A 56,614-nucleotide genomic window follows, 5' to 3' on the forward strand; every position below is an offset into this window, starting at 1 on the left:
TTCTCGCTGTCATCCGTGCCGGAAATGTCCACCGGCTCTTCACCGGATGTAATCAGCGACTTTTGTTCCGGATTGTTCGGCAGTGTACCGGCAACGCGGTCATAAACGGCCTTGTCCTGGTTCGGCACCGTTGCACCGCCCGGATTTTCCGGCTGCATCTTGATCGGATCGCTGTCAGCGCGAATCACCACCGGCTCGCCGGAACCGCCGCCGCCGAGGAAATGATAGCCAATCCCGCCAAGCAGCACCGCGACGCCTGCCACGCTGGCCAGAATGAGGCCGCGACGGCCACGGACCGGGCGACTGCGATAGGCCTCGGCGGCAACGCCAAGGTCATCATCCGCCTGCATTGCGGCGCGTTCGCCATAGTCGCCGCCTTCCAGGGTCTGCGCGCCCTGGGCTGCCCAATGGTTGTAGAAATCGTCTTCATTGCCCAGCGGGTTGGAAGCCTTCGGCTGCGCTGACGGCTGAGGCGTCGCCTGGGAAGCCAGCTGGGGGGTCGCCTGCGAACGGCCATATGCGGCCGCGGCACCGACGCCCATCGCCGCAGCGCCGACTGCGGCGCCCATGCTGGCGCCCGCATTAGGCAGATAGGTTGAAGCGCTTTCGCGGAATATATCCTCAAAGGCCCGGTCGGCTTCGCTCTGCGCGTCGGACTTGGCCGGATCGTCGACCCCGACCGTATTGAAGACTTCCGCGAATTCCGATTCGAGCTCCGTCAGCCCGGCATTGAACTCGTCTTCACCATAATCGACGTCCGGCAGATCGAGCGAATGGGTCTGCTCGACCTTTTCCTCGGCCACGCTCAGGGTTTCGACTTCGGGCGCGGGGGCACTGACGGGAGCGGCATAAGCGCTTCCGAATGACGGGAACTGCGCCGGTGAAGACCGGTAATCATCGTCCGGGCGGACCGCATGCGCATAAGCGGCGGTTTCCTCTTCGGCTTCCGCGCCCAGATCGAGATCAAGATCGTCCTCGGTGAGGAAATCATCTTCGCTGAAATCGGTCTCTTCCTCGATGGCGGAAACATCGCCGGATGGCTCGAAACCGAAATCGTCTTCCGACAGGCTGATCTCATCCAGATCAGAGAAATCGTCCTCCGTCGCTTCGGTCGTGGCCAGAACCGATTCGTCCTCGACGTCGAATGAAAAATCATCCTCGAAGGAGAAATCGTCCTCGCCGCCGAGCGACGATGCGGGCCCCGCAACAGGCGCATGATCCGCCTGCGGCGCCGCTGCACCCTGCGCTGCGGAAGAGAAATTGCTTCGCGTGTAATATGGATATCCGGAAGGGACGGCCTGCGGCACATAGGCCTGCGCATAAGCCTGTACCGGCGCGGCAGCCTCTGGCGCATCGCGATAGAGCGTATCGTCAAGCTCCGGCTCATCCCGATCATCCAGCCCCTGCACCGGACCAGCATCGTGGCTGACGGCGGCGTCTACAGCCGCGTCCAGCTGGGGGGAATAGCTGTCTTCGCGCGACATTGGCTGCGGGTCGTCGCCGAAAAGAAGATTTTCCAATTCGTCCTCAAGCGACACCGGCGAAGCGGCAGCAACATAGGACGGCGCCGCCGATTCTGCGGCCTCGACATTCCAGTCATGATCGCTTTCGGGGCCGTGGGCGGAGGAATAAGCCTCTTCCTGCGGCTCGATCGCCGGCTGATAGATCGTCGGATCATAATCGGACTGATCGATATGAACGGGCTCGACGGTTTCGCGGCGGCCATGGACCGACGACGATGCGGCATAGGTTTCCCCGCGCGAATCGCGTGCGGCCGAATAGTCGTTATAATCGAATTGCGGCACAGGCTCGGTGCGGTCGACTTCCTCGAAGGCGAGCGTTTCGAAGGATGGCGCATCCGGTTCGAGCGCATCCTCATCCATCTGAAGATCGAACTCGTCTTCCAGAGCCGAAGCAAGCTCCTCTTCGCGCATCAGCGCTTCGTCACCCCGATAGGAATCACCGTGCGTCGGCGTTGCTTCGAACTGTGACGGGTCCACAGGCCGAGAATAATCATTGAAATCGCCCAGCAGTTCGCGCTCCAGATCCAGCGATGGATCAAAGCCCGGATCGGTTCGGTTGTCTTCAAAATAATCAGGTCGGCGCTCATTCCAAGCGACGTGGTCATCAGCAGGCGTGCCGAAGTCCATGATCCGCGACAATTCCATCAGCGGATCGTCTTCGTGCAACGGACGCTCGCCGTAATTACGGGGATTTGCACTGCTGTCCGTCATGGCGTGTTCCTAACTCAAACCCTGGAAGCCGCAAGACGGCTCCATACATTGCTTATTTAGCGAGGCAATGTGGGCAAAAGTTGACGGAAGTTTCCTGCGCCAGACGGAAGACCAATGACTTGCATTCATTTTGGCCTTCCACCTGTTCGACTTGCCAACCTTTGCCTTCGATCAGTCTTTCGACGTCAAAAGCCCTATGACAGCCGAGTGGTCTCCGAAATCATCTCGGTCCGCATTGCGCGGTCCGCATGCCGCGGAGACCAGTCTTCGAGTATAATCCGTCTCAAAAGGCCTTCACCTTCAAACTATACTCTAGCGCATTTCCGTTGGAGCATCCGCACCGATTATCGTCAATCCGGACGTCAGCACATCGGAAACAACCTGTACCAGCCCTAGCCTGGCTAGCGACAAGTCTGGATCGTTAACCTTAATAAAACGTAAGTCCGGGTTCTCCGTGCCTCTATTCCACTGCGAATGGAAGGCGCTGGCGAGGTCATAAAGGTAGAAAGCAAGCCGATGCGGCTCCTGATGAATGGCCGCAGCCTCGATCAGGCGCGGATATTCGGCGAGCTTGCGAACGAGCGCGATTTCGCTCTCATCGGTCAGCTTGTCGAAATGCGCGGCCATGCCGACCCGGTCGAGATCGGCCAGGCCAAGCTGGTCCGCGGCCTGACGGAAAACCGAATGGCACCGGGCGGACGCATATTGCACGTAGAAGACCGGATTGTCCTTCGACTGCTCGGTCACCTTGGCAAAATCGAAGTCCAGCGGCGCATCGTTCTTCCGGTAAAGCATCATGAAACGCACCGGATCGCGGCCAACTTCATCAACGACATCGCGCAGCGTGATGAACTCGCCTGCCCGCTTCGACATGCGCACCGGCTCGCCATCGCGGAACAGCTTGACCAGCTGGCAAAGCAGCACGGTGAGCTTGGCCTTGCCGTCGGAAACGGCCCTCGCAACCGCCTCCAGACGCTTGACATAGCCGCCATGGTCGGCGCCCAGCACATAGATCATCTCGTTGAAGCCGCGGTCGTACTTGTCCTTGAAATAGGCAACGTCGCCGGCAAAATAGGTGAAAGACCCGTCGGACTTCATCAGCGGACGGTCGATATCGTCGCCCACTTCCGTCGAGCGGAACAGGGTCTGCTCGCGGTCTTCCCAATCTTCCGGAAGCTGGCCCTTCGGCGGCGGCAGCTTGCCCTTGTAGACATGGCCCTTGAGCGTCAGATCGTTGATCGCATTGCGAATCGCCCGCGCATGATCGACATGCAGCTTGCGCTCGGAGAAGAACACATCATGATGCACGTTGAGCGCATCGAGATCGGCGCGGATCATCGCCATCATGGCGTCGATCGTGCGGTCCTTCACCAGAGCGAGCGCCTCGGCTTCCGGCATTTCCAGAAGCTTCGTGCCGAATTCCTTCGCAAGCGCCTGCCCGACCGGGACAAGATAGTCACCGGGATAAAGACCGGACGGAATCTCGCCGATATCCTCACCCAGCGCCTCGCGGTAACGCAGCATGACGGAGCGCGCCAGCACATCGATCTGCGCGCCCGCATCGTTGATGTAGTATTCCTTCACCACATCATAGCCCGCAAATTTCAGCAGATTGGCCAGAACGTCGCCCACGACAGCACCCCGGCAATGGCCGACATGCATCGGGCCGGTGGGGTTTGCCGAAACATATTCGACATTGACCTTCGATCCGGCGCCAAGCTTTGAACGGCCAAAATCCGTACCTTCGTTCAGCATGGCGGAGAGTTCGCGCTGCCAATAGGTGGCCTTCAGACGCAGATTGATGAAACCCGGACCGGCGACATCGACGGTTTCGACATCCGCATCCGAGGCAAGAGCGTCGGCAATGCGGCCAGCCAGTTCACGCGGGTTCTGGCCGACAGCCTTGGAGAGCACCATTGCCGCATTGGTTGCGATATCGCCATGGGAAGCGTCTCGCGGCGGCTCGACACCGATGCGCGAAAGATCAAGTTCGCCACCGTCTTTCGGTTTCAGATCAATATCTTGCAACGTCTTTTTGATACGTGCGTCGAAATCTGCAAAGATATTCATGGTCTGTCCTGTCAGGCTTACGCCGGGCTTTGTTTCGTCGCATTGTCCAACGCAAAACCGCTTCGCACTTTTGCTGGAAATGCTTTGTTCTATCGCATTGTCCTACGCAAAACCGCTTCGCACTTTTGCTGGAAATGCTTTGTTTCATCGCATTGTCCAACGCAAAACCGCTTCGCACTTTTGCTGGAAATGCTTTGTTTCCCGCATTATCCTACGCAAAACCGCTTCGCACTTTTGCCGGAAATGCTTTGTTTCGTCGCATTATCCAACGCAAAACCGCTTCGCACTTTTGCTGGAAATGCTTTAAATTCCCTGCGGAACCCGGCCCGTCCGCCGATAGATGCCGCTTCGTTTGGCCCCGATTAAGCTAAATCGGGTGTGCGGTCAAACAATCGTCGGTGTTCTCGCACGGCATAATTGTCAGTCATCCCCGCCAGATAGTCTGCAACCCGCCGCGCCCGCGCCGCTTCATCGAGCGTCTCGCAGCCCGATTGCCATTCCGGCGGCATAATCGACGGGTCGGCAAAACAGGCATCGAAAAGATCCTGCAATATCTTGTCGGCGGCATGCCTGCGCACCACCACGCTGTCGTGGAAATAGAGGTTCTTGAACAGAAACCGCTTCAGCACCTTCTCATCGGCGCGCATGGCATCGGAAAAAGCCACAAGCGCGCGCGACTGGCCATGCACCTCTTCCACGCTTTGCGGCTTTGCCATGGCCAGGCGGCGCTGGGCCTCCCCGATCACATCTTCCACCATGATGGTGATCTGCCTGCGCACCAGTTCATGGCCGGTGCGAACAGGATCGAGATCGGGATAACGCGCCCGCACAAGATCGAGCAGGCGTTTCGTCAACGGCACCTCATCCAGCGCATCGAGGCTCAAAAGCCCGGCCCGCAAGCCATCATCGATATCATGGGCGTTATAGGCAATATCGTCGGCAATGGCCGCGCATTGCGCTTCCAGACTGGCAAAGCGCGTCAATTCCAGATCATAGCGTTCGTTGAAATCGAGAATCGGCAACGGAACGGCAATATCCGGATGCGTTGCATGGGGGCCCAGCAAAGGCCCGTTATGCTTGACCAGACCTTCCAGCGTTTCCCATGAAAGGTTCAGCCCATCGAAATCGGCATATCGATGTTCAAGCTTGGTCACGATCCTGAGCGACTGCGCATTGTGATCGAACCCGCCAAAATGCTTCATGCGTTCGTTAAGCGCTTCCTCACCCGTATGGCCGAAAGGCGTGTGGCCGAAATCGTGGACAAGCGCCACCGCCTCGGCCAGATCTTCGTCAAGCCGCAACGCACGCGCCAAAGCGCGCGCAATCTGGGCGACCTCTATCGTGTGGGTGAGCCGCGTGCGGTAATGGTCACCCTCATGCGCGATGAAAACCTGCGTCTTGTGCTTCAGGCGACGAAACGCCGTGGAATGGATGATACGGTCGCGGTCGCGCTGGAACGGCGTGCGGGTCGGGCTTTCCGGCTCCGGCACCAGACGGCCGCGGCTTCGTGCGGGATCGCAGGCATAGGGCGCGCGTTCGCGATAACCGAAGCCTATTCCTTCCAGCGACATTGCGATGCATCCTTCACTGTAATATGATAACACAATACTGTTGCGAGCATTGACTTCCCCGGTTCGCGTTCATAGCTATCAGTTCATCATGAAGGCAAGTATGCGACTATCGGAAATCTGGAGAAATCACCCGGCCCGATATTCGCAATTGCAAACGGAACAAGGCAGATGACAGGCATTACCGTTTCAGATTCCGCAGCAAGGCGGATCGCCAAGATTCTCGGATCGGAACCGGGAAAGACTGCCCTTCGCGTTTCTGTCGAAGGCGGCGGGTGTTCCGGTTTTTCCTATAAATACGATCTGGTCGACGAGCAGACCGACGACGACATCGTCATCGAGAAGCTGGGCGCCAAGGTGCTGATCGATTCCATTTCGGTTCCCTATATGGATGGTTCGGAAATCGATTTCGTCGACGACCTGATGGGACAGTCGTTCCAGATCCGCAATCCGAACGCAACCTCGTCCTGCGGCTGCGGAACCAGTTTCGCCATCTGATCGGCGCTTGAGAGCAATTCAAAACCGGCTGCCAATCGACAGCCGGTTTTTTCATGATTGCCGGAAATGACTGGACTCAGACCTTGACCGAGGCAACCGTCGCCTCGATATGGTCCACCAGGGCATCCGGCAGGCCGAGACGACCGGCCAGCATATCCAGATAGCCGCGCTCGGCCCGGTTGTCGGGGTCGATTGCAAGGCGTGAGGCCGTATAAAGCTCCACCTTCTGCTCCTCGGTCTGCGCAGCCGACACCAGAACAGCGATATCGACAGGATCGGCCAGCTCTTTTTCAAGAAATGCCTCCGCCTCATCGTCAAGACCGGAAATCTTCACCTTTTCCATGATGCGCGCGCGTTCGGCATCGTCGATATGGCCGTCGGCCTTGGCTGCGGCAATCATCGCCTGCACGAGCGTCAGCGCAAAACTGTTGCTCATGGCGGGAGATTGCGGATGAAAGGGAGAATCGGCCGGCGGCGACGGAAGAAGCTCCGGTTCCTTCGCCACCGGCTGCTCAGCCGTCTGCGGCGCCTGGCCGGATTTGTAGTTCTTGTAGGCGAGATATCCCAACCCGGCGATCGCAGCGATGCCGCCGACAGTCGCCACATTGCCCGCAAGCTTGCGCCCGGTCTTGGTGCCAAGAATGGCGGCGGCGATGGCGCCCGTCGCGAGCGGGTTCTTCTTTGCCAGGTCTGTCACCTGCCCGGCCTTGTCGCGGACGCTTCCCGACATACCGGGTACTTGCGATCCCAGAAACTGTTCGAGAAGTTTCTTGGCGTCGAACATTCGAATATCTCCTGTTTGGCTCCTGTCCAGAGCAGATAGGAACGCAAAACCGCCAATACAAAGGGTCCGGCGTCGAAATATCAGCGGATATTGAAATTGCGGCGGGAGAAAAGCTGTGGCGCGCGTTTGCGCCCTGCTTGCCCTCACCCTCCCAAGCGCATAATCATAGCGACATGAAAATCGCGACCTGGAACATCAACGGCGTCAAAGCCCGCATCGACAACCTCCGGCACTGGCTGAAGGAATCTTCGCCCGACATCGTCTGCCTGCAGGAAATCAAGTCGGTCGATGAACAATTTCCGCGTCTGGAGATCGAGGCGCTCGGCTACCATGTGGAAACACATGGCCAGAAGGGCTTCAACGGCGTTGCGCTCCTGTCCAAAAAATCGCCCGATGAGGTCAATCGCGGCCTTCCGGGAGACGATGGCGACGAGCAGGCGCGCTTCATCGAAGGCGTCTATTCGACGGACAAGGGCGTCATCCGTGTCGTTTCGCTTTATTTGCCGAACGGCAATCCGATCGATACCGAGAAATTTCCCTACAAGCTTTCGTGGATGCAGCGGCTCGAGCTTTGGGCAAAAGACCGTCTCGCCCTTGAGGAACCGCTGGTGCTTGCCGGTGACTATAACGTCATTCCCGAGCCCGAAGACGCCAGAAACCCTGCCCTGTGGACCGGTGATGCGCTTTTCCAGCCGCAATCGCGCCAGGCCTTCCGCAGGCTTGAAAATCTGGGCTTTACCGATGCCATTCGCGCATCGACCGACGATGGCGGTATCTATTCGTTCTGGGATTATCAGGCCGGCGCCTGGCAGAAAAACAACGGCATCCGCATCGACCATCTGATGCTGTCGCCGGAAGCGGCCAATCTTTTCCTGTCAAGCGACGTGGAAAAGCACGTCCGCGCCTGGGAAAAGCCGTCCGATCATGTGCCGGTGACGATAAGGCTTTCAGCCTGAAAACGGGCCTGCCCCAAGAGGTCGATCAGAAATCGCCCTTGGCGACATAGTTACTGGAAAGAGCAACCGCATTGCGGCGATCCGCTTCACCGGCAATCGAGAATGCCTGTTCCTGCATATCGCGTATCCAGGAGCAATCCTCTGCCGGGCAGCGCTCGAAAGCAGCCGTCATCAGGGCAAGGCCGCGCACGGTCTTGCCGGCCTGAAACAGCATGTTGCCGAGCATGGCCTGCGCACCGGCATTGCCCTTCTTGGCCGCAAGCTGGAACCAGCGTGCCGCCTGAACGGAATTGCGTTCTCCGCCATCGCCATCGAGCAGCATCTTGCCCAGCTCGAACTGGGCCTCGGGATCACCGAAATTGGAGGCCGCCTGCACATAAAGATTGCGCGCCATGTCCGGATTGGCATTGACCGGCGAACCCGGAATGCCGCGCTTTACATAGCCTGCCAGCGCGACGAGGGCATCAGCCACATAGGAATCGTTTTCCGAGCCCGGCTCCGAGCCCTCGCGAACGATCTTTTCGAAAATCTTGTAGGCTTCGTAGTCGTTTTCCGGCACGCCGTCGCCATCGGCATACATGCGCGCCAGTTTCCACTTTGCGCCCTGATGGCCGCGATCCGCCGCATAGCGCAGCGCCTTGATCGCCTCGTCCTTATGGCCGTTCTTGTAGGCGGAAAAGCCGAACTTGAAGAGTTCGAACGGGCTTCTCGACTTTTCGGAATTGTCGTTCAGGTCGAAAGCAAAGGCGCTGTTGCAGGCAATGGCTAGACCGAGTGCCATGGCAAGAGCGCTATATGAAAAACTGCGGATACGCATCACAACGCTGGTCTTTCACATTCGGAGGAAACAATCATAAAAGACAGAATGCACGCTGTTTTCGTCAAGACTGCGACCCGATCTTGGCCGAAAAAAGCCCGGCCATCGCGCGGACGGACAAAGGCGGCGTGAACAAGCTTTGCCCTGTTCCCATCCGGTTTGCCGTGCAACAACACACCCTTCGTCATTTCTGCCTATCCTGCTGGAGCTTATCGGCTCGCAATCGTTTGACGGCTTCTGCCTTTCCATGAGCGGTGACGCCTGTTTGTGGCGGGAAATGGGCAAAATGCGCCTTGCCACTTTCTAGCCTAAAGCAACGGTAAAGACTGTTGCTAATTGACAACAAACCGACTGTTGTTGCGCGCAACAGTCCGCCCATGTTGACGCGAGCGGCGCGAGATCACACTCTCATCATAAAATGACGGATGCCACGAATTCCAAGGGAGCCGGAAAGCCGCCAATGAGCAAAAACCGCCGTCCCTACAGGCGTTCCTATCGCCCGGCCCGCAAAGGCAAAAGCATAAGTTTTCGTAGTATCTTATTGACTATATTACTTTTTTCTTTTCTCATCCTGCTGATTGTCCATCTGCCGATCAGGTCCGCCCCCAGGGAGGCCCTGAACGGGCCGGTCTATGTGATCGACGGCGATACAGTGGTGCTGGACCGCATACATATACGGCTCAAGGGCATCGACGCGCCGGAGATGCGCCAGCAATGCAGCAGGGCGGCAACGCCCTATTATTGCGGCAGGGAGGCTCGCAACATATTGCGGGCAAGAATTGGACGGGCAGCGATTCGGTGCGAGAAGGAAGGACGCGATCAGTACAATCGCGATCTGGCGCGTTGTTACCTGGGAGAAATTGACCTCAACCGGTGGATGGTCGAACAGGGCTGGGCCGTCTCCTATGGCGATTATCAGCGCGAGGAAAGCGACGCCCGGCGCAACAAGCGCGGCATCTGGGCCGGACAGTTCCAGCGGCCCTCCCAATGGCGCAGGGAACACCGCGATCCGGAAAACGCACAGCCGTCGACAGCCCGTCGCCGCTGGCTGTAATCGGCGCCGCATTCACCTATATAGAAGAGAGCATGTTCGAATGCTCCTCGACATGACCCCGCCCCGCAACCGATGGAATGCGCCGATAGACCTCATGGAAAAACCAGACGCGCTCAGTCGCTCGATCCGGGCCTGCCGTATCTGCCGCGACACACCTGAATTTCCGCCGCCCCTGCCGCATGAGCCCAATCCGGTCTGCATCGTCTCGGACACGGCGAAGATCGCCATTTGCGGCCAGGCCCCCGGCATTCGCGTGCACAATACGTCCCTGCCGTTCAACGACCCGTCCGGGGATCGCCTGCGCCAATGGCTGGGCGTATCGCGCGAGGCGTTTTACGACCCGTCACGCTTTGCCATTGTCCCGATGGGCTTCTGCTTTCCCGGCTATGACAGGCATGGCGGCGATCTTCCGCCGCGCCGCGAATGCCGCCGGACCTGGCACGACCGCGTTTTCGCGGCCATGCCGCAGCTGGAATTCGTGCTGGTCGTCGGGCAATATGCCCTTGCCTATCATTTGCCCGATTATCGGGGCCGCAATCTGACGGAAACCGTCAGGAACTGGCGGCATTTCATGGAAACCCCGAACGCAGCCGGGCGCATAGCCCTGCCCCTGCCGCACCCTTCCTGGCGCAACAGCGGCTGGCTCAAGCGCAATCCGTGGTTCGACGCAGAAGTCGTGCCCGTTCTCCAGGCAAAAGTCCGGGACCTGACGGGCGACGGCAAATAATTTTTACTCCCTTCGTTTTCATCAGAATATTTTTCCTGTAACTTCGCATCGTTGCGAACCATAAGGTATGACGTTTCATCTATTCGCATAGTTCGGGAAACGATTTCTAAAACCGGGAACGGAAACGCATGGACAGGCTCGACAGGAAGATACTGCGCTTATTGCAGGAAGACGCGACACTGGCGGTGGCGGACGTTGCCAAGAAGGTTGGCCTTTCCACCACGCCATGCTGGCGCCGCATCCAGAAACTCGAGGAAGACGGCGTCATCAAGCGCCGTGTGGCCATTCTCGATCCGGTCCGCGTCAATGCGCGGGTGACGGTGTTCGTTTCGGTGCGCACAAGCTCCCACAGCCATGAATGGCTGAAGCGCTTTTCCGAAGTGGTTCAGGAGTTTCCTGAAGTGATCGAGTTCTACCGCATGAGCGGCGATGTCGATTATCTGCTGCGCGTGGCCGTGCCGGATATCGCCGCCTATGATGCCTTCTACAAGCGCCTCATCAGCAAGATCGAAATCCGCGACGTGTCCTCATCCTTCGCCATGGAGCAGATCAAGTACACCACCGAATTGCCGCTCGATTACATGGTGCTCGACAAGGAAAACAACTGAGGCTTATAAGCCCTTGATTTAAAAGAAAAGCCCGCGATAGAGCGGGCTTTTTTCGAGGATGCCTGCGGGCATTATTTCGAGCCGGATATGCCAGCCTGTTCGAATGTGGCCATGCCGGCATGGCAGAGCGCCGCCGCCTTGACGATGCCGGCTGCGAGCGCGGCACCCGTTCCTTCACCAAGGCGCATTCCAAGATCGAAAAGCGGCTCCTTGCCCATCTTTTCCAGAAGCCTGCGGTGGCCCGGCTCGGCGGAAACATGGCCGAAGAGGCAATGATCGATGGCTTCCGGATTGGCGGCATAAAGAACCGCGGCGGCAGCGCTTGCCACAAAACCATCGACGATGACCGGAATTTTTTCCATGCGCGCGGCAAGAATTGCACCAGCCATGGCGGCGATTTCACGCCCGCCGAGGCGGCTCAACACTTCCAGCGGGTCGCCGAGATGCGCCTGATGAAGCGCAACGGCCTGACGAACGGCGGCAAGCTTGCGCTCAAGCAGTTCACCCGTCGAGCCGGTGCCCGGCCCGACCCAGTCTTCCGCCGTGCCGCCGAAGAGCGCCAGCGCGATTGCCGCTGCAATCGTGGTGTTGCCGATCCCCATTTCACCGATGCACAGGAGATCGGTTCCACCGGCAATCGCTTCCATGCCGAAAGCCATGGTCGCCGCACAGGTGCGCTCATCCATGGCCGGTTCCTGCGTAATGTCGCCGGTCGGATGTTCCAGCGCCAGATCGAAAACCTTCAGCCCGAGATCGTTGGCAATGCAGATCTGGTTGATGGCCGCGCCACCGGCAGCGAAATTCTCGACCATCTGCGCCGTCACGCTGGGCGGAAACGGGGTGATGTTCCGGGCTGTGACGCCATGATTGCCGGCAAACACGGCGACCAGCGGACGGTTGATCTGCGGCGTGCGCTTGCCGGTCCATGCGGCAAGCCATGCCACGATCTCTTCCATGCGGCCGAGAGAACCGGCAGGCTTGGTCAGTGTCGCCTCACGCTCGCGAACCGCCCTTTCCGCCCCCAGGTCGGGACCCGGCAGATTTCGGATCAGTTCTCGGAAATCGTCGAAAGGCAGGCCGCTGGCGCTCATAGGTTCAGTCCAATCAATCATGGGAGGTGTAAATTCGTTGGGCTCGTCCTATAAGCACTGACGCGAATTTTCAAATCACCTCTTTGAGCTGAAGCAATATTGAGGCGAATTATCGCGAGAACGCCGCTCGGGAAACAAGGTGGAACAGTCACTTGCAGCGAAATAGTCTCATTGGCGATATGATCCGGTGCCTGGGCTTCCTGAGCCGCCTGCCGCTGCCGCGAAGCTGGTTCCGGAATGGCGATGATTCGCTGCCGCGCAATGCCCGCGCCTTTCCGCTCGCAGGTGCGGTTCTGGGCCTGCTGGCCGGTGCTGTGCTTTTCATGGCCGACAGATTGAACCTCCCGCCCCTTGCCTGCGCGCTGCTTGCCATTGGGGCGCTGGCGGCAATGACCGGCGCGCTGCATGAAGACGGCCTCGGCGACACCGCCGACGGTTTTTTCGGAGCGTCTTCCCCCGATCGCCGGCTGGACATCATGAAGGATTCCCGCATCGGAACGTTCGCCGCGCTGACGCTGATCGTCTTTGTCGGCCTCAAAGTCGCCCTGCTGATGGCGATCATCGACCGTGCGGGCGCAGGCCATGCGGTGCTTGCGCTGATCGGCTGCGAAGCGGCAAGCCGCGCGGGCCTGCTGGCATTCTGGCACGCCCTGCCCTCGGCGCGTCCCGGCGGGCTTTCCGACAGCGTCGGCCAGCCGCAATGGGAAACCGTCGTCTGCGGTTTCGGGATCGGACTGGCCATCCTTGTCGTCACACTCCTGCCAGCGGGCGGTCTTCTCGCGCTCATCGATGCGCTGGTGCTGGTGACAGTTCTGCTGTTCGGCTTTGCCCGGCTTTGCATGGCAAAAATCGGCGGACAGACGGGCGATACTCTGGGGGCGGCGCAGCAGATCAGTGCCCTTGCGGTTCTCGCCGGGCTTGTCATGGCGCTGTGACGCAACCACATTGCATCCATGGACACGACAACCATCGCATCCCCGTGCATCCTTGTCTGCACGATCGATCCGGAAACCGGCTTCTGCCTCGGCTGCGCGCGGACGCTGGATGAAATCGCACGCTGGTCCAGCATGGATGCGGACGAGCGATCGGCCGTGTGGGCGCTTCTCGCCGACCGGCATGAAATCATTGTTGAAAAGAGAATTGGCTGATGGGGCGTTTTTTCTGGCTCATTATTGCAGCGCTTGCGATTGTCGTCCTGCTGCTGATGTCGAACAATGACAGCGGCGCGACGCTGGGCGTGGACAATGACATGTTTGCCCGCGCGGCCTATCTCGGCATATGGGGCGTCGTTCTTGCCGCCGGCCTGCTCGGCTCCGGCATCAGGCTGACCGACTTTGCGCGCAACATGGCCATGTGGGCCGTGATCATTCTCGGCCTCGTTGCAGGCTATCAATATCGCTATGAATTGCAGGACGTCGCAAGCCGCGTCACAGCCGGGCTGATCCCCGGAAGCCCGATTTCAGGCCGCAATGCCGATGGCACCCTGACCGTCACGCTTGCCAAGGCGGCGAACGGTCATTTCGAGGTCAATGGGCGCGTGAACGGCGCCCGCGTTCATTTTCTCGTCGATACCGGCGCATCCTCGGTCGTCCTGTCACAGCAGGATGCCGAGCGCGCAGGCATAGACACCGCCTCGCTCGACTATTCCGTTCCGATCATGACCGCCAATGGCACGGCACGGGCCGCCACCATCACCCTCGCCACCTTGCAGATCGGCGATATTGAACGCCAGAATGTGCGCGCCATGGTGACGAAGGAAGGCCTGATGACCGGCAGCCTGCTCGGCATGAATTTTCTGCAAACGCTCCGCGGCTTCACCGTGCGCGGCGACCAGCTTATTCTGATTGATTAGAGCGCCGATCTGATCGAAGCAGGATAAGAAATCAGTCCAGTGGACTGATTTCCCTGCGTAGGCGCTTCCCACTTTTCGGGATGCGCTCTATTTCTTTGTTTTGACGCGCATCTTATCCGATCGAAGCAGGATAAGAAATCAGTCCAGTGGACTGATTTCCCTGCGTAGGCGCTTCGCACTTTTCGGGATGCGCTCTAAGCAGCCTCTGCCGCCGCTTCTGTCACAACGGCATAGGCCTCACGCAGCACGTCGCTCGTCGCGCCCGGTCTGGTGGCATCCGTCGAAAGCATCTGCCGCCAGCGCCGCGCGCCCGGCTGGCCGGTAAAGAGCCCGACCATATGGCGGCTCACATGCGAAAGCCTGCCGCCTGCCGCAATGTGGCGATCACTATAAGCGCACATGGCGTCAATGATATCGGCCATCGAAGTATCCGCCGGTTCGCCGCCATAAAGGCGCGCATCCACCTCCGCCAGAATCTCCGGATTATGATAGGCGGCGCGACCGAGCATGACCGCATCGACCTTGCGCAAATGCATCCCGGCTTCATCGAGCGTATTGATCCCGCCGTTGATGCCGACGAAAACATCGCCGAGCCGCTCCTTGAGCCGATAGACGCGATCATAATCGAGCGGCGGAATCTCGCGGTTTTCCTTGGGCGACAATCCTTTCAGCCAGGCCTTGCGGGCGTGGACCCAAAGCGCATCGGCGCCAGCGGCAAGCGTCATATCGGCCAGGGTGTCGAGCGCCGTTTCCACATCCTGATCGTCAACGCCGATACGGCATTTGACGGTAACGGGCACGCAAACGGCTTCCTTCATGGCTGAAACGCAACGCGCCACGACATCCGGTGTCTGCATGAGACAGGCTCCGAATGTGCCGGACTGCACGCGGTCCGACGGGCAGCCGACATTGAGATTGATTTCATCATAGCCGTAATCGGCGCCGATCCTGGCTGCCTCTTTCAGCTTCGCCGGGTCGGAACCGCCAAGCTGTAACGCCACCGGATGTTCCGCCGCATCGAAACCCAGCAACCGGTCACGCGGCCCGTGGATGATGGCATCCGCCACCACCATTTCAGTGTAGAGCAATGCGCGTCCGGAAAAGAGCCGGTGAAAATAGCGGCAATGCCTGTCCGACCAGTCGATCATGGGCGCAACGGCAAAGCGAACATCAGGATAGTTACAGGTTTTTGATTTTATTTCAGTCATTTATACGACAATCCTGAGAATGCGGTCCAGCCGCAATCAACGCTTTCGACATGTGTTCACATTCGGATGGGTGCCAAAAGCCACAATTGATCGAAATGTTCAAGTTTTGCCATTATTGCGGCCGCCTGCGCTCAATATAGTGAACGAACGCGAATTTTCATACCCGATGCAACAAGTCTGGGTGCACGATACTGTCTTCTCGCCAAATAGGCACTATGATCGCGTGCGGTAGCATTCTTCCGATTCTCATCTGCGCAATTCAAGGACATTCGGCGTGACCTCCTTTTCCCCCTTCGGCAAATCATTCGATGCGTTTCTGTTCGACATGGACGGCACGATATTGAGTTCCATCGAAGCGACCGAGCGGGTGTGGAGCGAATGGGCGATACGCCACGGCATCGATCCGGTCACGTTTCTGCCGACCATTCACGGCGTCCGGGCAGTCGAAACGGTGCGCCGCCTGGCGCTACCGGGCGTGGATCCAATCCGCGAGGCGGAAATATTGCTCCAGGCCGAGATGGCCGATCTGGACGGGATCGCCCCCATCGACGGCGCTTATGACTTTCTCAGTTCACTGCCTGAAGACCGTTGGGCGATCGTCACGTCAGCCCCGCTTGAACTGGCGATGCGCCGCGTTGCAGCGGCAGGACTTCCGATGCCGAAGACCATCGTTTCCGCCGAAGATGTGGAGCGCGGCAAGCCCAGCCCCGAATGTTTCCAGCTTGGCGCCAGAAGGCTTGGCTTCGATCCGCACAACTGCCTTGTGTTCGAGGATGCGCCAGCCGGTATCGTTGCGGGAGAAACCGCAGGCGCCAGCGTGGTCGTGGTGACGGCGACGCATCCGCATTCGCCGGAAACATCCCATCTCAGCATCGAAAGCTATCGCTATCTCCAGCTCGATATTCTGGATAACGGCAGGCTGGCGCTGGAACCGACCACGCCAATCGCTGTGGGTTAGATGACCCGCCGTCCTTCCCGCCAGACGGTGCGGATGATCGGAACATGGTCGGCGATCTGCACCCGGACCACATCGGCCCGCTTGCCCTGGACGATCTCGCCGCGATCCTCCAGCCCGACGGCCTGAGCCGGGTTGGCGGAAACCAGACGAATGGCTTGCGGCAGCGAGATATTGTCGACAACATCGGCGAGAAAGAACGCCGACTGCATCATGCTGGCCGGGATATAATCCGACGATATGATGTCGAGATGTCCGGCTTCGGCCAGCTCGCGCGCGGAAACATTTCCCGAATGCGAGCCGCCGCGCACGACATTCGGCGCGCCCATCAGCACCGACATGCCAGCGCCCTTCGACGCCTTCGCAGCCATGTGCGTCGTGGGAAATTCGGCAACGCGTATGCCCTGCGCCTGCGCTTGCGCGACATGGTCCGCCGTCGCATCGTCATGGCTTGCCAGAATGACCCCGCGCCGGTGGCAGAGGTCAGCAATCGCCTTGCGGTTGGGGGCGGAATATTGCCGGGACTGCCCGATACGCTTCTCGCAATAGAGCCGAAACTCTTCTTCCGAAAATTTCAGCTTGCGGATGAAGTAGGTCTTGTAGGTTTCGATATCCGTGAACTGACGCTGCCCCGGCGCGTGATCCATCAGCGATACCAGCCTGACCAGCGCCTGATTGCCGAACTGCTCGAAGGCCGGAAGGCAGTCCGGCGCCGAAACCTCGCAGCGCAAATGCAGGAAATGATCGGCACGCAGGCGGCCCGCATCGCGGCCCTCGGCGATTGCCGCCGACAGCTTGCGCATATCATCGATACCCGTTTCGGCTTCGTCATCGAAGCCGATGCGCAGGGCATCGAATACGGTCGTGATGCCGGAGGCGGCAATCTGGGCGTCATGCGCCTGCACGGCGGCAATCGGGTTCCAGCGCACTTTCGGACGCGGCGCATAGTGCCCTTCGAGATGATCCGTGTGGAGTTCGACCAGTCCCGGCGTGAGAAAGTCGCCCTCCATATCCTCACCGATACCGGATGCGCCGGCGGAAATATCGGCGATCCTGCCATCCACGAATTGCAGGGAACCGAGAATCACATCGTCGGAAAGCACGATGCGGGCATTGCGCAAAACCGTTTCATTTGCCATTGCCTACGGCCTCCCAACCGCTCGCGAGGCCCGCGCCGATGCAACCTTGCCGCCGGTCAGAGGATGCAGCGAATGTATTTCGAAAGGTGCCCCTTTCTCAGCTTCCACGAACAGAGCGAGATTCGCAACCTCCACGGCATCGTCCAGAACCGGCGTGAAGAAATCGTCCAGCGTCCGCTCCACATGGGCGCGATCCTTTTCGGCCACCGGGCCGGTCAGGGTCATATGAAAGCGGAACTCCTCGAAAACGTAAGGATATCCCCAGCGCTCGATATTATGGCGCTGCGCATCGCTGAGCCGTTCCGGCCGACGCCTGGCAATTTCAGCCTCGTTCAGAGGTGCGCGAAACCGGTCGAAGGCAACCACAACATCATTGGCCAGCTGGTTCAGTTCGGCAACCGGCTCTTCCGGCACGAGCGCGAAGAACGGGCCGATCGCGTGCAGCATCAGGCGGGGAATGGTGACGGGCGACGCCGACGATGTGAAATGAATCAGGGCCGAAAGCAGATCGTTTTCGGTGAGCCCTTCCGCCAGACGGAACGGTGCCTTCATCGTCGCATGAAAACCGTAGCGGCGCGGCTCTTCGGTCAAGCGAACGATTTCATCGCTCGGCAGAGAGCGGATCGCGGGCATCTTGACCGGCTCACCGCTGAACGCATTGCGTCCGAGCCAGTTTGCGGCAACCTTCAAAAGCGCATCATTGGATGGCGGCGTGAAATAAATCGCATAACGCATGTCAAAATCCTTGGGCGAGCTTCGCGAGCAGCGTCAGCGAAACTCCACTATATCAACGAGAGCATTTCCCGATTCCGGGGACGATGCGTTCGGCAGATGCTTACACAATGAATGTGGCAAGTCGATAAAGCTGAAATGACCCTACCGGCAAAATGCGGACAAACCAATTTTACATGGGCGAAAATTAGTATAGGCGTTAGCCGCATTGGAAGTGAGGAGAGGAATATGGGCGGATTTGCGTCTATCGGCGAATGCATGATCGAGCTTTCAGGCAATGAAGGCGATCAATGGCGCATGGGTTTTGCGGGCGATACGCTGAATACGGCCTGGTACATGCGCGCCTTGACGGAAAAATCCTACCCCGTGGAATATGTCACGGCCTTTGGCGAAGACAGTTTTTCCCAGAAACAGCGCGTGTTTCTGACGTCGAACGGGATCGGCATTGCTCATAGCCCCATTATCGGCGGGCTGCATCCGGGGCTTTACGCGATCACGCTCAACGGTGCCGAGCGCTCCTTCACCTATTGGCGCAGCGACGCCGCCGCAAGGCGTCTTGCCAGCGACCGCAAAGCCCTGGAGAAAAGCCTCAACGGCCGCGACATCATCTATTTTTCGGGCATTTCGATCGCCATTATCCTGCCCGAGCATCGCGAGACGTTCTTCGATGTCCTGCGCGAATGCCGCGCCGCCGGATCGCTTGTCGCCTTCGACCCGAATTTCCGCCACCAGCTCTGGCCCGACCGCACAATCGCGCAAGCGGTCATCAGCGAAGCCATGCGCATCGCCGATATTGCCCTGCCCACATTTCCCGATGAACAGGCGCTCTTTGGCGACAAGGACGCCAGCGCCTGTGCTGACCGCCTTGCCGCGCTCGGCGTGAAGGAGGTCGTCGTGAAGGACGGCACGCAACCCGCGCTCGTCGTCACCGGCAATGAAAGGGTGCAGGTACCCTCGGTCGTCGCGCAGGCCGTCGACACCACCGGCGCCGGCGACAGCTTCAACGGCGCCTATCTGGCCGCGCGCCTCGCCGGATTGCCGCCGGTGGAAGCGGCCCGCAAGGCGCATCGGGTTGCGGCGCGCGTGGTCGAGATTCGCGGCGCGCTCGCTCCGATGGAAACCGCGCGCGCCGCTTTTGCGGATTGATCAAAGCATGTCTCCCCAAAACCGGTTCCCACTTTTGGGAGACATGCATTAAAGCGTCTCGCGCGAGAAGCTGAAATGGCTGGTCTGGGCGTATATTTCGCCCGGACGCAAGATTGCCTGCGGGAAATAGGGATATTCCAGCGATCCCGGCCATATCTGCGGTTCAAGACAGAAGCCCGCATGTTTGCCATAGGGCTTGCCCGTCAGGCCGATGCAATCATTGGCCATGGTGTTGCCGGCATAGAACTGCACACCCGGCTCCGTCGTCGCAATATCGAGGCGGATGCCGGAGCGCGCACCCCTGACCGACGCGCAGGGGCGGAGCGGTCCACGGGCCGCCGCCAGGCAGAAATTGTTGTCATATTGAAGCTGAACGCCCTTTTCCTCAAAGCGAATCGGGCGAAACTCCCGGAAATCATATGGCGTCCCCCTGACCGGCAGAACCCGCCCGTCGGGAATGAGGGCATCGTCGACCGGCAAATAGGCGTCCGCATCGATCCTGAGCCGATGATCGAGAATATCGCCCTCGCCGCCATCGTCGAGATTGAAATAGCTGTGGTGCAGCAGGTTGCAGATGGTGGGCTTGTCGGTCACGGCCTCCAGCCGCACGATCAGCGCCCCCTCCTCATTGAGCATATAGGTGCAGCTGACATTCAGATTGCCGGGAAAACCCATCTCGCCATCCGCGGCCATCGTTGCCAGCGTGACGAAATCCGGGCCGGTGCCGGTTATCGTCCAGACGCGGTTGCCAAGCCCCCTGCTGCCGCCATGCAGATTATGCCGACCCTGGAAATTCGGCTCCACCGTATAGGTCGTTCCGTCCAGATCGAACCGGGCATTGCGGATGCGGTTGGCCGAGCGACCGGCAATCGCGCCCAGATGCGGGGAATGGGCGGGATAATCGGCAAAATCGCGATAGCCGATCACCAGCGGGGCCGCATGGCCCTCCATGCGCAGGTCCTGAATGGCCGCGCCCCAGCTCAGGATCCTGGCTGTCAACGGGCCGTTGGAGATCGTGAGCCGGTGAACCGCCTGCCCGTCCGGTGCATATCCAAAGATTTCCGAATTCAATTTCGCCCGCCTGTAACCGATGCTGCGATGAGACCTCCATGAAGCCGCATCCATGGACGCGACGCAAGACATATCATCGTTGAAATGCTGATTTTAACCTCATTCGGATTCAGCGTGCAAACAAGTATTTTTCCCACTATCTTCTTGCACTGGACAGATGAGAAACTGTTCAAATAAGTATGAGCAATTTTTATTACTAAATTAGAGGCATTTAAATGAAAACAAATTTCCAGAAAGTCATGCCTTATATTTTCAGCGAAGAAGGCGGATATGTCGACAATCCCGCCGATCCGGGCGGGGCAACCAATATGGGAATCACCATTGCAACCCTGTCGGCATGGGAGGGGCGCCAGGTATCGCCCGACGATGTCAAGGAAATGCCCCGCGCCACCGCGACCCAGATCTATCGGGCGGAATTCTGGGACAAGATCGACGGGGACGACCTGCCTTCCGGCGTCGACTATGCCGTCTTCGATTTTTCGGTCAATTCAGGCCCCGGACGCGCGGCAAAAGCCCTGCAGGCTGTTCTGGGCATGCCGGAGGACGGCGTCATCGGAGCGCAGACCGTTGCGGCGGCGAACATGCGCTCGCCGGACGATATCATCAATGCGCTGTGCGATGCGCGCGCCGCGTGGCTGGAGGGCCTGGCCACGGCGTCGACTTTCGGGAAAGGCTGGCTCGCCCGTGTCGAGCGGGTGCGGGCGCGCGCGCTGGCGCTGGCCGCCAATCCGCCGGTTGCCCAGCCGTCGCAGGCGGTGGGCGATGTCGCGCCCAAGGCCCGGCAGGCCGACATGGCCTTCACATCGGCCTTGAAGCACCCGGAAGCATTGGGAACAATGGGCAGCGTCGCCTCCGGTCTTGCCGCCATCGCCTCGGGAAACGGCCCGGTGCAATATGCGCTCGCGATCGTGATGGTGGCTTGTGCCGCCGTGGGGCTCTGGTACTTTGTCAGGCGTGTCAGGAACGAGCCGTAGAATGCAGCCCTGATAACCAGGTTTTGAGAATATTTCCAAAACCGGCATTTGCCTTTATGTTGCGCTTCGCATGTTGTGCGGCTTATATGCGCTTTTGAAAGCTCGGTGGCTATGAAAGTAATATGACTTTCCCTGCCACCGGAAAAACGCTACAGCATCGGCCCAAAAATCGGAATCGATTTTTGGAAGGCACGATGCGTAGGTTCAATAGGCTGAAGCGACCCTTGTGCGTCCAAATGGACGCACAAGGGTCGCTTCAGCCACGCGCAAACAGTCAAATGCGTGCCAACCGTGGCAACGCCCGTGAATAAAGGAATCGAAACTTGTCCTCTACTTTTGACAAAGTCGCCGACATCATCGCCGAGACCAGTGAAATCGACCGTGACACCATCACGCCGGAAAGCCACACCATCGATGATCTCGGCATCGACAGCCTCGACTTCCTCGACATCGTTTTCGCCATCGACAAGGCTTTCGGCATCAAGATCCCGCTTGAACAGTGGACGCAGGAAGTGAACGAGGGCAAGGTTCCGACGGAAGAATATTTCGTTCTCAAGAACCTCTGCGCCAAGATCGACGAACTGGTCGCAGCCAAGAAGGGCTGATAGCGCGCATTAAAGCGGCGAGAGCATTTCCTGCCAAAGCGTGAGACGGTTTTGCGTTCGGGAATGCCTCTGGAAAATTGGGGTGAACAGCAGTGTTCGCCCTGATTCCGTTTCTGGAGCAGTGTCAGCATCGACGGACGAACGGGACCCATGCAGAACAACAAAGTCGTCATAACCGGCATCGGCATCATTTCCTCGCTTGGCGAAGGCGTGGACGCACATTGGGATGCTTTCTCGACAGCCGGCACGCAGCCGCGCCTCGAAAAGCAAGCTTTTGCGCCCTACACCGTTCACCCGCTGGGCGAGGTGGACTGGAGCCTGCAAATTCCAAAGCGCGGCGATCAGCGCCAGATGGAAACCTGGCAGCGCCTCGGCACCTATGCCGCGGGCCTTGCCCTGCAGGATGCGGGCATGAAGGACGACGAGGCGCTGTGCGCGACCATGGATATGGTCGTCGGTGCCGGCGGCGGCGAGCGCGACATCACCGTCGACATGCAGATTCTCGATGAAGGACGCCAGTTCGCAGATCAGGACAGCAATCGCGGCGTGATGCTCAATCAGAAGCTTTCCACCGAACTGCGCCCGACGCTCTTTCTGGCCCAGCTTTCCAATCTTCTGGCCGGCAATATTTCCATCGTTCACAAGGTCACAGGCTCGTCCCGCACCTTCATGGGCGAGGAAGGCTCCGGCATTTCGGCCATCGAAACCGCCGCGGCCCGCATCCGCACCGGCCAGAGCACCCATGCGCTTGTCGGCGGTTCCTATAATTGCGAACATTTCGACATGATTCTCGGCCATGAGCTTGGCGGCCTGCTCAAGCATGACGGCTGGGCGTCGCTCTGGAGCCGCGACGGCTCGGCCGGCGGCGGCATGATTTCCGGCTCCGGCGGCGTATTCCTTGTTCTGGAAAGCGCGGATCATGCGCAAAAGCGCGGCGCCCGCGCCTATGCGCGGATTGCCGATATCGCAAGCGCGCAGATTCGCCGCAGCGATGCCGACCTCGAAAAAACCGTGCGCGACCTCGTGCTTGCCGCCAATGGCGGCGAAAATCCGGCCTATGTGGTTTCCGGCGCATCGGGCGCGCATGCGGCGACCGCTGCCGAAAAGGCGGCGCTCGACGGTGTTTCGGCTGCCTATCGCGGCATTAGCGGCCTGACCGGCCATCTGCGTGAAGCGCAGTTTCCGCTGGCGCTGGCGCTGGGCGCGGTTTGCGTCTGGAAAGGCGAAGCCTTCGCGCCGCTCGATGCCGCCGAACAGCCTGTCGGCGGCGCGGTCAGCGAAGCCATTGTCACCACCGTCGGGGCAACCCGCGCCGAAGGCGCCGCAAAGCTGGTGAGAGCATAAGATGACGAAATATACAGACCATCTCGGCCGTCCCATCGTCGCCATCACCGGCGCAGGCGTCGTTTCCTCGCTCGGACAGGGCAAGGACGACAACTGGGCAGCGCTGACCGGCGGAAAATCAGGCATCCACACGATCACCCGTTTTCCGACCGAGAACCTGAATACACGCTTTTCCGGCACGGTGGATTTTCTGGCCGAAAGCGACATCGGCGCATCTGCCCTTTCGGAAGCCCTGGCGCGGCTTGCCGGTGAGGAAGCGCTTGCCCAGTCCGGCCTTTCCGTGACCGATTTCGGCGGGCCGCTCTTTCTTGCCGCGCCGCCGGTCGAACTGGACTGGAAAAGCCGTTTCGCGCTCGATGCCAGCGTCAAGGACCAGGGCCCGGCAAGCTATCAGCTTCTGCTGGAAGCCTGCCGCCGCGCGCGTCAGGATGCGCTCTTCAACACCACGCAGTTCGGTTATATCGCCGAGCGCCTTTCGGAAGCTTTCGGCACGCGCGGCCTGCCGATCACGCTTTCCACCGCCTGCGCTTCCGGCGCAACCGCGATCCAGCTCGGCGTGGAAGCCATTCGCCGCGGCGAAAGCGACCGTGTGCTGTCCATCGGCACCGACGGTTCGGTTTCGGCGGAAGCGCTGATCCGCTTCTCGCTCCTCTCCGCCCTTTCCACCCAGAACGACAAGCCTGAAAAAGCATCCAAGCCGTTCTCCAAGGATCGCGACGGTTTCGCCATGGCGGAAGGTTCCGGCGCGCTCGTCATGGAATCGCTTGAGAGCGCCGTTGCGCGCGGCGCGAAAGTGCTGGGCATTCTGGCCGGTTGCGGCGAAAAGGCCGACGATTTCCACCGCACCCGCTCCAAGCCGGACGCCTCGCCCGCCATCGGCACGGTGCGCGCCGCCCTTGCGGATGCGGGTCTGACCGAAGACCAGATTTCCTACATCAACGCCCACGGCACCTCGACGCCGGAAAACGACAAGATGGAATATCTGGCGCTTTCGACCGTCTTCGGCGACAAGCTTGCCTCCATCCCGGTTTCCTCCAACAAGTCGATGATCGGCCATACGCTGACCGCGGCCGGCGCCATCGAAGCGGTGTTCTCGCTGCTCACGATCCAGACCGGCACGCTGCCGCCGACCATCAATTACGACAATCCGGACCCGGCCATTCCGCTCGATGTCGTGCCGAATGTGAAGCGTGAAGCGACGGTTTCCGCCGTGCTTTCCAACTCCTTCGGCTTCGGCGGACAGAATACGAGCCTTGTTTTGGCGGCAAATCCGAATTAATCGGTCCGGCAAATACGAATTTTCCCATGATCCCGGACGGTTCGCCGTTTCCGGGATTATGTCTTGAAAAGGATACCTTCATGCGCGCCTTGCAGCTTCTCGATGATCGCCGCCTCGAAATCACCGATATCACACCGCCCCCTGCCCCCGGCATCCGCGAGGTGACGGTGAAGATCAAGGCCGTTGCGCTCAACCATATCGACGTGTGGGGCTGGCGCGGCATGGCCTTTGCCAAGCGCAAGATGCCGCTCGTCATCGGCGCGGAAGCGTCGGGTATCGTCGATGCAGTCGGCCCCGGTGTTTCCAGCCTCCTGCCCGGCCAGCTCGTTTCGATCTATGGCGCGCGCACCTGCGGGCTTTGCCGCGCCTGCCGCGAAGGCCGCGACAATCTTTGCGAACATGTGGGCGGCGTGCATGGCTTCCATCTGGACGGCTTTGCCTGCGAGGCGGTCAACCTTCCGGCCCGCCTGCTGGTTCCCGCCCCTCCCGGCGTGGATGCCATTGGTGCCGCGGTCGCTCCCGTCACATTCGGCACGGTGGAACATATGCTGTTCGACAATGCCAAGCTTGAACCCGGCGAAACCGTGCTGGTACAGGCCGGCGGCTCCGGCATCGGCACGGCGGCGATCCAGCTTGCCAAGAAGATGGGCTGCACGGTCATCACCACGGTCGGCTCCGACGACAAGATCGAGAAAGCCAAGGCTCTTGGCGCCGATCACGTCATCAACTATCGCGAAGACCGCTTTGAAGGTGTGGTGCGCAAGCTGACCAGGAAGAAGGGCGTCGATGTCGTCTTCGAGCATGTGGGCGCGGATACCTGGGCAGGCTCCATGCTCTGCATGAAGCGCGGCGCGCGTCTCGTCACCTGCGGCTCGACCTCGGGCGTTTCCACCAACATGAACCTGATGCAGCTCTTCCAGCAGCAATTGAAGATTTTCGGCTCCTTCGGCTGCCGCATGGAAAACATGGCCGACGCCATGCAGAAAATGGCGCGCGGGATCGTGCATCCGGTCATCGATACCGTGGTCGGCTTCAACGATATCGACACGGCGCTGAAGCGCATGGAAGGCCGCGACGTCTTCGGCAAGATCATTCTTGAGATCGACTGAGCCTGTCACGTCCATGATGTTCAAGCTGAAACTTCTGCTCTTCCGCTGGTCGCGCAAGCTGAAGCAATTCAATTATTGGCTCTGGGCGCAGGCCGTTTTTGTGCTGCTCGGGTTTCTGCGCCTGTTCCCGGCGAAAGCGGCAATCAGCTTTTCGGCCAGGGTGGCCCGTCTCGTCGGGCCGCTGACGCCGCGCCACAGGGTTGCAACCGACAATCTGCGCAAAGCCTATCCGGAAAAGAGCGAAGCCGAAATCGAGCATATCGCCCGCGAAATGTGGGATTCGATGGCGCGCCTTTTCGCGGAATATATCTTTCTCGACGCGGTCTTCGATTTCGATCCCCATGCCGCCACACCGGGACTGGTCGAGGTGGAAGGCATTCCGATTTTCGAGCGCCTGCGCGACGAGAAAAAGCCGCATATCTTCTTTACCGCCCATACCGGCAATTTCGAGCTTCTGCCGATCTGCGCCGCCACTTTCGGCCTCAATGTCACGGCGCTGTTCCGCCCGCCCAACAATCCCTATATCGCCAACAAGGTCTTGAAGGCGCGCCGCACGAATATGGGTCATCTGGTGCCGTCGAAGGCCGGTGCGGCCTGGGCGCTTGCGGGCATCCTGGGCGATGGCGGCAATGTCGGCATGCTGGTGGACCAGAAGTTTTCGCGCGGCATCCCCTCCACATTCTTCGATCGCCCGGTGAAGACCAATCCGCTGCTTGCCAAGCTGGCGCGGCAATATGATTGCGATGTCTATCCCGCGCGCTGCATCCGCCTGCCCGGCGGGCGCTATCGTCTGGAACTCTACGAGCGCATGGAACTGCCGCGCGACGAGACCGGCCAGATCGACATCGCGGCCACCGCGCAGCTGCTCAACGACACGGTCGAGCAATGGGTGCGCGAATATCCCGGCCAATGGATGTGGTTCCACAAGCGCTGGGGATAGGATTTTTGCCGTTCCTGTGATACGGGCAAGGCTCTCTGCCCAAGAGGCCGCCAAGGAGACAAACATGCGCCCCATCGCCATTGCCCCATCCATTCTTTCCGCCGATTTCGCGCGTCTTGGCGAAGAAGTCGACGCCGTGCTGGAAGCCGGCGCCGACTGGATTCACATCGACGTCATGGATGGGCATTTCGTGCCCAACATCACCTTCGGCCCGCAGGTGGTGAAGGCCATCCGCCCGCGCACCAAGGCGTTTTTCGATACGCATCTGATGATTGCGCCCTGCGATCCCTATCTGGAGCCTTTCGCGGATGCGGGCTGCGATCTCATCACCGTCCATGCGGAAGCAGGCCCGCACACGCACCGCTCGCTGCAATCGATCCGCGCGCTTGGCAAGAAGGCCGGTCTTGCGCTGAACCCGGCCACGCCCGCCGAGGCGCTGACGAATGTTATCGAAGATGTCGACCTCGTCCTCGTCATGACGGTCAATCCGGGTTTCGGCGGCCAGAAGTTCATCACGCCGATGCTGGACAAGATCAGGCGCGTGCGCGAAATGATCGGCGACCGCCCTATCGACATTGAAGTGGATGGCGGCATCACGCCCGAAACCGCAGGCCCGGTCGTTGCCGCCGGCGCCAATATTCTGGTAGCCGGTTCGGCTGTCTACAAGGGCAATTCGGTCGCAAGCTACCGCGCCAATATCGACGCCATTCGTGCCGCGGCCGAAGCCGCGCGCAATCGTTAAACCCACACTTTCTACAGGATGCACCCATGATCCCGCGCTATTCCCGGCCAGAAATGGTCGCCATCTGGTCGCCCGAAACCAAGTTCCGCATCTGGTTCGAGATCGAAGCCTATGCCTGCGAGGCGCTGGCTGAACTGGGCGTCATCCCGAAGGACGCGGCCAAAACCATATGGGAAAAGGGCAGCGCGGCGAAATTCGACGTCGCCCGCATCGACGAGATCGAAGCCGTCACCAAGCATGACGTGATCGCATTCCTGACGCATCTGGCCGAATTCATCGGCCCGGACAGCCGTTTCGTCCATCAGGGCATGACCTCATCGGACGTGCTCGACACCACGCTCAATGTCCAGCTCGTGCGGGCCGCCGACCTGCTGCTTGCCGACATGGACCGCGTGCTGGAAGCCCTGAAGAAGCGCGCCTTCGAGCACAAGGACACGGTGCGCATCGGCCGCAGCCACGGCATTCATGCCGAACCGACCACGATGGGCCTCACCTTCGCACGTTTCTATGCCGAAATGTCGCGAAACCGCGCCCGTCTCGTGGCCGCGCGGGCGGAAATCGCCACCGGCGCGATTTCCGGTGCTGTCGGCACCTTTGCCAATATCGACCCGCGCGTCGAGGAATATGTCTGCGCAAGGCTCGGCCTTGAAGCAGAGCCGGTTTCGACGCAGGTGATCCCGCGCGACCGCCACGCCATGTTCTTCGCAACGCTCGGCGTCATCGCCTCCTCGATGGAAAACATCGCCATCGAAATCCGCCACATGCAGCGCACGGAAGTTCTGGAAGCGGAAGAATTCTTCTCGCCGGGCCAGAAGGGTTCGTCGGCCATGCCGCACAAGCGCAATCCGGTGCTGACCGAAAACCTGACCGGCCTTGCCCGTCTGGTGCGCATGTCGGTCACGCCCGCGATGGAAAACGTGGCTCTCTGGCACGAACGCGATATTTCGCATTCGAGCGTCGAACGCGCGATTGGCCCGGACACGACCATCACGCTCGATTTCGCGCTCAATCGTTTGGCCGGCGTTATTGAAAAGCTGGTGATCTACCCGGACAACATGCTGAAAAACATGAACAAGTTCCGTGGCCTGGTGCATTCGCAGCGCGTGCTGCTGGCACTGACGCAGGCCGGTGTGTCGCGCGAGGACGCCTATCGTCTCGTGCAGCGCAACGCCATGAAGGTCTGGGAACAGGGTGCGGATTTCCTCGAAGAATTGCTGGCTGACGCGGAAGTGCGCGCCGCACTGTCCGAGGAGCAGATCCGCGAGAAGTTCGATCTCGGCTACCACACGAAGCATGTAGACACCATTTTCAAGCGCGTCTTCGGCTAGGGGATTTCGGCTCTGGCGGGCTGCAAATGGCGTTTTGAGTTTTGCAGTCGCATAATCTGATCCGAAAAGTCTGCAACTTTTCGGGATGATGCGAAGCTTCCGGTGCTCACGTCGTTTTCTCTGACGCATAGCCTTATCCGAAAAGTCTGCAACTTTTCGGGGCTATGCTTGGGAGTACGCTCCGCTCCGGTTCTCGAAATCCACCATTTTCGCCACGCCATAACCAAAATCTGCGCCGTGCCCTTCATGCGCTCATAAATTGAATCCGGAAAAAGCCCCATGTTTATGAAAACATGGGGCTTTTCACATTCTGTAAGATCGGCTGGTTTACGCCTTGGTCCTGATCGTATTGACCACATTGCCCCACGGATCGACAAAAGTGCTGTCGTTGCCGCCGCGCGTATCCTCAAGCTCGACCCAGCCAAGGCCGGTGCGATCCATGTCGCGCTTGCCAGCGCCAGCGCTCTGCCAGGCATTGGCAGCAATATGGTGGTGGTAGCGCCCGGTGGACATGAAAACCGCCCGATCGCCATAGGTCTGAACGGTTTCGAGGCCGAGTTCATTGTGCCAGAAGGTTTCGGCCTCCTGCGCATTGCCGACACGCAGATGCACATGGCCAACCACCGTATTTTGCGGCGCGCCATCCCACTCTCCGCCCTCGCGCTTGATCACATCGAGCAGATTGCCGACATCGAGCGGATCGGTGCTCATCGCCACGCGATCGTCATTCCACTGCCATTGGTCATGCGGACGGTCGGCATAGATTTCAATGCCGTTGCCTTCCGGGTCGGTCAGATAGATCGCTTCGCTGACCTTGTGGTCCGACGCACCGCTGACCGGCAATTGCTTGTCGATGGCGCGGCGCGACCAGCGCGCCAGGTCGCCCCGCGTCGGCAGCAGGAAAGCCGTGTGATAAAGGCCGGCGCTGCGCGGATCGTCGGGCTTGGCGGCGGAAAACTGTTCGATTTCCATCAGTTCGCGGTCGCCCGCGCCCAGCACGATCGATGCGCCGCGGCGCGCCATCTCGCGCAGGCCCACCACATCGCGATAATATTCGGCAAGTGTTTCCGCATCGCGCGCCCTCAGCCCCACCCGCGCCACGCGCATCGGCGTGGTCATGGCGAATGGAAGCGGAGCAACCGGGCGCCCTGTTTCGACCGCCGCCGCTTTCAGATGTTGTGTCATGTCGCTCTCCTTCGACGGCATTTGTGCGCGAGCAGGAAGAATGTTGGCCATTGCAGCAGTCCCGGCTGCGCCAAGGATATTACGTCTGCTGATTGGCATGCAACACTCTGCGCCCGTTACTATTCGAGCCTAAACATCACTATTCGAAGCATGTTTCACAAGATCGCGATCAGCGAACAGGCTGTTCATCAATCGCATGCCTTCCATGCAATGCGTGCAGCAGGCAGCGCTTGAACAAGCCGCAAAGCCTCTCTAAATGGGGGGCATGAAAGTCAAAGACGCAGATATTCTCATCATTCCCGGCTATACCAATTCCGGCCCCGATCACTGGCAGACCCGCTGGGAGAGCAAGCTCTCCACGGCGCGGCGCGTGCAGCAGGCGGAATGGTCGAAGCCCGTTCGCGAAGACTGGATCGGCGAAGTCGTCAAGGCTGCCAATGCGGCAACCAAACCCATCGTGCTTGTGGCCCATTCGCTTGGGGTCGCCACCGCCGTCCATGCCATTCCGCATATCCAGCACAAGGTCGCGGGCGCCTTTTTCGTGGCGCCTCCGGATGTTTCCAACGAGAAGATCAGGCCAAAACACCTGATGACCTTCGGTCCCTATCCGCGTGAACGCCTGCCGTTTCCAACGATAACCGTGGTCAGCCGCAACGATCCCTTTTCAAGCTTCGAGGCCGCGGAAGAGGTGGTGAAGGACTGGGGCGCCATGCTGATCGATGCGGGCGAATCCGGGCATATCAATTCCGAATCCGGGCATGGCCCGTGGCCGGAAGGATCGATGGTGTTTGCCGAGTTCATGACGCAGTTGCAGGCGCCCAAACATCATTGACCGGGCAGAGAAAAGCAAAAGGCAGGCGTCAAACCCTGCCTTTTCCTGTTTGATCAGCCGCGAACCGCTTTCGTCAGCGTTTCCGCCGCAAGGCGGATATAGCCGCCATCATTGCTGAGCGTCAGGAAGCGGAAGCCGAGCGGAATGTAGCGCTTGGCAAATTCCGGTGACGGCGAATAGATGCCTGCAATCTTGCCCGCCGCCGCGGCCTTGCGCGCAATATTGCCGACCGGCTCCACAATCGCATCGGAATGCGGGTTCGCCTCGCGTCCGTTGCTCCATGCAATCGAGAAATCCGCCGGGCCGACGAAAACACCGTCGATGCCGCGCACATCCAGAATGGCATCCAGCGCATCATAGGCGTCCCGCGTTTCGATCATGGCAAAGGCAAGCGTGTCGTGATTTGCGGTGGTCAGGTAATCGTTGGAACCCGGCGCGCCGTAATCCGCATTGGCCCGGAACACGCCCCATGACCGCTCGCCCACCGGGGGATATTTCATCGCGGCCGCAAAGCGGCGGGCATCCTCGACCGAATTGATCATCGGGGCAATGACCGCCGCAGCCCCGAAATCAAGCGCACGGCTTGCCATGTCGAAGCGCCCGACGGGCACACGCACCACCGGCGGCTTGCCCGCATTCAGGATAAGGCCAAGCGAGCGCAGCACGCTCGCCTCGTCGTGGCCGCCATGCTGCATGTCGAGCGTCACGGCATCGAAAGCGCTATGGGCGAGAATTTCGACCGTCAGGGGTTCGGGAAGCGAGGACCATGCGGAAAGCACTGTTTCCCCGGCGCGAAGGCGCGAAGACAACGACATTCGAATTTCCTTCATTGCATGAGTTCAGGGCGGAAAGGCTGTCTGCGCTCCCGCCCCGAACCATTCTCAATCCTGCTTTACCTGACGGACTGCCTCTTCCAGGAAAGCAAACATCTTTTCGCGGATCACCTCGTCCGTGACCTTGACGCCACCGGCATCCAGATCGGCGCGAATTTTGCGGAAAACATCCTCATCGCCCGCTTCTTCAAAATCGGCGGCAACGACTTCCCTGGCATAGGCATCGGCCTCCGCATCCTTCTTGCCAAGCTGGTCTGCGGCCCAAAGTCCCAGAAGCTTGTTGCGGCGTGCCTCCGCCTTGAAGCGCAGTTCCGCATCAAGCGCGAATTTCTTTTCAAAAGCGTCGCGGCGATCATCCATGCCAGTGGTCATTCATAAAGCTCCCAGACTTGCGAGTTAGACCGCATCCCGAAAAGTGTGAAACGGTTTTCGGACAAGATGCGCGTCAAAATACATAGATAGAGCGCCGATCTGATTCAATCAGATCGAAATGCGCTCCAGCAGAGATCGTCATCCGTTCTCTTGCCTAAAGCTGGCAAGGGGCGCAAGATTATACAAGGGCTTAAAGACCACTTTCTTGCGACTCATGCATAAACTTGCGTCACAAACAGCGAAAACGGGGGAACGGGCACAAAGCAGGATTGTTAAAAGCCCACAATTGCTATAGGTAGCCCGCGAGAATAGCGGCTTAGAGCCGATCACCATAAATATGGAAATCCGAGAAAAGCCATGAACCGTCGCCGCCGTATTTACGAGGGCAAGGCCAAGATTCTTTACGAAGGCCCTGAACCCGGTACGCTTGTCCAATTCTTCAAAGATGACGCAACTGCCTTCAATGCCAAGAAGCATGAAGTCATCGACGGGAAAGGCGTGCTGAACAACCGCATTTCCGAGCACATCTTCACCCAGCTCAACCGGATCGGCATTCCCACGCACTTCATCCGCCGGCTCAACATGCGTGAGCAGCTGATCAAGGAAGTGGAAATCATTCCGCTTGAAGTGGTTGTGCGCAATGTCGCGGCCGGTTCGCTGGCAAAGCGCCTCGGCCTTGAGGAAGGCACGCTGCTGCCGCGCTCGATCATCGAGTTCTATTACAAGGCCGATGCGCTCGACGACCCGATGGTGACGGAAGAGCATATCACGGCTTTCGGCTGGGCAAGCCCGCAGGAAATCGACGACATCATGGCGCTCGCCATTCGCGTCAACGATTTCCTCACCGGCCTTTTCCTCGGCATCGGCATCCAGCTTGTCGACTTCAAGATGGAATGCGGCCGCCTGTGGGAAGGCGACATGATGCGCATCGTCGTCGCCGACGAAATCTCGCCCGATTCAGCCCGCCTGTGGGACATCAACACCAATGACAAGCTCGACAAGGACCGTTTCCGCCGCGATATGGGCGGCCTGGTCGAGGCCTATCAGGAAGTGGCGCGCCGTCTCGGCATCATGAACGAGAACGACACGCCGCGCCCGGCTGGCCCCACGCTTGTAAAGTAAAATGATCCGCCCAGCCCGAAAGGGCATGATCCCGAAAAGTGGACACGGTTTTCGGGATCATGCCGGAACAAACCTTTCGGGCTGCTTCATTCGTTCTAAAATTGCAGGAACTACAGAGTGATCAAGGCACGCGTCACCGTTACACTGAAAAACGGCGTTCTCGACCCGCAGGGCAAGGCCATCGTCGGCGCACTCGGCAGCCTCGGTTTCGACGGCGTCAGCTCCGCACGTCAGGGCAAGGTGTTCGATCTGGAACTGGAAGGCTCGGACAAAGCCAAGGCCGAAGCGGACCTCAAGGCCATGTGCGAGAAGCTGCTCGCCAACACCGTGATTGAAGATTATTCCATCGCCATCGCCTGAGCCCAATAAAGGAAGCAGACGCCATGAAATCCGCAGTCATTCTTCTTCCCGGTCTCAACCGTGATCGTGATATGATCGCGGCGCTGACCAAGATCACCGGGCAGGCTCCCGTGACCGTCTGGCAGACTGACACCAGCATTCCCGACGATGTGGACCTGATCCTCATTCCCGGCGGTTTTTCCTATGGCGACTATCTGCGCTGCGGCGCCATTGCAGCCCGCATGCCTGTCATGCAGGCCGTGCGCGAGAAGGCCGACAAGGGCGTCATGGTGATGGGCGTGTGCAACGGCTTCCAGATTCTCGTCGAAGCCGGGCTTCTGCCGGGCGCGCTGATGCGCAATGCCTCGCTGAAATTCGTCTGCCGCGAAGTGAAGCTTGAAGTGACCAATGCCAACACGTCGTTCACGCGCGGCTACAAGCCGGGCCAGATCATCCGCTGCCCGGTCGCGCATCACGACGGCAATTATTTTGCCGATGCCGAAACGCTGAAGCGTCTCGAAGGCGAAGGCCAGGTCGTGTTCCGCTATGCGGAAGGCACCAATCCGAACGGATCGGTCAACGACATTGCCGGCATCGTCAATGCGCGCGGCAATGTGCTCGGCATGATGCCGCATCCGGAAAACCTGATCGAATCCGCCCATGGCGGCGATGACGGCCGGGCGCTTTTCGCAGGCGCATTGGGCGTCGCTGCCTGATCGCCCCTGCATAGATGAAAACGGGCGGCCCTGTCGGAGCCGCCCTTTTTATTGCGCCTGCTTCGTCTCAAAACGGCACTGGCAAAGCATCTGTTTTCATGGCAGCTTGGCTTCGGGAGGGTTCCAGCGGAAGAGAAAACGTCGGGATCGCCCCATATTTGTTCCATGCGCTATCCAGCCAGAAGCGTTCACAATTCTGCTGGAAATGCCTCGCAGATTTTAGCGATAACGAATCAGGGGAACTTCATTCATGCAGCTTTATTCCCGTCCTCTTTCCCCTTACTCGGCCTTTGTCCGTGGGGTTCTCTATCTGAAGGACCTGCCATTCAAGCCGATGAGCCTGCCCTACCCGTTTCCGGCCGATTTCAGCACGATCACGCCGCTCCGCCGCATTCCCGTGCTGATTACCAGTTCCGGCGAAACGCTCTATGAGGGAGCGGTGATCGCCGAATATCTCGAAGATCATTTTCCCGAGACGCCCGTTCTGCCCGGCACCCCGCGCGAGCGCGCGCTGATCCGGCTTCTGGCGCGCGTGACGGAGCTTGAAGTTCTGGGCCCTGCGATGAAGCTCTTCATCCTGCTCAGCAAACCGGAACGCGACAATGCAAGCATCGAGCGCCTGTTCGACAAGATGCATACCGGCCTGAAGGTGGTCGAAAGCCGTCTTTCGGACAAGGCCTATGCCGCCGGTGACGAACCGACGCTTGCCGATTGCTGGGTGCTGCCGGTGCGTTTTCTGATGGAACCGTTGAAGAAACTCTCCGGCAAGGCGGATTTGCTGGACGAATTCCCGAAATTCGATGCATATGCGGCCAAGGCAAAACAGCACCCGGCTTTCGAGCGCATCTGGAACGAGATGAACGACGGGCTGAAAGCCTTCATGCCGCAACTCGCCTGATCCTGCCTGTCCCCTACCTCTCATGCGTGCCTGCCAAAGGCACGCGCTATCGGAGCCTTCCTTGAAGACCAAGACTTTCGCTCTTCTGGCCCTACCGGCCATTGCATTGCTTGCCGCCTGCACCTCCAGCAAGCCCACGGGGCCCATCGCCGTCGATGCCAGCAAGGCGGCGCTGCCAACCATGGAGCGCATCGCGCTGGCGGCAAACAGCTGCTGGTTCAAATCGAAGGACAAGGATTTCCGTGGCTATTCGCTTGCGCCGGAACTGAATTCCTTTACCGGACGCCCGCGCATTCTGGTGGTTCCGGCGCGCAACCCCGCCTCGCGTCCGCTGCTCGTCGTGCAGGCGCAAGGCAATCCGGCGCGCGTCGAGGCCTTCGGCCCCATGATGGGAGAAAGCCATGGCGGACGCATCGCCGCCGATGTCAACCGCTGGGCCTCGGGCCAGAGCGGCTGCCAGTAATCCCGAAACAGGTCGCGGAAACACACAAACCTGCTTCCGCGACCGGTTCAGCGAAGATGAAACCGCACCTTGCGCGCCTCGCGCCCTGCCTCCGACCGTTGCAGGCCGATATCGCGCAACTGTTCGTCGGTAAGCTCGAACAGGGCAAGGCGGCTGCGGCGCAGCATCATCCGATAGGAAAGCCAACCGAGAAACCGGCGCATGAGCGTCATCCGGGGTCCATCCGTCGGGGCGCCGGCCAGATGCGGCCATAGAGCTTCCAACAATTCGGCTTTCCGATCTGCTTGCGGCAAAGGCAATATTGTATCGATCGTTTCGGTCTGCGGTCTGAAAGAGAACATCGCTCGATCCACCTTGATCATTGCTTGTGTGATTGAGACAATTTGAGTCTATAATTGACCTAATGATCGATACAATTTATATGTTGTCACCATGACAAATTGGATTCCCGACCTCTCCGGCAAGTCCGGCCCATTTTATCTGCAACTTGCCGACGCCATCGAAGAGGCAATCGGCAATGGCGGCCTGCCGGCGGGCAGCAAGCTGCCGCCGCAACGCAACCTGGCTTTCGACCTGAAGGTGACAATCGGCACAATCGGCCGCGCCTATGCGCTGGCGCATGAGCGCGGGCTTGTTACAGGCGAAGTCGGGCGCGGCACCTATGTTCTGGGGGATGAGCAGGCGGCAAACCAGGCGCTGTCGGTTTCCGGCATAGGGGGAACCAAGGCGGTGGATGTCCCGACAGGCAAGTTGCGGTTCGACACCACGGCCGCGCCGGATGTCGGGCAGCATACGATCCTGGCCCGGATCAATGCCGATATCCACCGGGATTTTCCGCAGGATATAGCAAGCTATTCGCGCTACTTCCCGCCGTACTGGCTGGAGGCGGGACAAAGATGGCTTTCGCGGGCCGACTGGCAGCCGGACCTCGACAGCATTGTCGTCACCAATGGCGCGCAGGCGGCAAGCATTGCCATCATCACGGCCTTCACCAATCCCGGCGACCGCATTCTTTTCGAAAACCTGACCTATGCCCAGATCAATCGCTCGGTGCGCCTTCTCGGTCGCCGCACCATTCAGGCCGGTCTGGATGACTATGGGCTGATCCCGGAAGAGTTCGAACGCGCCTGCCGCCAGCAACACCCCACCCTCGCCTTCCTGATGCCGGGCCTGCACAATCCGACGCTCGCCGTCATGCCGGAAGAACGCCGCCGCGCCATTGCCGACATCGCGCGGCGATACAATGTCTGGCTGATCGAAGACGATATCTATGGCGTCATGTGCGACAGCCGGATTGCGCCCTTGGCGCGCTTTGCGCCGGAGCGCACATTCGTCGTTTCCGGCCTGTCGAAGGCCGTGGCCGCAGGCATACGCAGCGGATGGGTTGCCTGCCCCGCCCATTGCGCGCAGCGCGTGAAGGTGACGCACAAGATGGTCACAGGCGGCGCCGCCTTCCTGCTTGCCGAAACCGGCGCCCAGCTTGTGCTCTCCGGCGAGGCCGACGCCATCCACGGCAAATGCCGCGCGGAAACCGTCGCGCGCGAGGAAATGGCCCGAAAGATCTTCAGCGGCTTCGATTTCGTGTCCAGGCCCACCATTCCGTTTCTGTGGATGGGCCTGCCGGAACCCTGGCTTTCGGGAACCTTCAAGGCCGCCGCCTATGAAAGCGGAATCCTGATCGACGATGAGGATGAGTTCAAGGCGGGCCGTGTCGACCAGATCTATCACCGGGTTCGCGTCGCGTTCTCCTCGCCCGCCGATCGCGATGCGGTGGAGAACGGCTTTCTGACCCTGCGGCGGCTCCTCGAAAACGAACAGGCTGGTTATGAAGGGAGTGTCTGACAGGCTTGGTCTCTTTTTATCGTTATTGATATAGGATTGAGGCCGGGAAAGCGGTATTTTCCTGTCGCGCTTCCAACAGAGTTAGGTTAAAGAGGCCCCTTGAAACCTTAGATGCCCAGCCTTCGGCGGAAGGTTTTTGGGTGCCACAGCCTGCGACGGGGTTCCCCATTTCCATGACTATTTCCAATATGCGAGACATCACGCCGGAATTGATCGAAGCGCATGGTCTTAAGCCGGACGAGTATCAGCGCATTCTTGAACTGATCGGACGCGAACCCACCTTCACGGAGCTGGGGATTTTCTCGGCCATGTGGAACGAGCATTGCTCCTACAAGTCCTCCAAGAAATGGCTGCGCACACTTCCGACAACCGGGCCGCGCGTGATCCAGGGCCCCGGCGAAAATGCAGGCGTGGTGGATATTGGCGATGGCGATTGCGTCGTCTTCAAGATGGAAAGCCACAACCACCCTTCCTATATCGAGCCCTATCAGGGTGCGGCGACCGGCGTTGGCGGCATTCTGCGCGACGTGTTCACCATGGGCGCGCGCCCCATTGCGGCGATGAATGCGCTGCGCTTTGGCGAACCCGATCACCCGAAAACCCGCCATCTCGTCTCGGGCGTCGTGTCCGGCGTCGGCGGCTATGGCAATGCCTTCGGCGTGCCGACGGTTGGCGGTGAAGTGAACTTCGACAAGCGCTATAATGGCAACATTCTGGTTAATGCCTTCGCTGCCGGTCTTGCCCGGCATGATGGCATCTTCCTGTCGCAAGCCAAGGGCGTCGGCCTGCCGGTCGTCTATCTCGGCGCCAAGACGGGCCGCGACGGTGTCGGCGGCGCGACCATGGCATCGGCTGAATTCGACGAGTCGATCGAGGAAAAGCGCCCCACCGTCCAGGTCGGCGATCCGTTCACCGAAAAGTGCCTGCTTGAAGCCTGCCTTGAGCTGATGGCCTCCGGCGCGGTCATCGCCATTCAGGACATGGGTGCGGCGGGCCTCACCTGCTCGGCGGTCGAAATGGGCGCCAAGGGCGATCTCGGCATCGAACTCATCCTCGACCATGTTCCCGTTCGCGAAGAGAACATGACGGCCTATGAAATGATGCTTTCGGAAAGCCAGGAGCGCATGCTCATGGTGCTGAAGCCGGAAAAAGAGGCTGAAGCACAGGCGATCTTCCGCAAATGGGGTCTCGATTTCGCCATTGTCGGCAAGACCACCGACGACCTTCGCTTCCGCGTCATCCATCAGGGCGAGGAAGTCGCCAACCTGCCGATCAAGGATCTGGGCGACGAAGCGCCGGAATATGATCGCCCATGGATGGAGCCGGGCAAGCACGCGCCGCTGCCTGCCGGCAATGTGCCGCAGGCGGAGGATTATTCCGCTGCCCTGCTCAAGCTCATCGGCTCGCCCGATCTTTCGTCGCGCCGCTGGGTCTACGAACAATATGACACGCTCATTCAGGGCAATTCCTTGCAGGTGCCGGGCGGCGACGCCGGTGTGATCCGCGTGGAAGGCCATGAAACCAAGGCGCTTGCCTTCTCGTCGGACGTGACGCCGCGCTATTGCGAGGCCGACCCGTTCGAGGGCGGCAAGCAGGCCGTGGCCGAATGCTGGCGCAACCTGACCGCGACCGGCGCGGAGCCGCTGGCATCGACCGATAACCTCAACTTCGGCAATCCCGAAAAGCCGGAAATCATGGGCCAGCTCATCAAGGCCATCGAAGGCATCGGCGAAGCCTGCCGCGCGCTGGATTTCCCGATCGTATCCGGCAATGTGTCGCTCTATAACGAAACCAACGGCCAGGCCATTCTGCCGACGCCGACGATTGCGGGCGTCGGCCTCATCCCCGACTGGTCGCAAATGGCGAAGATCGGCGGCATGCAGGATGGCGACCGGCTTATCCTGCTTGGCGGTGACGGCACGCATCTCGGCCAGTCGGTCTATCTGCGCGATCTGTTCGACCGCGCCGACGGTCCCGCGCCTTCCGTCGATCTGGCGCTTGAAAAGCGCAATGGCGAATTCGTCCGTTCGGCCATCCGCAACGGTCAGGTCACGGCCTGTCATGACCTCTCCGATGGCGGTCTGGCGATTGCGGTCGCCGAAATGGCGATCAAGTCCGGCAAGGGCGCCGTGCTCGATGCCGGCGACGGCCTGCCGCATGCCGTTCTTTTCGGTGAGGATCAGGCGCGCTATGTCGTCGCGGCGACCGCTGAAATGGCAACGCTCATCGCGCTCAATGCAGAGGGCGCCGGCGTTCCGTTCCGCATTCTCGGCACGGTCGGCGGCGACCGCCTGACAATCGGCGAGAGTGTCGATGTCGGCGTGGCCGAACTGACGCGGGCTTTCGAAGGCTGGTTCCCCGGCTTCATGAGTGGCGAACCGGTCAGCGATAACTGATCCGGTTTTACATCACTGATACCTTTTGCCGCCCGGATGGAAAGCCTGTTCGGGCGGTTTGCTTGTCGGCTGTTTAAGCGTTAGACAGATGGATGTTGACGTTCCACGATGGTGCGTTACGATTCGACAAAACGATAAGAAAATGCCGGAAACGGCGGGAGATTTTACATGGCTATGGACGCACATGAGATCGAAAAACTGATACGCGAGGGGATTCCCGACGCAAAGGTGACGATCCGCGACCTTGCCGGAGACGGAGACCATTACGCTGCCGAGGTCGTGGCCGAGAGCTTCCGCGGCAAGTCGCGCGTGCAGCAGCACCAGATGGTCTATGATGCGCTCAAGGGCAATATGGGCGGCGTGCTTCATGCCCTTGCCCTGCAAACCGGCGTACCGGAATAAGGACACCCCTCGTGGGAGCGATATGCGCTGCGGCAAGATGTTGCTCCCCCGAAATGCAGTTTCCCACGCATTTGACTTGCTTTCGCCTTATCGGGATGATTACCAGCAATCAGATGACTATATGGGAGATATCCTCCCATCCTGTGCCGGAATTTGGGCCGGCATTTTGAAAGGACCGCAAATGACCGGCATCAACGATTTCATCGACAATGAAGTGAAGACCAACGACGTCGTGCTTTTCATGAAGGGCACGCCGGGTTTCCCGCAGTGCGGTTTCTCCGGTCAGGTCGTCCAGATCCTCGACTATCTCGGTGTGGAATATAAGGGCGTCAACGTCCTGTCTTCCGACGAGCTGCGCCAGGGCATCAAGGAATATTCCAGCTGGCCCACCATTCCCCAGCTTTATGTGAAGGGCGAATTCGTCGGCGGATGCGATATCGTGCGCGAAATGTTCCAGTCGAACGAATTGCAGACACTTTTTGCCGATAAGGGTATTGCAACCAAGGCAGCTTGAGGATTAATTGCCGGATATACGGCTTTTGCCTCACCTTTTTCCGAAGGCGCCGTTCTGCGGCGCCTTCTGCGTTTTACTGGAGCGGGTCCATTGAAAACGGGGTCGCCGGAACCGTTCCAGGTATTTTCATCGCATTATCCCACGCAAAATCGCTTCGCATATTTGCTGGAAATGCTTTGAATGCTTCATCGACAGAATTCCAGCTGTCGGCTTCTGCTTTTTAAATTTTGTCTCCCGCACCGTGTCTTCCGACGCGATGCGCCACTTTGCCAGGGAATGCCAGTCATGCCGCTCGACATCAAGAACGGTTCGCCGGACCAGAAAACCTCCATACGCGGACGCGGCGAGTTCATCGCGCTCATCGCAGCCATCATGGCCATCAATGCGCTCGCCGTCGACATCATGCTGCCCGGCCTGCCGCAGATCGGTGCAAGCCTTGGCGTTCAGTCCGAAAACCACGTCCAGTTCGTCATCACCGCCTATCTGCTCGGTTTCGGTGTTTCGCAACTGTTCTATGGACCGTTGAGCGACCGCTTCGGCCGCAGGGTGCCGCTGTTCGCCGGGCTTGTGATTTATATTCTGGCGGCCCTCGGATCAGCCATCGTCACCGATTTCACGACGCTCATCATCCTGCGCGTGTTCCAGGGGCTCGGTGCGGCTGCCACGCGCGTCATCGCCGTCTCGGTCGTGCGCGACAAGTTCGCCGGCCGCCAGATGGCGGAAGTCATGTCGCTTGTGATGATGGTTTTCATGATCCTGCCCGTCGTTGCGCCCGCAACCGGCCAGATCATCATGCTTTTCGGCGAATGGCACCTGATTTTCCTGTCGATGGCGGTCATGGCGGTCGTCGTCGGCATTTGGGCCTTTCTTCGCCTGCCGGAAACCCTGCCCGCATCCAGCCGGCGCCCGCTGACGGTCAAGAGCGTGATCGGCGGTTTCGGGATCGTGCTGTCGAACCGCGTCGCGCTGTTCTACATGCTCGGCACATCGTTCATCCTCGGCGCGCTGTTCGGCTATATCAACTCCGCGCAGCAGATTTTCGTCGATATCTACAAGCTTGGCGCCCTGTTTCCCCTGGCTTTCGCGGCCGTTGCCATGACGCTGGCGCTGGCCTCCTTCCTCAACTCGCGCCTGGTCGGCCGCTACGGCATGCGGCGGATTTCGCAGACGATGCTGCTGGTCTTCACCAGCTTCAGCCTGTTGTGGATGGTCCTGTCGGCGACGCTGGAAGGCCCGGTTCCCTTCCCGGTCCTGATGGGTATCTACATGACCATCATGTTCTCGTTCAGCCTCGTGACGGCCAATTTCAACGCGCTGGCCATGGAGCCGCTCGGCGAAGTGGCCGGGACGGCCTCCTCCGTTCTGGGTTTTGCCCAGACCGTGATCGGCGCGGCATTGGGTGCGATCATCGGCCAGGCCTTCGACGGCACCACGACGCCGGTTGCAACGGGCTATTGCGTGCTCGGATTTGTCGCCCTTGGCTGCGTGCTGATTGCCGAACGCGGCCGGCTGTTCAGGGTGCAAAACCCGCCCACGGAACACGTCCTGTGACGATAAGGAAAACCCGCACGGGCCGGCAAGCTATCGTGCGGGTTAGACGCTTTATGTAAGCGAAAAGGGTTGGCAGTTCGCGCTTCCAACCCGCTCCGCCAATGAATGCGCGACTTCCAAAAACACGAGATGGAGGCCCCGCCTGCTATTCTTCCCAAAGTGCGGCCTGAATGGCGTGCCAGCTCTCCCTGCTCGGCGCCACCAGAAGACCGCCGCCGGTGTGGGACGGCAGATATGCGCTTCCATCCCAGCGCGCCAGATAGCCGCCCGCTTCCTGATGGATCAATGCGCCCGGAAGATGGTCCCAGGGCATTAGCTTGTTATAGACCGCAAAATGCGCCCCGCCGGTGGCGATGATGCGATATTCATGTGCGGCGCAGCGATAGCCGATCTGCGACAGAAACTTGGCATGATTGCGCGCCAGACGCGAGCGCATCGGTTCAGGCGTATATTGCCAGGAGACAGACCCCGTCATCCGCTCGATCGAAGCAGGCGCAGCGACGCTGACCTTGCTCACATCGCCATTGGCGTGGCGAACATAGCTTCCGCCGCCCTTCACGGCCATGATCCAGTCCTTGCCGACAGGATCATGAATGATGCCGGCAAGGGTTTCGCCTTTCGAGACAACCGCAAGCATCACGCCAAAAAGCGGAACACCGGCGGCAAAGTTGAAAGTGCCGTCAACCGGATCGATCGTGAAGGCAAGCTCGGCATCGTCAAGACCGCCAAGCAGAGCGGGATCGTCGGAACATGCTTCCTCGCCCACGATCACGGCGTCGGGAAAGCGCTCCTTCAGGCGAGCGGTTATGAGCCGCTCCGCCTTCACATCGGCTTCCGTCACCAGATCGGCGGGCGATGTCTTCTCCCGAATATCGCCTTCGCCCAGGCGGCGGAAGCGGGGCATGATTTCCTGTTTCGCCGCATCGGCCAGCAGATCCGCCAGCCAGCCAAGCTGTCCCTCATCAAACCGCATGGTCGCCCTCTCGCGCATCGCGGGGCATCAACCCGGCAAAGTCGAACAGCTTGCGATCCAGAAGATGGCTCGGGCGCACATTCGTCATGGCGCGGATCATCGTGTCCTTGCGGCCCGGCATACGCTTTTCGATATCGGTCAGCATGGCCTTCATCGCATTGCGCTGCAACCCTTCCTGACTGCCGCACAGATCGCACGGGATGATCGGAAACTGCATCGCAGCCGCGAATTTTTCCAGATCGTCTTCCGCCGCATAGGCCAGCGGGCGAAACACCATCAGGTCGCCTTCGTCGTTCAAAAGCTTTGGCGGCATCGCGGCCAGCCGTCCGCCATGGAACAGGTTCATGAAAAAGGTTTCGAGAATATCTTCCCGGTGATGGCCAAGAACGATCGCCGAACAGCCCTCTTCCCGTGCGATGCGATAGAGGTTGCCCCGGCGCAGGCGCGAGCAGAGCGAGCAATAGGTGCTGGTCTCGGGCAGCTTGTCGGTGACAATCGAATAGGTGTCCTGATATTCGATCCGGTGTTCGATTTCATACCGTTTCAGGAAGTCCGGCAATATGTGCTTGGGAAAATTCGGCTGTCCCTGGTCCAGATTGACCGCCAGCAGCTCCACCGGCAGCAGACCGCGCCATTTGAGATCGAGCAGCAGCGCCAGCAGACCGTAGGAATCCTTGCCGCCTGAAAGACACACCATCCAGCGCTCGCCGGGCTTGACCATCGAGAAATCGTCGATGGCCTGCCGCGTCAGCCGCAGGAGGCGCTTGCGCAGCTTGTTGAATTCCACCGTGGCAGGCACATCGCGAAACAGCGGATGGCAGCCGTCGCCGCCTGTATCTTCGGCGATATCTGGATCGAAAGCGGTCATGGTGCTTCCCGAAAAATTGAGGATCGTGCAGGCTTCATACCCAAAAGCGGGCGCGGGGAAAACCGGCAAACTGGAATTCTTTGCAGGCAAAAAAGCGCAAGTGCCCGGCATCGCTTTTTCCATTACGACTGCACTCGTCCACTCAAGGGTTAAATTGGAATGCCTGATACCGTAAATTCCAGGCGGGTCATCCGCCGCAGATTGTTTCTGTCCGTCATTGTGCTGGTGTTCAGCACGCCACTTTCCGCTTGTGCGACCTATCATGAAGATCGGCAGATCGATGATACGCTTGGGGCCCCCGGCCCCATCGCCAACCTTCCGGGATAAACGGAAAAGGCCGCGCTGCATGAACAGCGCGGCCTTTTGATTTCGACATATGGAGCGCGCCGAAACGCACCCAAGATTAACGCGAATAGAATTCGACGACGAGGTTCGGTTCCATCTGGACGGCGTAAGGCACATCCGTCAGGGTCGGAACGCGGGAGTAGGTCGCAACCATCTTGTTGTGGTCGACTTCGATGTAGTCCGGAATATCGCGTTCTGCGAGCTGAACAGCTTCGAGAACGATGACCAGCTGCTTCGACTTTTCGCGAACTTCAACAACGTCACCGGCCTTGAGGCGGTAGGACTGGATGTTGACGCGGCGACCGTTCACATTCACGTGGCCGTGGTTGATGAACTGGCGGGCAGCGAAGATCGTCGGAACGAACTTGGCGCGGTATACAACAGCGTCGAGACGCGATTCCAGCAGGCCGATCAGGTTTTCACCGGTGTCGCCCTTGCGGCGAGCGGCTTCTTCATAGGTCTTGCGGAACTGCTTTTCGGAGATATCGCCGTAGAAGCCCTTGAGCTTCTGCTTTGCGCGCAGCTGCACGCCGAAATCCGACAGCTTGCCCTTGCGGCGCTGGCCGTGCTGGCCCGGGCCATATTCACGACGGTTTACCGGGGACTTCGGGCGGCCCCAGATGTTTTCGCCAAGACGGCGATCGATCTTGTACTTAGCGGATTCGCGCTTGCTCATCGCATTTCCTTCAAAATGTTATAGCGCCCGCAGGCGCTGGAGGAAACGCGCCCTCCTCTGCCCTCCGTTTGCGAGGACTGACAGGATGAAGCGCGCGAGCGCAATCATCCACGGGACACGTCAAATGAAACGCCGGCACGACAAGCGCCAGCGATGGGCGGCTTTTAGTCATGCAGCCATTGTCTTGTCAAGCGCGCACAGTTGAAAAAGCCTGAAAAACCGGCATTCGCGGCGTATTTCCTACCATTTGCTACGGCCTGCCATCAAGCGTGAAGGAACGTCATTGCCCATTTCGTCATTAGCCTAACACTACAGTTGCATTCTTCGTGATGCCGGGCTGCAAAGAGCAATTTGTCTGCGTTCCGGTGCTCACGTACCTTTAAGTACGCTGCGCTCCGGTACTCGAAAATCACTCTTTTCGCCACGGCCTGACGAATTTGCAACTGTAGTGCTAGGCGAACCGTCATTCATGAGGCGTCCATGGCTTTGTCTTTCCGCCTGCCCGGCAAGGGCGCATTCGCCGCCCTTCTTGCACTGGGTCTTGTTGCGACAGCCTGTTTTTCCGGCATCGGCTGCGATGAGGCGCAGGCGCAGACTTTCATCGAACGCATTTTGAAGCAGGACGCACAAAAGGCAAAGCAGCACCGCAAACGCCCGGCCGTCAAACGCAGCCACAAAAAGCCACCAGCAAGGCAAGAGGCAGCAAAACAGCCGGAAAAGCCCACGAAAAGACCAACGACAAAAGACGAGCCAAAACCGGTTCCCGTTCCCACACCTGCCCCGCGTCAGGCGGATGCCGTCACCAGGCCCACAGAACCGGAGACCCCACCGCTTCCCACGCAAAAGCCGGAAGAACCCGCTCCGGCCCCGGCAGAAGCGCCCAAACCGTCGGAAAAGGACGCACGCATCTATCAGGTTTCCTGCCCGGCGCTCATCTCCGGCGATGTCGCGGGCAAGCTTTTGCCGCCCATCAAGGATGACGCGCAATGCGGTGTCCACTCCCCCCTGTCGCTGACGGCCATCGGCAAGGACGAGCCGCTGAAATTCGCCAATGCCGTAACGACAAATTGCGCCATGGCCGTGACACTGGCGCAATGGAGCACCGAAGTCACCAAGGCGGCCAGGGATGTTTACGGGCCGGATATAAAAATCGCTGAAATCGGCACCGGCTCGGATTACCAGTGCCGGAAGGTCAACGGCGCTTCCACAGGGCGGGTTTCCGAACACGCTTTCGCCAATGCGCTCGACATCATGTCGTTCAAGTTTTCCGATGGCACGAGGACGGAACTGGCAAGCGGCTGGAACGGCCCGAATAAGGAAAAGGCTTTCTGGCGCGCCGTGCACAGCGCCAGCTGCAAGCTCTTCATGACGGTGATCGGCCCGGACGGCGATGCCGCGCATCGCACCAACATGCATCTCGACCAGGGCTGCCACGGCAAAAGCTGCCTTGCGCGCATCTGCCAGTAGATTATCCTCGCAAGCGTTGGAAATTCATAAAAAAATCAGAATTGCATCTTTAATCTCCATTCCATTATCGATTCAGTTCCGCCACCCTCGCCGGGCGACGGATTTCCAGAAGGATTTGGGGCATGAAATCGACCAAACTCATAATTTCCACTTTACTCGCACTCGGCTTTGCCAGCGCCGCACAGGCGGACACCGTTCCGAAAAGAACCAAGGATTTTACCGCCAATTACCAGATTCTGGTGAAGGATCGGCAGGCTTCCCCGCAAGTCGCCGATTGCATCGCCAGCGCTTATGACTACGTCAAGAAAAGCAAAAAATATGATCGTCTCGGCTTCACCCAAGATGACATCTCCTCGGCTGAAACCAATGATAAATCCGGCAAATTCAGCACCGGCGATCCACGCAAGGTTTCGGCGGTGATTTCGGTTCCCGGCGAAGCGCGCAAAAAGGGCGCTTCAGCGACATGGGACAGCATCACGCTGCGCTGCGGCATTACCGGCGGCAAATTGAAGGCAATCGAGCTGGCGTCAGGCAAGGCGGGCAAATAGGCATCCGCAAATCTGGCGACAAAGTCCTGCAAAGCTGCCGCTTGGCGCACTTGCAAAGGCTCGGTCGCCCGAGAGGCTTGACCGGACCGCGATCAATGAAACACCGCGGTCCGGCATTCTTTCAGTGCTTCTTCTTGTCGTCCACGTGTTCCGGCAAGCCTTTGCGCTTGGTTTCGGCAAACTCCTCCAGTTCCTTCTCGGTCATCGATTCATACATTTCCTTCGACGCGCCGAAGAGTTCGCTTTTCTTGATTTCACCGCGTTTGGCCGCAAGCGCGGCACCGGCTGCTTTCTGTTGGGCCTGTGATCTGGCGGGCATTGGACATCTCCTGTTATGACAGGATGAACGCAACCGAAAGTGGCCGGTTCCGGCCTAATCGGCATTTGCATCAAAACGTGATCGCGCGTCGCGAAGCAGGGCGCGGTGTTTGACGGCCCATTGACCCAGCACGTCGATGGGAACAGCCAGCGAATGTCCAAGTTCGGTCAGCGCATATTCCACTTCCGGCGGCGATGTCGGGCGGACATGCCGGGAAACAAGGCCATCGCGCTCCAGCGAGCGCAATGTGACCGTCAACATGCGCTGCGAAATGCCTTCAATGGCGCGCCGCAATGCGTTGAAGCGCATGGAACCGCCCTGAAGATTGAAAATGACAAGGATGCTCCAGGTGTCGCCCACCCGGTCCAGCACATCGCGGATCGGACAGGAGCCGTCGCCATCCGTTTCGAAAGCCGGTGTGGATGAGAGCAAAGGCGTCTCGCCATCGGGACGGGTCGGCATGGTCATTTTCATTCTCCCGGAAAACCGGCCCGAAAACGGATCGTCCTCCCATTGGCGGCGCTGGCAAAAAACGATTCAAACAGAAAAGTCATATATATCAAATCCTTATATATGGCCTGCAAATCCGGCTTCAACACGCATCATCCCCGGAACTTGCCTTTGGGGCGGTTACTTCCATGTATCCTGACCATGTAAAAGTGCGTTCTTCACAAGCACAACGGCATGACCTATGTGGTTATCAGAAATAACCTGATTATGAAACATACCTTCATTCGCTCGATACGAGAAGGTCAAAAAGGAGAATGCCATGACCAAGATCGCACTGATTGGCGCAACCGGCTTCGTCGGTGCCGCAATCCTCAAGGAAGCTTCCGCGCGCGGCCATGGGGTCACGGCACTTGTTCGCCATCCGGAGAAAGTCGAGAAGCTCCCCCATGTGACCGCAGAGAAGGCTGACGTGTTCGACACCGATGCGCTGGCAGGACAACTTGCAGGCCACGACATCGTGATTTCGGCCTATAATCCGGGCTGGACTGACCAGAATATCCGCGAAAACCACATCAATGGCAGCCGTTCCATCACGGAAGCGACCAGGAAGGCAGGCATCAAGCGCCTCATTGCAGTTGGCGGCGCCGGCAGCCTTTCGATCGATGGAAAGCAATTGGTCGACTCGCCGGAATTCCCCGCCGAATGGAAGCAAGGCGCGCTCGGCGCCCGTCAGGCGCTCGAAGATTTGCGCGGGGAAAATGAACTGGAATGGACGTTCGTATCGCCCGCGATCATCCTTCAGCCGGGCGAGCGCACCGGCAAATATCGCCTCGGCGGCGACGAACCCGTGTTCGACGACAAGGGCGAAAGCAAGATTTCGGTTGCCGATCTGGCCGTCGCCATTCTGGACGAGGCTGAAAAAGGCCAGCATATCCGCAAGCGTTTTACAGCCGCCTATTGATGCCAATCACAAAAACGCCCTATTTTTGACAGGCGCTCGACACAAAATCGATGGTGAAATACACGCATCACCATCGGTTTTTGGCGCAAAAAGGCCGCGGAACGGGCACGCCCCTGTTTTGCCTTGTTTATCTCAAACCAGCTCCACGTCCACGACGCCCTGAATGGATTTCATGGCGCTGGCAATCTGCGGACTGACACGATAGCGATGCGGCAGTTCGATCTCGACTTCCCGCTGACCGTTATCCTTGATGACGATGAGGCTCACCTGCCCGTCGCCGCGCGTGTTGAAATGCGGCGCGATGTGCCGGACGGCCTCGGCTGAACGCAGATAAAGCCGCATCGCCTTTTGCATGCGGCAGGCCTCGTCCTCAAGCGACTGCACGGTCTGGATGCGCAGGCCGATCCCTTCCGGGCGGTTTTCCGCCTGAACCGTGATGACGACCGACTTGCCGCTTTCCAGAAGATCGCGATATTGCGCCAGCCCTTCGGAAAACAGGACCGCCTCGAACTGGCCGCTGGCGTCCGACAATTGCACAATGCCCATCTTGTTGCCGGTGCGCGTCTTGCGTTCCTGACGCGCCGTCACGGTTCCGGCCAGACGGCCGGCATTGGCGCCGCGTTTCACGGCTGCCGAAAAATCCGCCCAGCTTTGAACACGCATGCGGTTCAGCACGTCATTATACTCATCGAGCGGATGGGCCGACAGGTAGAAGCCCACCGCCTGAAATTCCCGGTGCAGCATTTCCGACGGCAGCCACGGAGCGGCTTGCGGCAGGATCAGCTTTTCCTTCGGCGCGCCGGACAGGCCGAAAATATCGGACTGGCCGCTTGCGGCATTTTCCTGCGTGCGCTGGGAAAAGCCCATGATGCGATCCATGCCCGCGCTCATGGCAGGGCGTTCGCGACCGAAGCAATCCATCGCGCCGGCATTGATGAGGCTTTCCAGAACCCGCCGGTTGACGATGCGCGGATCGACGCGCTCGCAGAAATCCTCAAGGCTTTCAAAAGGTTTCCCGGCGCGCACCGCGACAATATGATCGACTGCCGCCTCGCCCACGCCCTTGATGGCGGCGAGCGAATAGAAAATCTGCTTCTCGCCGACTTCGAACGGGCGGAACGACGTCATCACCGAAGGCGGCACGACCTCGATGCCCAGACGATTGGCCTCGCGGCGGAAATCGTTGAGCTTGTCGGTGTTCGACATATCGTAGGTCATCGACGCGGCCAGGAACTCGACCGGATAATGCGCCTTCATATAGGCCGTCTGGTAGGAGACGATGGCATAGGCGGCGGCGTGCGACTTGTTGAAGCCGTAGTCGGCGAACTTGGCCAGCAGGTCGAAGATCATGTTGGCCTGTGCCTTGTCGACACCGCCCTCGATCGCGCCATCCACGAAACGGACGCGCTGCTTGTCCATTTCCTCGCGGATCTTCTTGCCCATGGCGCGGCGCAGAAGGTCAGCTTCACCCAGCGAATAGCCGGAAAGCACCTGCGCGATCTGCATCACCTGTTCCTGATAGACGATAACGCCCTGCGTTTCCTTGACGAGGTGATCGATCTTCGGGTGGATGGAGGCAATCTCCTCCTCACCATTCTTGCGCGCATTATAGGTCGGGATATTTTCCATCGGACCGGGACGATAAAGCGCCACAAGCGCGATGATATCCTCGATCCGGTCGGGACGCATGCCGAGCAGCGCTTTACGCATACCAGCACTTTCCACCTGGAACACGCCGACCGTTTCGCCGCGCGACAGCATCTCATAGGTCAGCGGGTCATCAAGCGGTATATGAGACAGGTCGATCTCGATGCCCTTGCGCGCCACCAGCTTGACCGCCGTTTGAAGAACGGTCAGCGTCTTGAGGCCCAGAAAGTCGAACTTGACCAGCCCCGCCTGCTCGACCCATTTCATGTTGAACTGGGTGACCGGCATGTCGGAACGCGGATCGCGATACATGGGCACCAGTTCCGACAGCGGACGATCACCGATCACGATGCCGGCGGCGTGGGTCGAGGCATGGCGGTAAAGCCCTTCCAGCTTCAACGCCATGTCGAGAAGGCGGCCGACGACCGGCTCCTTCTCGCGCTCCTCATTGATCTTCGGTTCGGTGTCGATGGCCTGCGCCAGCGACACCGGATTGGCCGGGTTCTGCGGCACCAGCTTGCACAGACGGTCCACCTGCCCGTAAGGCATTTCCAGAACACGGCCCACATCGCGCAGCACGGCGCGCGCCTGCAAGGTTCCGAAAGTGATGATCTGGGCGACCTGATCGCGACCATATTTTTCCTGCACATAGCGGATCACCTCTTCGCGGCGATCCTGGCAGAAGTCGATATCGAAGTCGGGCATCGAGACGCGATCCGGGTTGAGGAAGCGTTCGAAAAGCAGCGAGAAGCGCAGCGGATCGACATCGGTGATGGTCAGCGCATAGGCGACGAGCGAACCGGCGCCCGACCCACGGCCCGGCCCGACCGGAATGCCGTGCGCCTTGGCCCATTTGATAAAGTCCGCAACGATCAGGAAGTAACCCGGAAATTTCATGCGGGTGATGATGCCGATCTCATATTCGAGCCGTTCGGCATATTGTTCCTGCGTATAGCCTTCCGCCAGCCCCGCAGTCTCCAGCCGCATCTTCAGGCCTTCGCGCGCCTGGCGCGCCAGCTCGTCGGCCTCGGCCTGAACGGCTGCCTCCGGATCGTCGGACTCGCCGGTAAAGCGCGGCAGGATCGGCTTGCGGGTCTGCGTGTACCAGCTGCAGCGCCCGGCAATTTCGACCGTGTTCTCAAGCGCTTCCGGCAGATCGGCAAAAAGTGCCGCCATTTCCGCACGGCTTTTCAGATGATGATCCGGCGTCAGGCGGCGGCGATCATCGTTTGAAAGAATCTGGCCTTCCGCGATGGCGAGAAGCGCATCATGGGCCTCAAAATCTTCCGCCTTGAGAAAGAAAGCCTCGTTGGTTGCCACCAGCGGCAGATCCATCGCATAGGCAAGCGCGACCGTCCTTGCTTCCAGCGCGCGGTCGTAGCCTGCCTGACGCTGCAATTCGACATAGAGCCGGTCGCCAAAAGCCTCACGCAGGAATGCGAGCCGCGCTTCGGCCCTGTCGGGGCGGTCGGCGGAAAAAGCGCGCCCGATCGGACCCAAGGCGCCGCCGGACAGCACGATGACGTCTTTGGCCAGGGGCGGCAGCCAGCTGGCCTCCACATGCACCGGATCGCCTGCGGGCGTGTCCAGAAATGCGCGGCTGACAAGCCGCACAATATTCGCATAGCCCTCTTCCGTCGCGGCCAGCAGCACGATCGGCGCTAGGTCCAGCGCAACCCGGCGATTGGCGCTGCGGCCATTATCGCTGTGATCGCCGAAGGCAACATCGACCTGACAGCCGATAATGGGCTGCAACCCGTCTTTCGATGCCTTCTGCGCAAATTCAAGCGCACCGAACAGATTGTTGGTGTCGGTGACTGCGATAGCCGGCGCCTCGTCGGCAATCGCCTGTTTGATGATCTTGCCGAGCGGCAAGGCGCCTTCCAGCAAGGAATAGGCCGAGTGTACCCGCAGATGCACAAAACCTGGCGTCGAAGCACCGTCATTTGCTGCATTGCCTGCTGCTGTATCACTCATTCCATCGACCCCGATCAACTGCCGAGCCGCCTGGATAGACATATATCCGGCGCTCCAAATCCATGCATCCAGCCTTGCGAAGAGCGTTTCCGATCCTCGCGCCAATGCAGCTGCCGCCTGATAGCATAGTGCTTGCAAGATGGACCATACCCATGGCCCATCGCGGCTGGCGACTCTGTCTGTCAGTTTCGGGGAAAGGGGCAGCGATGTCCAGCAGGACCATCGCCGCCTCGCGGCAGGTTCACAGGAACCAGCAAAAGCATTTCCAGTTTTCCGGAATTGTTGGAAATGCCCTATCTCTTTGTCACATGTCCTGGTGTCCCAAACCGGTTTCCCCGCTTTTGGGAGACATGCTCTATTTCCTTCAGATCGCGCTTACCCAGATGGCAAAGGTTGCGATGAACAGGCTGATCGAGATGAAGGACAAAATGTCGTAGACAAGATCGGTCATGTTGGAAACTCCTCTGTGTTCACGTATGTTTATTTTTTGTTCTATTTTTGTTCCAAAGTCAACACCCGTTTTGCCGCGACGTTCATTTTAGGGTTTACGAATAGTGAATATACAACCGCAGGCATGAGCCACGGAAGAACAAAGCGAAAGAGGCGTTGGGGATGCGGCGAGGCTTTGAACGAGAGCCTGTTCAGGCAGGGGCCCCGCCCTTCGAGACGCCGCCTGCGGCGGCTCCTCAGGATGAGGTGCTACCGTGATCATGGAAACTTAAAGATCGACGACCTTGCCGTCCTTCAGCGTCACGCGCCGGTCCATGCGGCGGGCAAGCTCATGATTATGGGTCGCGATCAGCGCGGCCAACCCGGACTGACGCACGAGAGCTTCCAGAGCGCCAAACACATAGGACGATGTCGTCGGGTCGAGATTGCCGGTCGGTTCGTCCGCCAGAAGAACAAGCGGCGCATTGGCGACAGCGCGGGCAATCGCGACACGCTGCTGTTCGCCGCCGGAAAGTTCCGACGGGCGGTGCGAAGCCCGCTTGCCGATCTTCATATATTCCAGAAGCTGCTGCGCGCGCTCCGCCGCCGCCTTCTTCGACAGCCCGCGGATCATCTGCGGCATCATCACATTTTCCAGCGCGGAAAATTCCGGCAGGAGGTGATGGAACTGGTAGACGAAACCGACATCGTTGCGGCGGACCGCCGTGCGCTGATCGTCGGAAAGCTTGCTGCAAGAGCGGCCGTCGAGGATGACATCTCCATGGTCGGGACGCTCAAGCAGGCCCGCCGTGTGCAGCAATGTCGACTTGCCCGCGCCCGATGGCGCCACGAGCGCCACCATTTCGCCGCGGCGAAGCGTGAAATCGGCGTCCTTCAGAATGACCAGTTCGCGGTCGGCTTCCTTATAGGCGCGGCCGACACGCTCCAGCCGCATGATGATTTCAGCCGCCATTATTCGTACCTCAATGCTTCGACCGGATCGAGCTTGGCAGCGCGCCAGGCCGGAAAAATGGTGGCAATGAATGAAAGCACCAGAGCCATGACGATGACGGAAATCGTCTCGCCGGGGTCCATCTTGGCCGGAAGCTGGCTCAGGAAATAAAGTTCCGGGTTGAACAGCGTCGTGCCCGAAAGCCACGAGAAGAATTCGCGCAGCCGCTCGACATTGAGGCAGACGACAACACCCAGAATGACGCCCGCCACCGTGCCGGTGACGCCGATGGCGGCGCCCGTCATCAGGAATATGCGCATCACCGCGCCACGGGTCGCCCCCATGGTGCGCAGGATCGCAATATCGTGCCCCTTGTCCTTCACCAGCATGATGAGGCCGGAAATGATGTTGAGCGCCGCCACCAGCACGATCAGCGTCAGGATCATGAACATGACATTGCGCTCGACTTCCAGCGCGGAGAAGAAAGTCTGGTTGCGCTGGCGCCAGTCGACAAGCGAAAGCTGGCGCCCCGCCGCCTCTTCCACCGGCGCGCGCATCGCATCGACCTTGTCGGGATTATCGACAAAGATTTCAAGCGATTGCACCTTGCCTTCCTGATTGAAGAAAAGCTGCGCCTCGGAAAGCGGCATCATGACAATCGACGAGTCATATTCCGACATGCCGATCTCGAAGATCGCCACAACGGGATAGGCCTTCACGCGCGGATTGACGCCGAACGGCGTCACATCGCCATCCGGCGAAATCACCCGAAGCGTATCGCCGATGGAAAGGCCCAGATTTTCCGCCATGCGGGTGCCGATGGCGACACCGCCGCTCTGGTCGAAACCTTTCAGCGTGCCCTGGCGGATATTGCCGGAAACGAGCTTGAGCTTGTCGAGGTCCTCTTCCCGCAAACCACGCACCAATGCGCCCGTGCCAGCGCCGATATTGCCCTGGACAAGCGCCTGCCCTTCCACCACGGGAATGGCGAACTTGATGCCGGAAATGCCGTCGATCCGCTTGATGAGATCGGCATAATCATCCAGCGGACGGTCGATCGGCTGCATGATGAGATGGCCGTTAATGCCGAGAATGCGCGTCAGGAGTTCCGCCCGGAAACCGTTCATCACCGCCATGACGATGATGAGCGTCGCCACGCCCAGCATGATGCCGGTGAACGAAAAACCGGCAATGACCGAGATGAAAGTCTCGCGGCGGCGCGCGCGCAGATATCGCCATGCGATCATCCGCTCATAAGCCGAAAATGGACCGGACTTCGGCGCTTTTTGCGCGGCCTTTGCCTGGTTCCCGGATTTTGCTGCCGCCGCGTTGCTCATGCTTCAGCCGTCAACAGGTTGATTGCGGCTTCAACGCTCAGATTCCGGCGTTCGCCGGTCTTGCGATCCTTGATTTCGACTTCACCGGCGGCAACGCCGCGCGGGCCGACGATCACCTGCGTCGGCAGGCCGATCAGGTCCATCGTGGCGAATTTCGCGCCCGGACGGTCATCCGTGTCGTCAAGCAGCGGATCGACGCCTGCATTGGTCAGCGCCTCATAGAGCTTTTCACTGACAGCGTCGCAGCCTTCGTCGCCCGGCTTCATGTTGACGATACCCGCACCGAACGGCGCGATGGCCTTCGGCCAGATGATGCCTGCATCGTCGTGGAAGGCTTCAATGGCAGCGGCGACCAGGCGCGACGGGCCGATGCCGTAGGACCCCATGGAAACCAGATGTTCCTTGCCGTCTGGCCCCTGCACTTTCGCGCCCATCGGTTCGGAATATTTCGTGCCGAAATGGAAGATGTGGCCGACTTCGATGCCGCGCGCCGAAACCTGGTTTTCAGGCTTCACCTTGGCCCAGTCGGCCTCGTCATGCATTTCGTCGGTCGCCGCATAAGGCGTCGTCCAGCGCGTGACGATATCGGTCAGCTGCGCATCGTTGCGGAAATCGGTATCCGCGCCCGGCACGGCCAGATCAAGATAGGCCTTGTCGCAGAAAACCTGGCTTTCGCCGGTTTCCGCCAGAATGATGAATTCGTGGGAAAGATCGCCGCCAATCGGGCCGGTATCGGCGCGCATCGGGATCGCCTGCAGGCCAACGCGGGCGAAGGTGCGCAGATAAGACACGAACATGCGGTAGTAAGCCATTTTCGCGCCCTCATAGTCGAGGTCGAACGAATAGGCGTCCTTCATCAGGAATTCGCGCGAGCGCATGACGCCGAAACGCGGGCGCACTTCGTCGCGGAACTTCCACTGGATGTGATAGAGATTGAGCGGCAAATCCTTGTAGGAGCGCACATAGGAGCGGAAAATATCCGTCACCATTTCCTCATTGGTCGGGCCGAAGAGCATTTCACGCTCCTGACGGTCCTGAATGCGCAGCATTTCCTTGCCATAGGCGTCGTAGCGGCCGCTCTCGCGCCAGAGCTCTGCCGACTGGATGGTCGGCATCAGGATTTCATTGGCGCCGGCGCGGTTCTGCTCTTCACGAATGATGGCGCAGACCTTGTTGAGAACCTTCAGGCCGATCGGCAGCCAGGCATAGATGCCGGCCGACTGTTGACGGATCATGCCCGAACGCAGCATCAGCCTGTGGGAGACGATTTCCGCCTCCTTGGGGTTTTCCTTCAGAATAGGCAAAAAATACCGCGACAGACGCATCGTAACCACCAATCAAGAGGGACTGCCTGAGTGCTTCAAGAATC

At 59.5% G+C, this 56,614-nt stretch carries 57 protein-coding genes (1 of these 57 running past the window's edge); 34 read left to right on the plus strand and 23 right to left on the minus strand.

The window, feature by feature from the left end:
- The 3 genes from AVM02_RS03525 to AVM02_RS03535 all read right to left on the minus strand — a co-directional run.
- Positions 1–2,234, minus strand: partial view of an SPOR domain-containing protein gene (locus AVM02_RS03525; protein ID WP_411505645.1) — the 5' portion only. 670 nt of this gene lie to the left of the window's left edge; 2,234 of the gene's 2,904 nt are visible here — the first part of the coding sequence; the start codon lies at positions 2,232–2,234; its stop codon lies beyond the left edge, outside the window.
- Positions 2,235–2,546: 312 nt separating this feature from the next.
- Entirely contained in the window at positions 2,547–4,304 is a 1,758-nt protein-coding gene (argS, locus tag AVM02_RS03530; protein ID WP_411505646.1) for an arginine--tRNA ligase, read from the minus strand.
- A 362-nt stretch (positions 4,305–4,666) separates the two neighbouring features.
- Positions 4,667–5,875 (minus strand): deoxyguanosinetriphosphate triphosphohydrolase, encoded by a 1,209-nt coding sequence (locus AVM02_RS03535; protein WP_411505647.1) that lies wholly within the window; start codon positions 5,873–5,875, stop codon positions 4,667–4,669.
- Positions 5,876–6,043: 168 nt separating this feature from the next.
- Between AVM02_RS03535 and erpA the strand changes: the two genes are divergently transcribed.
- Positions 6,044–6,370 carry an iron-sulfur cluster insertion protein ErpA gene (gene erpA, locus AVM02_RS03540; protein ID WP_411505648.1) on the plus strand — a complete coding sequence of 109 codons (327 nt, stop codon included), beginning with the start codon at positions 6,044–6,046 and terminating at the stop codon, positions 6,368–6,370.
- A gap of 76 nt (positions 6,371–6,446) precedes the next feature.
- Here the strand turns inward: erpA and AVM02_RS03545 are convergent, their stop codons facing one another.
- The gene (locus AVM02_RS03545; RefSeq protein ID WP_411505649.1) at positions 6,447–7,154 is read right to left on the minus strand and encodes a tellurite resistance TerB family protein; all 708 of its coding nucleotides are present in this window, start codon (positions 7,152–7,154) and stop codon (positions 6,447–6,449) included.
- A 173-nt stretch (positions 7,155–7,327) separates the two neighbouring features.
- On the opposite strand from AVM02_RS03545, the gene xth reads away from it, so the two are divergent.
- Positions 7,328–8,110: an exodeoxyribonuclease III gene (xth, locus tag AVM02_RS03550; RefSeq protein WP_411505650.1), complete on the plus strand. Its 783-nt coding sequence runs from the start codon at positions 7,328–7,330 to the stop codon at positions 8,108–8,110.
- Between the two features lie 25 nt (positions 8,111–8,135).
- Here the strand turns inward: xth and AVM02_RS03555 are convergent, their stop codons facing one another.
- Positions 8,136–8,927 (minus strand): tetratricopeptide repeat protein, encoded by a 792-nt coding sequence (locus AVM02_RS03555; protein ID WP_411505651.1) that lies wholly within the window; start codon positions 8,925–8,927, stop codon positions 8,136–8,138.
- Between the two features lie 460 nt (positions 8,928–9,387).
- On the opposite strand from AVM02_RS03555, the gene AVM02_RS03560 reads away from it, so the two are divergent.
- From AVM02_RS03560 to AVM02_RS03570, 3 genes are all read left to right on the plus strand, one after another.
- On the plus strand, positions 9,388–9,981 hold the full coding sequence (locus AVM02_RS03560; RefSeq protein WP_411505652.1) for a thermonuclease family protein: 594 nt from the start codon (positions 9,388–9,390) through the stop codon (positions 9,979–9,981).
- An 85-nt stretch (positions 9,982–10,066) separates the two neighbouring features.
- Positions 10,067–10,708: a uracil-DNA glycosylase family protein gene (locus tag AVM02_RS03565; RefSeq protein WP_411505742.1), complete on the plus strand. Its 642-nt coding sequence runs from the start codon at positions 10,067–10,069 to the stop codon at positions 10,706–10,708.
- A 128-nt stretch (positions 10,709–10,836) separates the two neighbouring features.
- The gene (locus tag AVM02_RS03570; protein ID WP_183649979.1) at positions 10,837–11,316 is read left to right on the plus strand and encodes an Lrp/AsnC family transcriptional regulator; all 480 of its coding nucleotides are present in this window, start codon (positions 10,837–10,839) and stop codon (positions 11,314–11,316) included.
- 71 nt (positions 11,317–11,387) lie between these two features.
- Here AVM02_RS03570 and cobT read toward each other — a convergent pair whose 3' ends face one another.
- Positions 11,388–12,407, minus strand: a complete 1,020-nt coding sequence (cobT, locus tag AVM02_RS03575; protein WP_411505653.1) for a nicotinate-nucleotide--dimethylbenzimidazole phosphoribosyltransferase — start codon at positions 12,405–12,407, stop codon at positions 11,388–11,390.
- A 152-nt stretch (positions 12,408–12,559) separates the two neighbouring features.
- Between cobT and AVM02_RS03580 the strand changes: the two genes are divergently transcribed.
- Genes AVM02_RS03580 through AVM02_RS03590 form a run of 3 tightly spaced genes read left to right on the plus strand, consistent with a single transcriptional unit; the run spans position 12,560 to position 14,259 of the window.
- Positions 12,560–13,342 (plus strand): adenosylcobinamide-GDP ribazoletransferase, encoded by a 783-nt coding sequence (locus tag AVM02_RS03580; protein ID WP_411505654.1) that lies wholly within the window; start codon positions 12,560–12,562, stop codon positions 13,340–13,342.
- An 18-nt stretch (positions 13,343–13,360) separates the two neighbouring features.
- Entirely contained in the window at positions 13,361–13,555 is a 195-nt protein-coding gene (locus AVM02_RS03585; protein WP_411505655.1) for a DUF1289 domain-containing protein, read from the plus strand.
- Entirely contained in the window at positions 13,555–14,259 is a 705-nt protein-coding gene (locus AVM02_RS03590) for a TIGR02281 family clan AA aspartic protease (protein WP_411505656.1), read from the plus strand. Before AVM02_RS03585 ends, AVM02_RS03590 begins: the two co-directional genes overlap by 1 nt.
- Positions 14,260–14,453: 194 nt before the next feature.
- Here the strand turns inward: AVM02_RS03590 and dusA are convergent, their stop codons facing one another.
- The gene (dusA, locus tag AVM02_RS03595) at positions 14,454–15,467 is read right to left on the minus strand and encodes a tRNA dihydrouridine(20/20a) synthase DusA (RefSeq protein WP_411505657.1); all 1,014 of its coding nucleotides are present in this window, start codon (positions 15,465–15,467) and stop codon (positions 14,454–14,456) included.
- 274 nt (positions 15,468–15,741) lie between these two features.
- Between dusA and AVM02_RS03600 the strand changes: the two genes are divergently transcribed.
- A complete protein-coding gene (locus tag AVM02_RS03600) occupies positions 15,742–16,425 on the plus strand; it encodes an HAD family hydrolase (protein WP_411505658.1) in 684 nt (227 codons plus the stop codon).
- On the opposite strand, the gene AVM02_RS03605 is transcribed toward AVM02_RS03600, so the two are convergent.
- Both AVM02_RS03605 and AVM02_RS03610 read right to left on the minus strand, forming a co-directional pair.
- Positions 16,422–17,561, minus strand: a complete 1,140-nt coding sequence (locus AVM02_RS03605) for an alpha-D-ribose 1-methylphosphonate 5-triphosphate diphosphatase (protein WP_411505659.1) — start codon at positions 17,559–17,561, stop codon at positions 16,422–16,424. The genes AVM02_RS03600 and AVM02_RS03605 overlap by 4 nt on opposite strands.
- 3 nt (positions 17,562–17,564) lie before the next feature.
- Positions 17,565–18,296, minus strand: a complete 732-nt coding sequence (locus tag AVM02_RS03610) for a DUF1045 domain-containing protein (RefSeq protein WP_411505660.1) — start codon at positions 18,294–18,296, stop codon at positions 17,565–17,567.
- Positions 18,297–18,521: 225 nt separating this feature from the next.
- On the opposite strand from AVM02_RS03610, the gene AVM02_RS03615 reads away from it, so the two are divergent.
- Entirely contained in the window at positions 18,522–19,439 is a 918-nt protein-coding gene (locus AVM02_RS03615; protein WP_411505661.1) for a sugar kinase, read from the plus strand.
- Between the two features lie 48 nt (positions 19,440–19,487).
- Here the strand turns inward: AVM02_RS03615 and AVM02_RS03620 are convergent, their stop codons facing one another.
- Positions 19,488–20,510, minus strand: a complete 1,023-nt coding sequence (locus AVM02_RS03620) for an aldose epimerase family protein (RefSeq protein WP_411505662.1) — start codon at positions 20,508–20,510, stop codon at positions 19,488–19,490.
- Between the two features lie 215 nt (positions 20,511–20,725).
- On the opposite strand from AVM02_RS03620, the gene AVM02_RS03625 reads away from it, so the two are divergent.
- The 8 genes from AVM02_RS03625 (at position 20,726) to purB (ending at position 28,831) form a co-directional block, all read left to right on the plus strand.
- Complete coding sequence (locus tag AVM02_RS03625; protein WP_411505663.1) at positions 20,726–21,484, plus strand: glycoside hydrolase family 108 protein; 759 nt, start codon at positions 20,726–20,728, stop codon at positions 21,482–21,484.
- Between the two features lie 323 nt (positions 21,485–21,807).
- Positions 21,808–22,089 carry an acyl carrier protein gene (locus AVM02_RS03630; protein ID WP_002963985.1) on the plus strand — a complete coding sequence of 94 codons (282 nt, stop codon included), beginning with the start codon at positions 21,808–21,810 and terminating at the stop codon, positions 22,087–22,089.
- A gap of 150 nt (positions 22,090–22,239) precedes the next feature.
- On the plus strand, positions 22,240–23,433 hold the full coding sequence (locus AVM02_RS03635; RefSeq protein WP_411505664.1) for a beta-ketoacyl-ACP synthase: 1,194 nt from the start codon (positions 22,240–22,242) through the stop codon (positions 23,431–23,433).
- A gap of 1 nt (position 23,434) precedes the next feature.
- The gene (locus tag AVM02_RS03640; RefSeq protein WP_411505665.1) at positions 23,435–24,712 is read left to right on the plus strand and encodes a beta-ketoacyl-ACP synthase; all 1,278 of its coding nucleotides are present in this window, start codon (positions 23,435–23,437) and stop codon (positions 24,710–24,712) included.
- A gap of 80 nt (positions 24,713–24,792) precedes the next feature.
- Entirely contained in the window at positions 24,793–25,821 is a 1,029-nt protein-coding gene (locus AVM02_RS03645; protein ID WP_411505743.1) for a zinc-binding dehydrogenase, read from the plus strand.
- Between the two features lie 13 nt (positions 25,822–25,834).
- Positions 25,835–26,761: a lipid A biosynthesis lauroyl acyltransferase gene (locus tag AVM02_RS03650; RefSeq protein WP_411505744.1), complete on the plus strand. Its 927-nt coding sequence runs from the start codon at positions 25,835–25,837 to the stop codon at positions 26,759–26,761.
- A gap of 64 nt (positions 26,762–26,825) precedes the next feature.
- A complete protein-coding gene (gene rpe / locus AVM02_RS03655) occupies positions 26,826–27,503 on the plus strand; it encodes a ribulose-phosphate 3-epimerase (protein ID WP_411505666.1) in 678 nt (225 codons plus the stop codon).
- Between the two features lie 26 nt (positions 27,504–27,529).
- Entirely contained in the window at positions 27,530–28,831 is a 1,302-nt protein-coding gene (gene purB, locus AVM02_RS03660) for an adenylosuccinate lyase (protein ID WP_411505667.1), read from the plus strand.
- Between the two features lie 327 nt (positions 28,832–29,158).
- On the opposite strand, the gene AVM02_RS03665 is transcribed toward purB, so the two are convergent.
- Entirely contained in the window at positions 29,159–30,115 is a 957-nt protein-coding gene (locus AVM02_RS03665; protein WP_411505668.1) for a VOC family protein, read from the minus strand.
- Positions 30,116–30,281: 166 nt separating this feature from the next.
- Between AVM02_RS03665 and AVM02_RS03670 the strand changes: the two genes are divergently transcribed.
- Positions 30,282–30,848: an alpha/beta hydrolase gene (locus tag AVM02_RS03670; RefSeq protein ID WP_411505669.1), complete on the plus strand. Its 567-nt coding sequence runs from the start codon at positions 30,282–30,284 to the stop codon at positions 30,846–30,848.
- A 53-nt stretch (positions 30,849–30,901) separates the two neighbouring features.
- On the opposite strand, the gene AVM02_RS03675 is transcribed toward AVM02_RS03670, so the two are convergent.
- Positions 30,902–31,669 (minus strand): HpcH/HpaI aldolase family protein, encoded by a 768-nt coding sequence (locus AVM02_RS03675; RefSeq protein WP_411505745.1) that lies wholly within the window; start codon positions 31,667–31,669, stop codon positions 30,902–30,904.
- Between the two features lie 60 nt (positions 31,670–31,729).
- The gene (locus tag AVM02_RS03680) at positions 31,730–32,053 is read right to left on the minus strand and encodes a DUF1476 domain-containing protein (protein ID WP_411505670.1); all 324 of its coding nucleotides are present in this window, start codon (positions 32,051–32,053) and stop codon (positions 31,730–31,732) included.
- A 357-nt stretch (positions 32,054–32,410) separates the two neighbouring features.
- On the opposite strand from AVM02_RS03680, the gene purC reads away from it, so the two are divergent.
- From purC to AVM02_RS03705, 5 genes are all read left to right on the plus strand, one after another.
- On the plus strand, positions 32,411–33,175 hold the full coding sequence (purC, locus tag AVM02_RS03685; protein WP_411505671.1) for a phosphoribosylaminoimidazolesuccinocarboxamide synthase: 765 nt from the start codon (positions 32,411–32,413) through the stop codon (positions 33,173–33,175).
- Positions 33,176–33,292: 117 nt separating this feature from the next.
- Positions 33,293–33,535, plus strand: a complete 243-nt coding sequence (gene purS, locus AVM02_RS03690; protein ID WP_008935658.1) for a phosphoribosylformylglycinamidine synthase subunit PurS — start codon at positions 33,293–33,295, stop codon at positions 33,533–33,535.
- A gap of 23 nt (positions 33,536–33,558) precedes the next feature.
- Entirely contained in the window at positions 33,559–34,230 is a 672-nt protein-coding gene (purQ, locus tag AVM02_RS03695; protein ID WP_411505672.1) for a phosphoribosylformylglycinamidine synthase subunit PurQ, read from the plus strand.
- Between the two features lie 250 nt (positions 34,231–34,480).
- On the plus strand, positions 34,481–35,128 hold the full coding sequence (locus AVM02_RS03700) for a glutathione S-transferase family protein (protein ID WP_411505673.1): 648 nt from the start codon (positions 34,481–34,483) through the stop codon (positions 35,126–35,128).
- Between the two features lie 61 nt (positions 35,129–35,189).
- Positions 35,190–35,591 (plus strand): hypothetical protein, encoded by a 402-nt coding sequence (locus AVM02_RS03705; RefSeq protein WP_411505674.1) that lies wholly within the window; start codon positions 35,190–35,192, stop codon positions 35,589–35,591.
- A 47-nt stretch (positions 35,592–35,638) separates the two neighbouring features.
- On the opposite strand, the gene AVM02_RS03710 is transcribed toward AVM02_RS03705, so the two are convergent.
- Positions 35,639–35,857, minus strand: coding sequence for a DUF1127 domain-containing protein (locus tag AVM02_RS03710; RefSeq protein WP_411505675.1), 219 nt, complete (start codon positions 35,855–35,857; stop codon positions 35,639–35,641).
- 166 nt (positions 35,858–36,023) lie between these two features.
- Here AVM02_RS03710 and AVM02_RS03715 point away from each other — a divergent pair, with 166 nt between their 5' ends.
- From AVM02_RS03715 to AVM02_RS03735, 5 genes are all read left to right on the plus strand, one after another.
- Positions 36,024–37,433: a PLP-dependent aminotransferase family protein gene (locus tag AVM02_RS03715; RefSeq protein ID WP_411505676.1), complete on the plus strand. Its 1,410-nt coding sequence runs from the start codon at positions 36,024–36,026 to the stop codon at positions 37,431–37,433.
- 173 nt (positions 37,434–37,606) lie between these two features.
- Positions 37,607–39,829 (plus strand): phosphoribosylformylglycinamidine synthase subunit PurL, encoded by a 2,223-nt coding sequence (purL, locus tag AVM02_RS03720; protein WP_411505677.1) that lies wholly within the window; start codon positions 37,607–37,609, stop codon positions 39,827–39,829.
- A gap of 168 nt (positions 39,830–39,997) precedes the next feature.
- Positions 39,998–40,231 (plus strand): BolA/IbaG family iron-sulfur metabolism protein, encoded by a 234-nt coding sequence (locus AVM02_RS03725; RefSeq protein ID WP_140019658.1) that lies wholly within the window; start codon positions 39,998–40,000, stop codon positions 40,229–40,231.
- A 181-nt stretch (positions 40,232–40,412) separates the two neighbouring features.
- Positions 40,413–40,745 carry a Grx4 family monothiol glutaredoxin gene (gene grxD, locus AVM02_RS03730; protein ID WP_411505678.1) on the plus strand — a complete coding sequence of 111 codons (333 nt, stop codon included), beginning with the start codon at positions 40,413–40,415 and terminating at the stop codon, positions 40,743–40,745.
- A gap of 285 nt (positions 40,746–41,030) precedes the next feature.
- Positions 41,031–42,296: a multidrug effflux MFS transporter gene (locus tag AVM02_RS03735; protein WP_411505679.1), complete on the plus strand. Its 1,266-nt coding sequence runs from the start codon at positions 41,031–41,033 to the stop codon at positions 42,294–42,296.
- 145 nt (positions 42,297–42,441) lie between these two features.
- Here the strand turns inward: AVM02_RS03735 and AVM02_RS03740 are convergent, their stop codons facing one another.
- Entirely contained in the window at positions 42,442–43,269 is an 828-nt protein-coding gene (locus AVM02_RS03740; RefSeq protein WP_411505680.1) for an inositol monophosphatase family protein, read from the minus strand.
- Complete coding sequence (gene ttcA, locus AVM02_RS03745) at positions 43,259–44,137, minus strand: tRNA 2-thiocytidine(32) synthetase TtcA (RefSeq protein ID WP_411505681.1); 879 nt, start codon at positions 44,135–44,137, stop codon at positions 43,259–43,261. The genes AVM02_RS03740 and ttcA overlap by 11 nt, the downstream gene beginning before the upstream one ends.
- Positions 44,138–44,296: 159 nt before the next feature.
- Between ttcA and AVM02_RS03750 the strand changes: the two genes are divergently transcribed.
- Positions 44,297–44,464, plus strand: coding sequence for a hypothetical protein (locus AVM02_RS03750; protein ID WP_411505682.1), 168 nt, complete (start codon positions 44,297–44,299; stop codon positions 44,462–44,464).
- Between the two features lie 76 nt (positions 44,465–44,540).
- On the opposite strand, the gene rpsD is transcribed toward AVM02_RS03750, so the two are convergent.
- The gene (gene rpsD / locus AVM02_RS03755) at positions 44,541–45,158 is read right to left on the minus strand and encodes a 30S ribosomal protein S4 (protein ID WP_411505683.1); all 618 of its coding nucleotides are present in this window, start codon (positions 45,156–45,158) and stop codon (positions 44,541–44,543) included.
- A 480-nt stretch (positions 45,159–45,638) separates the two neighbouring features.
- Here rpsD and AVM02_RS03760 point away from each other — a divergent pair, with 480 nt between their 5' ends.
- Complete coding sequence (locus tag AVM02_RS03760; RefSeq protein WP_411505684.1) at positions 45,639–46,625, plus strand: extensin family protein; 987 nt, start codon at positions 45,639–45,641, stop codon at positions 46,623–46,625.
- A gap of 122 nt (positions 46,626–46,747) precedes the next feature.
- Positions 46,748–47,173: a type IV secretion system effector BspC gene (gene bspC / locus AVM02_RS03765; protein WP_411505685.1), complete on the plus strand. Its 426-nt coding sequence runs from the start codon at positions 46,748–46,750 to the stop codon at positions 47,171–47,173.
- A 121-nt stretch (positions 47,174–47,294) separates the two neighbouring features.
- Here the strand turns inward: bspC and AVM02_RS03770 are convergent, their stop codons facing one another.
- Both AVM02_RS03770 and AVM02_RS03775 read right to left on the minus strand, forming a co-directional pair.
- Positions 47,295–47,492 (minus strand): DUF3008 family protein, encoded by a 198-nt coding sequence (locus AVM02_RS03770; RefSeq protein WP_411505686.1) that lies wholly within the window; start codon positions 47,490–47,492, stop codon positions 47,295–47,297.
- Between the two features lie 54 nt (positions 47,493–47,546).
- Positions 47,547–47,960, minus strand: a complete 414-nt coding sequence (locus AVM02_RS03775) for a winged helix-turn-helix transcriptional regulator (protein ID WP_411505687.1) — start codon at positions 47,958–47,960, stop codon at positions 47,547–47,549.
- A 301-nt stretch (positions 47,961–48,261) separates the two neighbouring features.
- On the opposite strand from AVM02_RS03775, the gene AVM02_RS03780 reads away from it, so the two are divergent.
- Positions 48,262–48,903, plus strand: a complete 642-nt coding sequence (locus AVM02_RS03780) for an NAD(P)-dependent oxidoreductase (protein WP_411505688.1) — start codon at positions 48,262–48,264, stop codon at positions 48,901–48,903.
- Positions 48,904–49,035: 132 nt separating this feature from the next.
- Here AVM02_RS03780 and dnaE read toward each other — a convergent pair whose 3' ends face one another.
- Entirely contained in the window at positions 49,036–52,527 is a 3,492-nt protein-coding gene (gene dnaE, locus AVM02_RS03785; protein WP_411505689.1) for a DNA polymerase III subunit alpha, read from the minus strand.
- Between the two features lie 152 nt (positions 52,528–52,679).
- Here dnaE and AVM02_RS03790 point away from each other — a divergent pair, with 152 nt between their 5' ends.
- A complete protein-coding gene (locus AVM02_RS03790) occupies positions 52,680–52,964 on the plus strand; it encodes a hypothetical protein (RefSeq protein WP_411505690.1) in 285 nt (94 codons plus the stop codon).
- Positions 52,965–53,245: 281 nt separating this feature from the next.
- Here AVM02_RS03790 and AVM02_RS03795 read toward each other — a convergent pair whose 3' ends face one another.
- From AVM02_RS03795 to proS, 3 genes are read right to left on the minus strand one after another with little or no spacing between them, the layout of a single operon-like run.
- Complete coding sequence (locus AVM02_RS03795; RefSeq protein WP_411505691.1) at positions 53,246–53,929, minus strand: ABC transporter ATP-binding protein; 684 nt, start codon at positions 53,927–53,929, stop codon at positions 53,246–53,248.
- Positions 53,929–55,245, minus strand: coding sequence for a lipoprotein-releasing ABC transporter permease subunit (locus AVM02_RS03800; protein WP_411505692.1), 1,317 nt, complete (start codon positions 55,243–55,245; stop codon positions 53,929–53,931). The genes AVM02_RS03795 and AVM02_RS03800 overlap by 1 nt, the downstream gene beginning before the upstream one ends.
- Positions 55,242–56,570 (minus strand): proline--tRNA ligase, encoded by a 1,329-nt coding sequence (proS, locus tag AVM02_RS03805; protein ID WP_411505693.1) that lies wholly within the window; start codon positions 56,568–56,570, stop codon positions 55,242–55,244. Before proS ends, AVM02_RS03800 begins: the two co-directional genes overlap by 4 nt.
- Between the last annotated feature and the right edge of the window lie 44 nt (positions 56,571–56,614).

The sequence above is a fragment of the Brucella anthropi genome (assembly GCF_046630315.1).
Lineage (GTDB): Bacteria > Pseudomonadota > Alphaproteobacteria > Rhizobiales > Rhizobiaceae > Brucella > Brucella anthropi_A.

Bases quoted from the DNA above. Each gene is read 5' to 3' on its own strand.
- AVM02_RS03640 (WP_411505665.1), top strand. From the start codon at position 23,435: ATGACGAAATATACAGACCATCTCGGCCGTCCCATCGTCGCCATCACC.
- AVM02_RS03680 (WP_411505670.1), bottom strand. From the start codon at position 32,053: ATGACCACTGGCATGGATGATCGCCGCGACGCTTTTGAAAAGAAATTC.
- AVM02_RS03625 (WP_411505663.1), top strand. From the start codon at position 20,726: ATGAAAACAAATTTCCAGAAAGTCATGCCTTATATTTTCAGCGAAGAA.
- AVM02_RS03750 (WP_411505682.1), top strand. From the start codon at position 44,297: ATGCCTGATACCGTAAATTCCAGGCGGGTCATCCGCCGCAGATTGTTT.
- AVM02_RS03795 (WP_411505691.1), bottom strand. From the start codon at position 53,929: ATGGCGGCTGAAATCATCATGCGGCTGGAGCGTGTCGGCCGCGCCTAT.
- bspC (WP_411505685.1), top strand. From the start codon at position 46,748: ATGAAATCGACCAAACTCATAATTTCCACTTTACTCGCACTCGGCTTT.
- AVM02_RS03635 (WP_411505664.1), top strand. From the start codon at position 22,240: ATGCAGAACAACAAAGTCGTCATAACCGGCATCGGCATCATTTCCTCG.
- AVM02_RS03700 (WP_411505673.1), top strand. From the start codon at position 34,481: ATGCAGCTTTATTCCCGTCCTCTTTCCCCTTACTCGGCCTTTGTCCGT.
- erpA (WP_411505648.1), top strand. From the start codon at position 6,044: ATGACAGGCATTACCGTTTCAGATTCCGCAGCAAGGCGGATCGCCAAG.
- purC (WP_411505671.1), top strand. From the start codon at position 32,411: ATGAACCGTCGCCGCCGTATTTACGAGGGCAAGGCCAAGATTCTTTAC.
- cobT (WP_411505653.1), bottom strand. From the start codon at position 12,407: ATGAGCGCCAGCGGCCTGCCTTTCGACGATTTCCGAGAACTGATCCGA.
- AVM02_RS03760 (WP_411505684.1), top strand. From the start codon at position 45,639: ATGGCTTTGTCTTTCCGCCTGCCCGGCAAGGGCGCATTCGCCGCCCTT.
- AVM02_RS03615 (WP_411505661.1), top strand. From the start codon at position 18,522: ATGGGCGGATTTGCGTCTATCGGCGAATGCATGATCGAGCTTTCAGGC.
- AVM02_RS03780 (WP_411505688.1), top strand. From the start codon at position 48,262: ATGACCAAGATCGCACTGATTGGCGCAACCGGCTTCGTCGGTGCCGCA.
- AVM02_RS03725 (WP_140019658.1), top strand. From the start codon at position 39,998: ATGGCTATGGACGCACATGAGATCGAAAAACTGATACGCGAGGGGATT.
- AVM02_RS03545 (WP_411505649.1), bottom strand. From the start codon at position 7,154: ATGTTCGACGCCAAGAAACTTCTCGAACAGTTTCTGGGATCGCAAGTA.
- AVM02_RS03645 (WP_411505743.1), top strand. From the start codon at position 24,793: ATGCGCGCCTTGCAGCTTCTCGATGATCGCCGCCTCGAAATCACCGAT.
- xth (WP_411505650.1), top strand. From the start codon at position 7,328: ATGAAAATCGCGACCTGGAACATCAACGGCGTCAAAGCCCGCATCGAC.
- dnaE (WP_411505689.1), bottom strand. From the start codon at position 52,527: ATGAGTGATACAGCAGCAGGCAATGCAGCAAATGACGGTGCTTCGACG.
- AVM02_RS03665 (WP_411505668.1), bottom strand. From the start codon at position 30,115: ATGCCAATCAGCAGACGTAATATCCTTGGCGCAGCCGGGACTGCTGCA.
- dusA (WP_411505657.1), bottom strand. From the start codon at position 15,467: ATGACTGAAATAAAATCAAAAACCTGTAACTATCCTGATGTTCGCTTT.
- purB (WP_411505667.1), top strand. From the start codon at position 27,530: ATGATCCCGCGCTATTCCCGGCCAGAAATGGTCGCCATCTGGTCGCCC.
- rpe (WP_411505666.1), top strand. From the start codon at position 26,826: ATGCGCCCCATCGCCATTGCCCCATCCATTCTTTCCGCCGATTTCGCG.
- rpsD (WP_411505683.1), bottom strand. From the start codon at position 45,158: ATGAGCAAGCGCGAATCCGCTAAGTACAAGATCGATCGCCGTCTTGGC.
- AVM02_RS03650 (WP_411505744.1), top strand. From the start codon at position 25,835: ATGATGTTCAAGCTGAAACTTCTGCTCTTCCGCTGGTCGCGCAAGCTG.
- AVM02_RS03670 (WP_411505669.1), top strand. From the start codon at position 30,282: ATGAAAGTCAAAGACGCAGATATTCTCATCATTCCCGGCTATACCAAT.
- AVM02_RS03800 (WP_411505692.1), bottom strand. From the start codon at position 55,245: ATGAGCAACGCGGCGGCAGCAAAATCCGGGAACCAGGCAAAGGCCGCG.
- AVM02_RS03790 (WP_411505690.1), top strand. From the start codon at position 52,680: ATGGCCCATCGCGGCTGGCGACTCTGTCTGTCAGTTTCGGGGAAAGGG.
- AVM02_RS03555 (WP_411505651.1), bottom strand. From the start codon at position 8,927: ATGCGTATCCGCAGTTTTTCATATAGCGCTCTTGCCATGGCACTCGGT.
- AVM02_RS03740 (WP_411505680.1), bottom strand. From the start codon at position 43,269: ATGCGGTTTGATGAGGGACAGCTTGGCTGGCTGGCGGATCTGCTGGCC.
- AVM02_RS03560 (WP_411505652.1), top strand. From the start codon at position 9,388: ATGAGCAAAAACCGCCGTCCCTACAGGCGTTCCTATCGCCCGGCCCGC.
- AVM02_RS03585 (WP_411505655.1), top strand. From the start codon at position 13,361: ATGGACACGACAACCATCGCATCCCCGTGCATCCTTGTCTGCACGATC.
- purL (WP_411505677.1), top strand. From the start codon at position 37,607: ATGACTATTTCCAATATGCGAGACATCACGCCGGAATTGATCGAAGCG.
- proS (WP_411505693.1), bottom strand. From the start codon at position 56,570: ATGCGTCTGTCGCGGTATTTTTTGCCTATTCTGAAGGAAAACCCCAAG.
- AVM02_RS03535 (WP_411505647.1), bottom strand. From the start codon at position 5,875: ATGTCGCTGGAAGGAATAGGCTTCGGTTATCGCGAACGCGCGCCCTAT.
- ttcA (WP_411505681.1), bottom strand. From the start codon at position 44,137: ATGACCGCTTTCGATCCAGATATCGCCGAAGATACAGGCGGCGACGGC.
- argS (WP_411505646.1), bottom strand. From the start codon at position 4,304: ATGAATATCTTTGCAGATTTCGACGCACGTATCAAAAAGACGTTGCAA.
- AVM02_RS03605 (WP_411505659.1), bottom strand. From the start codon at position 17,561: ATGGCAAATGAAACGGTTTTGCGCAATGCCCGCATCGTGCTTTCCGAC.
- AVM02_RS03590 (WP_411505656.1), top strand. From the start codon at position 13,555: ATGGGGCGTTTTTTCTGGCTCATTATTGCAGCGCTTGCGATTGTCGTC.
- AVM02_RS03735 (WP_411505679.1), top strand. From the start codon at position 41,031: ATGCCGCTCGACATCAAGAACGGTTCGCCGGACCAGAAAACCTCCATA.
- purQ (WP_411505672.1), top strand. From the start codon at position 33,559: ATGAAATCCGCAGTCATTCTTCTTCCCGGTCTCAACCGTGATCGTGAT.
- AVM02_RS03715 (WP_411505676.1), top strand. From the start codon at position 36,024: ATGACAAATTGGATTCCCGACCTCTCCGGCAAGTCCGGCCCATTTTAT.
- grxD (WP_411505678.1), top strand. From the start codon at position 40,413: ATGACCGGCATCAACGATTTCATCGACAATGAAGTGAAGACCAACGAC.
- AVM02_RS03610 (WP_411505660.1), bottom strand. From the start codon at position 18,296: ATGCGTTATGCGATTTATTTCACGCCGCCATCCAATGATGCGCTTTTG.
- AVM02_RS03570 (WP_183649979.1), top strand. From the start codon at position 10,837: ATGGACAGGCTCGACAGGAAGATACTGCGCTTATTGCAGGAAGACGCG.
- AVM02_RS03775 (WP_411505687.1), bottom strand. From the start codon at position 47,960: ATGACCATGCCGACCCGTCCCGATGGCGAGACGCCTTTGCTCTCATCC.
- AVM02_RS03770 (WP_411505686.1), bottom strand. From the start codon at position 47,492: ATGCCCGCCAGATCACAGGCCCAACAGAAAGCAGCCGGTGCCGCGCTT.